Here is a 55,687-nt window from a genome sequence, read left to right as displayed (position 1 = left end):
CCTCCTGGCCGACCTCGACGTGCACCCACGGGTCGCCATGCAGATCCTTCGGCACGCCCGGTTCTCGGTGACGATGGAGATCTACACCCAGGTCTCGTCCACGGCGACCCGGGAGGCCCTCAAGCGCCTCGGTGAGTCACTCGGGCACTGACGAGAACTGCTGTACTTCGCTGCTGTACGGGCAACAAAAAGGCCACCTTCATCGATGGAAGGTGGCCTTTGATCTGCGTGGGCGATACTGGGATCGAACCAGTGACCTCTTCGGTGTGAACGAATGATCATGGGACGTTGGCCGCCCGGATCACCCCGCTTCATCTCGGTAGATAGTCCGTCATCGTTTGCTGACGTCCGTCGGCGTGCGTCCCGATTGTCACTCAGTTGGTCACGCAGTGACACACGCTCTCGGCTTTCAAGACCGAGAGTCACACGGCCCTGACCTGCACCAACGAAACCTGATCGGCGACAGCCGACACGTACACGACATGGAGGGAACGAAGGTAGAGCGCGGAGAACAGCGCTCACCTTCGGTCACCCCGGACGTGTAGTCCGGATCACCCCCGCGTACGCGGGGAACAGGAGCGGGGTACGTCCCGTATGGCCCCGCAGCCGGGATCACCCCCGCGTGCGCGGGGAACAGCTGCGCTTCTCGCGGTCCCACCGCTTTACGGTCGGATCACCCCCGCGCGCGCGGGGAACAGCAGGCGATGCGCTGGAGCAGTTCGGCGCGTCGGGGATCACCCCCGCGTGCGCGGGGAACAGGCCCGGTCGGCGTCGGCGCTCCTCGCTGGCGCGCCGGATCACCCCCGCGTGCGCGGGGAACAGCATCAGGCCGAGTCGCCGCATCAGTGACAGCAGGGATCACCCCCGCGTGCGCGGGGAACAGCTCCCGGCCTTGCCCTGCGTCCAGTCGATCACGGGATCACCCCCGCGTGCGCGGGGAACAGGGGCCGCTTGCGGACGGTCCACCGGGCGGTGACCGGATCACCCCCGCGTGCGCGGGGAACAGGTCACGGGCGATACCGGCGAGTGGCCCCAGCACGGATCACCCCCGCGTGCGCGGGGAACAGATTCCGCCCCGCGTGCAGGCCATGGTCCGGGAGGGATCACCCCCGCGTGCGCGGGGAACAGGGCTTTGCGCTCTTTCGCCTCACTCATTGAGTAGGATCACCCCCGCGTGCGCGGGGAACAGTCCAACCGCTCGATGGACTCCTCGCCGTTGGTGGGATCACCCCCGCGTGCGCGGGGAACAGGCTTCCTGACCTGCACTGCTAAAGATCAACAATGCCGATTTCATTCACTTTCCCGACCAAGATCTCTCCGCCCGCGCCGCTCGGTTGATGGTGACAAGGTACCGGTGACTCGCCGCGCTCGCGCCCCGCGCCCCGGTGGCCGCACAGCCGCTCGGCAGGCCGAAGAGCGGAATCCCACGTCATTCAGGACGCTGACCAGCGCAAACGCTGGTGATCTCGGACACGAGACACGAATACGGCACGCGGGTCACACCTCACCAGCTTCGGCGAGCGCGCCGGAAGGTGGCCGCCCGGTCGTCGGGTGCATAGCCTGATCTGTGCACCCGACGACAGCGAGGAGACCTGTGAAGACCGGAGGCATCTCAGGTGCCGGCTATCGCGAGATCGCCCAGACGCTGCGAGAGTCGATCCAAGCCGGGGAGCTAGCACCCGGGGCGGCTTTGCCCCCCGAGTCAGAGGTATGCAGACGTTGGGCCGTGTCCAGAGTGACCGCACGTCGCGCCTTGGGCGCGCTGGAGGCTGAAGGGTTGATCGAGTCGGTTGCCGGTCGGGGCCGCTTCGTGAAGGCCGAGGATCAGGGGCAACCGCGAGTCGCGAGCCGCGCCGAGTCGATCGCTGCGGAGATCCGAGCGGAGATCCAAAACGGACGACTAGCGGCCGGCGCGAGGGTAGACAGCGAGGCGTCGCTAAGCGACCGATACGGGGTTGCGCGCGGTACATCTCGTCAAGCGCTTCTGATTCTCGACAGGGACGGATTTACCACCACCATCCCGGGCCGGGGCCGCTTCGTCGCGTCACCTCACGGGAGTAATGAGATTAAGAATCGCGCGGAGGAGGTAGCGCGATCCTTAGAAGGGGAGATTCGTGCTGGCAATTTTCCAGTCGGCACCGAACTTCCCGGAGAGAAAGACCTTTCCTGGCGCTATAGCGTGGCACGCAGCACGGTTCGCCGCGCATTGGAGATTCTACAATCCAATGGCCTAATCGCGAGGCTGCCGGGCAAGCCTCGCATAGTCTTGGGGAACGACACTACCTCGGATGGATGAATTGGCAACTGAGGAAGCATCGCAGCCATTCAGTTCAACAGCGGCGGCACTAGTTCTGAGGGAAGCTTGTTCCGTCGTTGGCGCTTCATCAACCAATGCGACGCTGATGAGGCTGGGAGAGAATGCAATCTTCTCCGTTCAGCATCCTTCTCTCGTCGTTCGCATTGCTCGCAGCAGGGGCCACTTAAGGGATGCTGAGAAAGAAGTCCGTGTCGCCCGATGGCTGGAGCGGTGCGAGGTGCCCGCCGCTCGCCTCTATCCGGTAGAGCAGCCAATCCTTGTAGGTGCGCACCCCGTGACGTTCTGGCAAAAGGTTGCTGATACCGGCGACAAGGCTTCCGCAAGCGCCTTGGGCGCAGCGCTTCGTCTTGTCCACGACTGCGGAATTGACGACGCCGTTGGACTCCCAAGACTCGACATCTTTGGTCGCGTCGGTGATCGGCTGAGTAAGGCAGCGAATGTCTCGCCGAAAGTACTCGATTTCCTTCACTCCCACCTAGGCGACCTAAGAACGGCGTACGCCGCACTTTCTTTTCCAAGCCCTCCGGTCGCGCTTCACGGAGACGCACATGTCAAGAATCTAATCTGCACCCCTGACAATGAGGCAATCCTGATCGACTTTGAGGCGTTCTGCTTCGGACCGCCTGAGGTAGACCTGTCCGTCACTGCCACTGAATACGAGATCGGCTGGCACAGCCCAGAGGACTACCACGCATTCTGCGAGGCGTACGGAGCGGATGTCCGAGAATGGAGCGGCTTCCAGGTTCTTCGCGATATCAACCTGTTCAAAATGACAACCTGGCTGATGCAGAACGTAGGCGAAAGCGACCTACACGCTGAGGAGTTCGACAGGCGGCTAGCCACGTTGCGCCACCCGGCAGTAAGGTCGCAGTGGCAGCCGTTCTAGGAGAGTCTGCTACTGACCGGCCAACACTACGTCGAAGGTGGCAAGCGCTCGCTTAGCCTCTGCACTGCCGGCATGCGGAGTGAAGTCGGACCGGAGGTCTCTAACGTAGCGTAGATAGCGCTCCGACTTGAGCGCCCCAGCAAGGTGAATTGCCTCAAGCGCTACCTCAGCCGCTTTCCCCACATCGGGAGTGGGTGTGTGCAAACAGCTTGCCGCGTTTACGAGCCTGATAAAGGCATGAGTGCGAACGTAGGCAGGATCGGTAAGCGCGATAGCCTGCGTCACGAATTCCAGCGCCTGCACTGGCGAGCGCAGATCCCGAAAACAGTGGGCAGCCTCGCCCGCCATCTCGGCTTCATCGAAGTAGTATATCCAAGGCGGGTCGTCGCAGGCAGCACGACGATTGAACGCGCTTTCTGCCTCACGTAGGACACTCGCACAGCTACGACTGTCACCGGCCCCGGCTCGCGCCCTCGCCTCCATTGCAAGGAACATCGCTGAGACGGTTGCGCTCGCTACACCTCGGGTTCCCTCTTGCGCGGCACGCGCAAGTTGCGCTGCTTCCTGATGGTGCCCTAGATAGTTGGCCTGATGACTCATGTTGGCGAGTAGGCGACCGCCCATTACGCGATCGCCACCCGCCTGAGCGAGGCGGAGACCTTGAATCAGGTAGCGCTGAGCCAAGCCATGTTGACCGAGATCGTAGGCCGTCCAACCGAGAAGCTGAGCTACCTCAGCCGCCGCCGAGAACAATCTCCGCCCAACACTCTCCGAATAGATGCCGTCGAGTAGAGGCAACACGTCATGCCGGAAGTACTGTGCGAGGGCCGTCCGGGCGTGGCCGCCGCCGAATTGAAAGTCTAGGTTCATGAATAATTTGATGGTTGAGCAGACGGCAGCCACCTCAGCCATTCCTACCCGACGGCCCGTCGCGTTAACGGGCACAGATTCAGGGCGAGACAGTAGCCATGCCATGAGTGGGCCGGTCCACGCGCTTGATACCGCCGCCGCCTTTTGGAGCTCAATAGAACCGGAAATGTCATGCTCGGCCGTGCTGGTCAAGCTGCGGTAGGTATCAGGCAATGCGTCGGCGTAGTGGAGCGAATCGATTGACAACGCGCCGCGTGCTTGATAGTCGAAGCCCAGCGCGGAGGGTGTCAGCATCGCCCCCAGGGCGTCACTGAGCGCTTCGGCGATGAGGACGGCGGTCTGAGGCCGAGGTTGCACGCCATCTAGCCAGCGGCGCACATCGACGTGGGTGCAGCGGAGCTCAACTCCCCTGGCCTCGCCAAAGGCCCGGAGTCGGGCTGCACAGCCCTTGTTGGACCAACCGGCTCGTGCGAGCGCCTGCATAAGCAGCTCGTTGGGCACGCCACCTCCCCAGTGATCGAACTCTCTGCGCAGTCAAGTGTGTACTCGCCTGCAAGGTCAACACCAAGCCGGGGCAAGTGCTCCCCCAAGTGAACCCCCCGGCCGCTCCAATGAACCCCCTTGATCTCCCTGTTGACCTGCGTCGATAGCGGCTTAGCTGGGTTCCAGCACCACCACGAAGGACGCGACCTCCCAGCACCGCCCAACGCAGTGCTTGACAGGTCGCAGGTATACGTGTTCTATGGCGCATAGAACACGTATACCTGCTGGCGACTCCACAGCCGGCGGATGCGGCTTCGGCTGCTCCGCTCGTGAATCTGCTGGACCGCCGTGGCGCTTGGTGTTTGACAACTACACAGAGGTCCGGGACGCAGGGAGATCCGTCTTCCTCATTGGTCCCGAGCATGCGATCTAGGGGTGGCTGCGGGTGTCGGCCGTGACGTGTCCGGCCGCAAGACGTGTCCGCTCGCTTGCTCAACCGAGGATCGCCCGGCGTGCCAGCACGGCACGCCCTGTTCATCGCCCCCGGAGCGCGCCGACCTGGCCGCGCTCCGGCAATTCGTCCGACTGATTCGAGCTGGGAGAGGTGAGCCGTCCATGTCCGTGAGCATCGCCGCCGCCGTGCGGATTACGACCAAGAGCAGCGCCGTGTGGCGCGACTGCGGCGGGTGCGGCTTCCTCACCCCGCTGGCCCCCGCTGAGCAGCACTGCCGGTCCTGCCGGCAGTCGTCCTCTCGCCGTACCGGAAGGAACCGATCGAAGTGACCACCGACCACGACGCCACCATGGGGCCGACCGCCGCCGACCTGGCCGCGATCGAGCAGGAGTGGCCGTTGATCGCGGCCGACTTGGACCTGCTCGACGCCGAGATCGCGATGCTCTACGCCGCCGACGACGGCGGGCCGACCGTGCTGGACTGGCGCAGGCTGCGCCGGGCCGAGGCCCGGGTTACCCGCGCCGCCGCCGAGGTGACCGCCCGCCGCGCGCACGTCTGCGATCTGGTGGAGGTGCGGTTGACGACGGATTGCCGCTACGGCTGCAAGGTCCTGGCCTGCCGGAAGTGCGGTGTCGAGCAGGTGTCGCACCGGGCGGTCTACGGCTGTCCCGCCGGACGGGCCGCGTAGAGGGCCGTTGTGACGACCCCGCCGAGTATTCCCGTTGTCCTGTTCACCGTGGCCGACGCGATGGCCCGTCACGCCCTGCCGCTGCCCAAGGCGGTGGAGGTGTCCGACAGTTTCGGGCTGGACCTGAGCTTGGCCACGCACGCCGAGCTGCGCCGCTGGGCAGGGTTCATGCGCCTGCCGGTCGAGCCGTTCAACAGCCAGCCCTACACCCGTGACGACGTGCCAAAGGTCCTCACCAACGTGTACGGCCACTGGCGCGGCATCCGGGTGCGTCTGCACTGCTGCGAACCGACCCCCGACACGCCGGCCCTCTTCCCGGCGTCCACCCCTGACTTGGAGGTCATCCCGTCATGACTGCCCCGACCCTGTCCGCGTACCCGAAGCCGGTCGATGAGCTGGTGCCCGCCGCGCGGGACCTGGCCGCGCAGCTCGGCACGATCCCGTCGCGCAACCGCATCAAGAAGGAGCTGCGGGTGGGCGGGCCGAAGGCTGACGCGATCCTGGCCGAGCTGACCCGGACCCCGCTCCCCGCGCCGCCGGCCGACCCCGACCCCACCCCGGAGCCCGCCGGCCCGGCAACGGACCCGACCGAGCCCACCGAGCCGACCCCGGCCGACCCCGGCCCGGTAGCGGACCCGACGCCGGGCGACGACGACGCCCCGCCGCCGGCCAACGCGCAGCCCGCACCCGTCGCGGACCCGGGCACCAACATCACGTCCCGGCCGCCCCGGCGGGCGGTGGTGTGGCCGGTGGTGCTGATGGCATTGGGTGCGTTCGTGGCCGTCTGGTCCGGGTGGGTGGGGCTCGGCAAGCTCACCGGGTTCGGGAAGGTGGACCTGCTGCCCGGGATCGTGGACCCGGGTTCGTGGGCCACCATCGACTCCGCGATCACCCTGCCGATCGGGGTGGAGGCGTACGCCGCGTACGCGCTGTACGTGTGGTTGTCCGGGCGGGTGCCGACCCGCGCGAGGACGTTCGCCAAGTGGTCCGCGCTGGCGTCCCTCGCGGTCGGCGCGCTCGGCCAGGTCGCCTACCACCTGCTCACCGCCTACGGCGTCACCTCGGCCCCGTGGTGGATCACCACCCTCGTGGCCTGCCTGCCCGTCGCGGTGCTCGGCATGGGTGCCGCTCTGGCTCACCTCGTGCGAGAGAACGCGAAGTGACGGCCGGCGACCACGGGTACCAGGCGTTCCGCCGGTCCGGGCAGACCGGCAAGACCCGCGCGGTCAGCGCGCCTACCACCGCCGACGCCGCCCGACGCGCCGCCGACGAGGAACGGCGCAAGCTGCGGGCCGGTTCGTCGGACACGTTCGAGGTCCGCAAGCCCCGCAAGAAGTAGCCCCGCCCGGCGGCACAGCCCATCGGCCTGGAAACCAGTGCTGTGCCGCCGGCCCCTACCTGGACCGAGGAGGTCCGTCGGAATGTTCAAGCGTACTCAGCCCGCCGCCTGCACCTGCAACAACACCGGTCTTTGCGGCTACTGCCCCTCGATCGCCGTCACGGCGACCAGGGAGGCCAAGCTCCCCGCCGGCAGCGCCGGAGCGAAGGCCGCCGACCGGATCGAGCGCAAGACCAACCGCACCCGCTGATCTGACCGCCTCCGTCGCCACCGGCTCATCACCCGGTGGCGGTGGTGGCCGCCAGACCACCTGGCCACCGGAAGGGACACCTCGACATGGGCAAGAACCTGATCAGCAAAGCGGTGGACGCGATCACTCGCTGCTCCACCTGCAAGGGCAGCGGCCAGGTCGGCCACTACATCCAGCACTGCAACGACGTCATCGACCGCACCGGGCGCACCGTCGCCCGCACCGACTGCACCCGATACAAGCCCTGTCCCACCTGCGGCGGCTCGGACCGCTCCCACTAGCTGTGCCCGGCGGCACAGCCCCTCGGCCTAGGAACCGTGCTGTGCCGCCGGCCCCCTACCGATCCCTTCAGACCTGTTGGAGGAACACCCATCATGACGTCCCCCCGAGACGAATTCGACTGGCAGGCCGCCGAAGCCGACCTGACCGACCCCGCCGCCACCGATGCCGAGGTGGTCGACCTCGACGCCGTCCGGTCCCGCCGGCAGGCTCCCCCCACCGCACCGGCTGACGGGGGCGACCTGGACGACGCCCCCGACGACGACGCCGAGAGCGTCGAGACGGGGCCGGGCCGGGTGGGTGGGCCGGTCGACATGGCCGAGGACATCCCCGCCGAGGTGATGACGCGGCAGCGGGAACGGCGGCCGATCCTCGCCGAGTGGGCGCGGTCCGGCCGCGCGTTGCGGGCCGCCGTGCGGCATCAGCTCAAGGACGCCGGCTACGTGACCGCCTATCACGGGGTGCGGTTGCCGAAGTACGCGGTGAAGGCCCTCGCGTGGGCACCGATCGGCGCGGTGCGGGGGATCGGTCAGGCGGTGCGGTGGGCCAGCGCCGAGGACGGGAACTGGCACCTGCGGCAGGCCGCCGCCACGCGGGGCGACGCCGACACCTGGCTCAAGCTCGACGCACGCCGGCAGCGCCAGTCGGTGTGGCGGTGGTGGGTCCTGGCCGCCGGCACGGCCGGCACCGGAACCGGCGTCATCGTCCTCGCGGCGGGGCCGTCGTGGTGGCGGTGGGCGGCCGGGGCGGTGGTGGTGCCGTGGCTGGCGACCCGGGGCCGCCCGGCCGACAAGCCGCTCACCGACCGGGTGACCGAGGGCACCCGCTACCGCAAGCTCACCGCCGACCTGGTCCGCCGCGCGCTCACCTCCCTGCAACTGGCCGCCATCAACTCCGCGGTGGCCAAGGACCCGAAGGCGATCAGCTTCCCCATGGACATCCACCGCGACGGCCCCGGCCACCTCGCGGTGGTGGACCTGCCGTTCGGGGTGGAAGCCGCCGAGGTCGTCGCCCGCCGGGGCCGACTGGCGTCGGCGATGCGGCTGCCGTTGGATCAGGTGTGGCCGGAACCGGCCCCCGGTCACACCGGGCGGCTCGCGCTGTGGGTCGGGTACGAACCGGCGTCGCAGATGAAACAACCCGCCTGGCCGCTGCTGGCCGCCGGGGCGCGGGTGGACGTGTTCAAGGCGTTCCCGTTCGCCACCACCCCCCGCCTGGACACCGTCGCAGTGGACCTGATGTTCCGCAACTTCCTGTTCGGTGGCCAGCCGGGCAGCGGCAAGACGTTCGCGCTACGCGACCTCGTGTTGGCCGCCGCCCTCGACCCGCGCGCCGAGATCCGGGGCTACGAGTTGAAGGGCGTCGGGGACTTCGCCGTGCTGGAGCCGGTCATGGCCGAGTACGGCAACGGCTTCGACGACGACACCCTCGCGCGGTGCTTCGCGTTCATCGAGTGGCTCTACGAGGAGTGCCGCCGCCGCTCCAAGCGCATCGAGCACTACGCCAGGTTGGGCAAGGCTCCGGAGAACAAGGTCACCCCCGAGTTGGCCAGCCTCAAGGAGTCGGGGCTTCACCCCCTGGTCGCGTGGTTCGACGAGTTGCAAGAGCTGATGACCAGCAAGTACGGCAAGGACGCCGGAGAGATCCTGGAAAAGGTCATCAAGCTGGGGCGGGCGCTCGGGGTGATCATCATCATCGGCACGCAGATCCCCGACAAGGACAGCCTGCCGACCGGCGTGACCCGCAACGTCAACTCCCGCTTCTGCCTGTCCGTGGCCGACCAGAACGCCAACGACATGATCCTTGGCACGTCGGCGTACAAGCAGGGGTACCGGGCCACGGTGTTTCAGCCGGTTGTCGAGGCCGGGTGGGGCATCCTGCGCGGGTTCGGGCCGAAGGCGTCGGCGGTGCGGTCGTTCTACGTCGACACCACCGCCGCCGGCCGCATCGTCGCCCGCGCGGTCACGCTGCGGCAGGCGGCCGGGACGTTGCCCAAGCCCGACGAGCAGACCCGCGACGTCGGCCCCGTGGCCGACGTGCTCGCCGACGTGGCCCGCGTGTGGCCGGGCGACGACAAGGCGGCGTGGAATGAGACGTTGTGCGCGCTGCTGGCCGAGCTGCGGCCCGAGGTCTACGGCGGGTGGGAAGCCGCGCAGCTCACCACCGCGCTCAAGCCCCACCCCCTGATCAAGGTCGCCGACGTGGGCCGGCGCATCGACGGCAAGCCGACCACCCGGCGCGGTATCAAGCACTCCGACCTTCTCAAGGCGATTGCGGAGCGTGACCGGAAGCGGTCCGCCGGCTAGCCGCCCCGGGGGTGCTAGCGCTAGCGGCCCGACCTGCTAGCGCTAGCACCCCCGCTAGCACCTCATCCGAATCATGAGCTGCCCTCTAGCGGATAGCAGCTCACGGCCATCCATGCCCGAAAACCGGCCCTGGAGGCACATGTGACCCCCCTGATTACCCTCGCTATCACCGTTGGCGCGCCCGCCACCCTGGTCACGTTCGGTTACGCCGGGTTGTGCTGGGTCAAGCCGTTCACCCGCTGCCGGCGATGCGCTGGCACCGGCCACACCACCACCCGCATCCTGCGCCGCCCCCGCGCCTGCCGACGCTGCGACCGAGGCCAACGCCTCCGCACCGGACGCCGCGTCTACAACCACTTCCACCGCCTCCGCATAGAGGCGACCCGATGAACCCCCGCGCCGGACGGCGCGGCCACACCGGGTGGTGTGGCCGTGACCACCGCTGCAACCTTGGCGAACACCGCTCCGAAGAGATCGTGATCGACCTACCCGGCCACGGCCGCGCCGTCCTCGTGCGGGTGCGCACCGCCGCCGGGCGGGAGCACGCCGAGGTGCGCGTCAGGGTCGCCCTGGCCCCCGCCGAGATCGCCGCCCGCCGGCAACTGCTCGGCCTGCTCGGCGACCTGGCCGACACCGTCACCCGGGCCGCCGTCGCCGGCCGCCCCCGCCCCAGGAAGGCACCCCGATGACCCGTCGAATCCAACGCCGCCGCACCCCTGGTTGGCGGATGCCCGCCGGGGCCGTCTACGTCGGACGCCCCACCCGCTACGGCAACCCCTACCCGGCCACCACACCCACCGCCGCCGGCCGCGCCGCCGCCGTCGAGCAGTACCGACAGTGGATCGCCACCCACCCCGACCTGATCGCCGCCGCCCGCCGCGACCTTGCCGGCCGCGACCTGGCCTGCTGGTGCCCGCCCGACCAGCCCTGCCACGCCGACGTGCTGCTCACCGTCGCCAACCCGGCCGAGATCCGCTGATGGAAGCGTGGTTGATCGGCACCCCGGCCGAACTCGACGCCGCCATTGCCGCGCTGACCGCCGTCGCCTACGTCGTCCAGCTCGGCAACCGGCACCCGCTCGTCGGGGCCGACGCCGGCCAGTGGCGGGTGTTCCTGCGACTGGCCCTCACCACCGCCCCCACCGCGCACCGCCGACCTGCCCCGCCGCCAGCCGGCGCGGGCGGCGCGTTGGTCGACCTCAACACCGCCCGCGCCGGCCGCCGACCCGCCCACCGCCGGCAGCACGCCGGCTGACCCCGAACACCTGATCGGCGCGCTTCGCGCGCTCACTACCCCGGTGGCCAGCGTCCGCGCGGCGCTGGCCACCGAACGCCTGCGCCAGGAAGGACCGTCATGCCCGACCTGCTCGCCGCCGCGCTCGCCTACGCCGAACGTGGCTGGCACGTCTTCCCGCTACGCCCCGACACCCGCACCGCCGATGAGGACGACGCGAAGCGGCCCGCGTTCCCATCCCGCTGCACCGCCGACCGGTGCAACCTGATCGACCCCCGCTGCAAGGCAGCCGGCCGGCACGTCGGGTGGGAGAAACGCGCCACCATCGACCCGACCCGTATCCGCCGCGCGTGGTCGACCCGCCCCTACGGGATCGGTATCGCGTGCGGCCCGTCGGGGTTGGTGGTCGTCGACCTGGACGTGCCGAAGCACCCCGACGACACCCCGCCGCCGCAGTGGGCGGGCGCGGCCGGCGGCCTCGATGTGCTCGCCGCCCTGGCCGCCCGCCACAGCGGCGCCATCGACACGACCTACACCGTGACCACCGGCCGGGGCGGAAGCCACCTCTACTACCAACACCCGGCCAGCGGCCCGCAGTTGCGCAACACGACCAGTGACCGGGGTCGGGGACTCGGGTGGAAGGTCGACACCCGCGCCCACGGCGGCTACGTCGTCGCCGCCGGTTGTACGGTCGCCGGCCGCCCCTACACCGTCGCGCTCGACGTCGACCCCGCCCCGCTGCCCAACTGGCTCACCGCCCTACTCGCCCCCGCCCCGCGACCGGCGCACCGGCCCGCTGCGGTGGCGTTGCCGGCCGACCGACACGGCCGCTACCTCGCCGCCGCGATCCGCCGCCAGGTCGACCACCTCACCACCGCGCCGGACGGCACCCGCAACCACGCCCTGTTCACCTCCGCAGTCGCGCTCGGACAGCTCGCCGCCGGGGGCGCGCTCACCGAAGACGACGTGACCGCCGTCCTGGAACCCGCCGCCCTGGCCATCGGGCTACGGCCCGCCGAGATCGCCCGCACCATCGCATCCGGCCTCCGCACCGGTGCCCGCAACCCGCGCACCCTCGCCACCGATCGGAGGGCCGCATGAGCACCCGCTTGCAGATCGGCTCCGGCCCCGAAACCATCCGCGTCCTCAAAGCCGCCCTCGTCGACGGGCTACTGCCCGACACCTACGTCTCCGCCGGCTCCCTGGTCCACATGGAAGCGGTGTCCGGTGGCCTGCCCACCGCCGCCGACGAAGACTCCCCGCTGCCGATCAGCGCGAGCACCCTCAACCCCGCCGGCCTGGCCGGACTCCTCGCCGAACACGCCTACGTCTACAAGGTCAAAACCCGCAAGACCGACGGAGGAAACCCCGAAATGTACGAAGACGAGGTGACCCCGCCCCGCGACATCCTGTCGTCCGTGCTGGCCGGCAAAACCTGGCCCGGCGTACCACCCTTGCGCGGGATCATCGGCGCACCCGTGCTACGCCGCGACGGCACCCTCTTGCAGCAACCCGGCTACGACCCACAAACCGGCCTCTACCTCGCCGCGAAAGTCGCCCTCCCACCCGTACCCGACCAACCCACCCCCGAGCAGGTCCGCGACGCACGTACGTTCCTGCTCGGCCGATTCCTGCGAGACTTCCCCTGGGCCAGTGCCGCCGACCGGGCCAACTACGTGGCCTTGCTCGCCACGCCGATCCTGCGGCACTTCACCCGCAGCTTGACCCCGTTCGCGTTGATCGACGCGACCATGCCGTCATCCGGCAAAACCATCCTCACCGCCGGTCCCGGGATGCTCTACGGACAGCGCGTCATGACCTGGGCCTACTCCGACGAAGAGCTACGCAAGTCCATCACCGCCGTGTTGGCCGAGCAGGTGGGCGTGGTCATCTGGGACAACCTCGCCGAGGGAACCGTCATCGACTCCCCCGTGCTCGCCCAACTCGTCACCTCCGGCGTGTGGTCCGACCGCCAGTTGGGCGCGTCGCGCAACGTCGCCACCGTCAACGACCGGCTGTGGATGGCCACCGGCAACAACCTCCAAGTCGGCGGCGACATGGCCAGCCGCACCGTGCGCGTTCACCTCGACCCGGACATGCCCCGCCCCGAACTGCGCGACCAAGCCGGGTTCGGCATTCCCCACCTCGACCAGTGGATCACCGACCCGACCAACCAACTCACCGTCCTGTGGCACCTGCTCGTGCTGGTCCTCGACTGGACCCGCCAGGGAGCGCCCCGCGTCGGCGGGCTGTCGATGCGGCAGTTCACCCCGTGGGCGCAAGCCCTCGGCGGGTTCCTCACCCACCACGGCATCGACGGATTCCTCACCAACGCCGCCGACGTCCGCGAGATCGACGAAGACGAAACCCGATGGCGCGCGTTCCTCACCTGCTGGCACGACCGCCACGCCGGCCGGCCGATGACCGCCGCCGACCTACGCCGCGACGCCGAACCCATGCAGATCGGCAGCGACACCCACGACCCGTGGGACGGACAGTTCATCACCACCCACAACGGCCGCCTACCCAACCCGCTCCAACTCGGCCGACTCCTCACCGGCCAGGCCGGACGGTGGCGCGGCGAACACGTGATCCGGGCCGGCAAACACGAGCGCGGAAACCGGGCCGTGTTCTGGGTCGAGCGGCACCAGGGGTGAAACCCGCTGAACCATCTCGGCATCTCGGCATCTCGGCGGAACAGGCCAGCAACCAGGGACAACAGCCTGCCGAGATCAACCAATCAGCAAAAGTCAATCTCGGCATCTCGGCAGACTGGTTGCCGAGATGAACCCTGATTGCCGAGATCGGACAGCGGACCCTAAACGATCTCGGCAAGCGTTTCCGCAGCTCAACGGCACCTTTGCCGAGATGCCGAGATGCCGAGATGGTTCAGCCCTCTACGCACAGCACGCACCGACCACCGCCGCCCCACCGTCGCAGCGCGCCCGCTGAGAGCCACCCAGACAGCCGGACCCATGGCCGTACACCAGGCAGGCCGAAATCTTGGCTCTACGACGCTCTCAGCGGGCAGCCCTGTGCCGTTCTGCGGCGATAGCTTTCCGCCCCTCCCACAGGTGCCCTTTGCGAGAAAGGCCCCTCAGCGTGCGAACGAAAGCCCTCTACACCATCCCTGAGGCAATGGACCTGCTCAGCCTGAGCCGCACCGTGATCTACGAACAGATCCGATCCGGCCGACTCCGGTCGGTCGTCCAGGGCCGCGCACGACGTGTGCCGGCCGGAGCAATCGCAGAGTACGTAGCGCTGTTGGAGCGCGAGAGCATGCCGGAGGCAGCCTGATGACCAAACGTCGGAGTCGCGGGGACGGCGGCCTTCACTGGGACGAGTCCCGCCAACGGTGGATCGCATCTCTCACGGTCGGGTACACCCCGGCCGGGAAGCGCATCGTCCGGCGAGGCAGCGGCAAGACCAAGACCGAGGCCAAGGCGAAGCTCAAGGAGGTACTGCGCGACCACGAAGACGGCCTAACCATCGCCCCTCAGGGGTTCACCGTCGCGGACGCCGTCAACGACTGGCTTACCTACGGGCTCAGAGGGTGGTTCGGTAGCTTTCGTCCAATATGGGTTTGGGCTGGCATGTGAATGTGAGCCGTGGTCGTAACCGGTAGGTCCGGCCGGCGTTGGGCTGATCATGGGTGAGCGTGCGGCGTATCCGAGTGACCTGACCGATGAGCAGTGGGCGGTGGTGGGTCCGTTCCTGCAGGCGTGGAAGGACCGGCATCCGTCGGTGTCGGGGCATCAGGGTCGCTACGAGCTGCGGGAGATCGTGAATTCGATCTTCTACCAGAACCGGACGGGTTGTCAGTGGGCGTACCTGCCGCACGATCTGCCGCCGAAGTCCGCGACGTATTACTACTTCGCCCAGTGGCGTGACGACGGCACTGACCAGGTGATTCATGATCTGCTGCGGTGTCAGGCGCGGGAGAAGGCCGGCCGTCGGGAGGATCCGACCGCGGTGGTGCTGGACACTCAGTCGATTCGGGCGGCCAACCACGTCCCGGCGGCGACGACCGGCAAGGACGCGGCGAAGAAGGTGCCGGGCCGTAAGCGGGGCCTGGCGGTGGACGCGCTGGGGTTGATCATCGCGGTGGTGGTCACCGCGGCGTCGGTCACCGACAATGCGATCGGTGTGAGGCTGCTGGACAACGTCCTCGCGCACACGCCGACGGTGACCAAGGCGTGGGTCGATGCCGGGTTCAAAGACGACGTGCAGATCCACGGCGCGGTCCGAGGTATCGATGTCGAGCAGGTCCTGCGGTCCGACACGACGGCCGGGTTCGTGCCGGTGAAGCGCCGGTGGGTGGTGGAGCAGACCAACGGCACGTTGATGCTGCACCGCCGTCTGGTCCGCGAGTACGAGAGCCGACCCGCCTCCGCGGTGTCACGCACCTGGTGGGCCTCGACGGCGAACCTCATCCGCCGGTTGACCGGCACCGCCACCACGTCCTGGCGCGACCAACGGTGACGCAGCCGACGCTGCTGGCCCTGCTCACCGAACGCGAGAACGCCGCCGGCCTGGCCGTCGAGCGGCTCCGCGCCCAGATCGCTTCCCTCGACGAGCAGCTCACCGCGGCCGAGACCGAGGTCGCCGAACTCGCCATCACCCGCAAGACGCTCCTGAGCCTGGGCGGCCCACTCGATCCGGCGGCACCTGCTGACCCGACCGTCGCCAGCCCCGCCTACCAACAGATCCTCGCCGTGTTCCACGGCGCCAACGCACCGATGCGCGCCAAGGACATCTGCCAGGCCCTCGCCGCCGGCACCACCGCGAAGGACACCGAGAATCTCCGCGCGAAGCTCAAACGCCTCGTCGCCCGCCAGATCCTCACCGAACCCGAGGCCGGACTGTTCACCCTGGCCCCGCCGACGGCGTCCGCGTAACCCCCACCACCAGGGCCGCTAACGAACCGTCAAACCCGCATCGGACAAAGCCTCCCGAACCACCCTCTCAGTGGACTGGCGAAGGGCACCGTCGACAAGTGCGGCTACCTCTGCCGGGGGCACATTCTCTCCGAGCTGGGCGCGCGAAAGCTGCGCGATCTCAGCGCGGAAGATGTCGACCGGTGGCTAGCGGGCAAGGCGGAAACCCTCAGCACCCGCACCCTTGGTGAGTTGTACGCCTGCCTGAATCGGGCAGTCAATCGGGCGATGGCGCGCGACAAGGTGAAGCGAAACGTCGTCGCCCTCTGCTCGATCCCCAAGGGACAACAGGGCCGCCCGTCGAAATCGCTCACACTCGACCAAGCCAAAGCGATCCTTGCCGCCGCCGAGGACAGTCGCCTTTACGCCTATGTCGTGCTGTCCCTGCTGACTGGAGCGCGCACCGAGGAACTGCGGGCGCTTACCTGGGATCACGTCGACCTGGACGGCCGGCCCGACGATGATCCGCCGCTACCACCGTCCATCGCGGTATGGCACTCGGTCCGGGCCGGTGGCGACACCAAGACCAGGAAGTCACGGCGCACTCTCGCACTGCCGCTCCGGTGCGTGGTCGCGCTGCGGCGGCACCGGGCGCGACAGCGCCAAGACCGGGAGAAGGCTGGCAAGGACTGGCAGCCCCGGAACCTCGTGTTCGCCAGTTCGACCGGCAACGCCCTGGACGCCGCGAACGTCCGGCGAGCGTTCCGACGTGTCGCCGCTAAGGCCGGACTGACCGCCGCCGACTGGACGCCCCGGGAACTGCGACACAGTTTCGTGTCGGTGTTGTCGAGTAGCGGCGTGAGCCTGGAAGACATCGCCGACCTGTGCGGGCACTCCGGCACCACGGTCACGGAGAAGGTCTATCGGCACCAACTCCGGCCCGTGCTGCTCAGCGGCGCGGTCGCCATGGACCGCATCTTCGCGCTGACCCCGGACCGTTAGTCACTCAGTTAGGTACTCAGGACGCAAAAGAGGGCACATCCATCGATTGGATGTGCCCTCTGACCTGGTGGGCGATACTGGGATCGAACCAGTGACCTCTTCGGTGTGAACGAAGCGCTCTCCCGCTGAGCTAATCGCCCTCAGCGACGATGACTCTACCTGATCGAGGGACCGGACCGCGAATCCGGGGTCAGTGCGTCGCGAGGTAGTGCAGCGCCTGGGCCACCAGGTCGATGCCGAGGCTGTACTTGAGCGACAGCCAGACGACCGTGGCGACGAAGACGAGACCCACGGACCCGAGGACGAGGCGCACGGGCAGTGACCGGCTGGTGGCCCACCGGGTCCAGGCGTGCACGTGCCGGCGGGTGAAGGCGAGCAGCCGGCGGGCCCAGTGGAACTCGACGGCCCAGACGCCCAGCCCGGCGATGACGAGCAGCCAGCCGGGGCCGGGCAGCGGGATGAGCGCGATGCCGACGGTGACGACGATCGCACCGGCGACGGCGATGAATATCTTGAGGGCGACGCGGCCGGTGGGGTTGGCGCGGATCAGGTCGAGGGTGGTGGCGACCCGCTGCCGCAGGCGCCCGCCGCGCCGTTCGGCGACGGCTGTCCCACCCCCGGTCGGCGCGTCGCCGGGTGTTCCCGGGCCGCGCCGGCCACGTTGCTGCTTCGGCACTGCGTACCCCCGCCTTTCGGCTGCCCGAACCCCGCCGTTCGGGTTTCCGGACCGGGCCGCGACATCCACTGAGGATCGGTTCGTGGTCATTTCGTCCCCCAGTGTCGCTGCGGCCCGTCACTCCATCGGACCACTGGACGTTACCGGAGTAAGTCGACGTCTGAACCAACCCCGACGCCGGGCGGGATCAAGCATTGGGCAAAACCGGATATCGTACAAGAATTTTCACATTCTAACGGCGTTTCCGACCCTCTTCCCACCACAGGGTGAAGTCAGCGTATGGCGGAGCGTAGCCAGAGGTAGCACCTGAGTATGGGGAAAGCGGGACACGCGCGTTCCGCAGCGGTGCCGGGGGGAGAACGTCCATGAGTGTCATCCGACCGACGACCGTAGAGGTCGAGACGTCGCTAAGGCTCGTCGCGCCTGACGCCACCGCCTTGCCGGTGCGTGCCAGCCTGCGTTACGACCCTGCTGACCCGTATGCGGTCCATGTCCTGTTCCATGCCGAATCGGCCGGCGGCGAGGCGGTGAGCTGGTCGTTCGCCCGCGAGCTGCTGGTCACCGGTCTCGACGAGCCGGCCGGCATCGGCGACGTGCGGGTCTGGCCGTGGGCCACCCCGCGCGGGGACTTCGTCGCGCTGGCGCTGTCGTCCCCGGACGGCAACGCCCTGTTCGAGGTGCCGCGCAGCGTCCTGGTGCGCTTCCTACGGCGCACCTACGTCGTCGTCCCGCGCGGCCGGGAGGCCGACCACCTGGACGTCGACACGGCGGTGACCCGGCTGCTCGCCGGTCGCTGACCACGCCGCACCCGCACCCGGGGCCGCGCGGATCTGCCGAGTCCGCGCGGCCCCGGGCTGTCACCGACCACGGGTACGCGCTACGCGTTCAGCCGTGCGTCGTGACCCCGCCGTCGACGGGGATGACCGCGCCGGTCAGGTAGGCCCCGGCCCGCGACGCCAGGTAGATGGCCGCGCCCGCCATGTCGTCGGGGCGGCCGATGCGGCCCAGCGGCACCTGCTTCTCGATGGCCGACCGCGCCTCCGGGTCGTCCAGCGCGAACGCCATCATCTTGCTCTCGAACGGGCCGGGCGCGATCGCGTTGACGGTGATGTGCTCGCCGGCGAGCTGGTGGGCGAGGCTGCGGGTGAGCATGTGCACGGCCGCCTTCGTCGCCGAGTACGCGTAGACCTCCAGCCACGGCACCCGGATCCCGTCGATCGAGCCGATGTTGATCACGCGGGCGGGGTCGTCGGCGCTCGCCGCCGCCCGCAGCTCGGGCAGCAGGGCGGTGGTGAGCCGGAAGACGGCCTTGACGTTGACGGCCCACAGCTTGTCGAAGGCGCTCTCCGGGTACGCCTCCAGCGGCGCGCCCCAGGTCGCCCCGGCGTTGTTGACCAGCACGTCGAGCCGGTCCGTCCGCTCGCGGACGGCGGCGGCCAGCCCGAGCGCGCCCTCGTCGCGGCTGAGGTCGGCGGGGATCGCCTCGCAGCGGCCCTCGGCCGAGAGCTCCTTGGCGACGGCCTCGCACACGTCGGCCTTGCGGGACGAGATGACCACGTGCGCGCCGGCCCGCACGAAGCCCCGGGCGATCATCAGCCCGATCCCCCGCGATCCGCCGGTGACCAGGACCGTCTTGCCTTCGACCGAGAACAGATCTGTCATGCCCATCCCCTCGCTGTTCGGCGGGCCGCCGGGCACCCGCCGGACCCGGGCACTACCGATCGGTAACGTAGCCCGCCGGCCGCACCCCGACAAGCCACCGTCCCGCCGGACGCCACGCCGGGGCGCGCGCAGGGCCAGGTGGCGACGCTGACAGTCCCGTCGGGATGCGACCGTCCCGCGCGCGGGATACCGTCGCAGGCGATGATCCCCTCCGGTCAGCCTTCCCCGGCGTCCCGCGCCGACGCCGCCTCACCCCGACCCGACGACATCACGACGCTCGCCCTCGGCGACCTCGCCGGGGACGCCGACTGGCGACGCCCGGTCCTGCTCGACGCGGACCTGGTCGCCCTCGTCACCGGCGGCCACGGCTCCGCCGAGCTGGACTTCCGGCCGCTGCCCTGCCGCACCGGCACGCTGCTGCGCCTCCGCCCCGGCCAGGCGCTGCGGTGCGAGGGCGCGCGGCTCGACGCCGTGGTGGTGCGCTGGTCGGCCCGGGCCCTGCGGGGCCTCGACGTCGACGCCGCCGACGACGTGCCCGCATTCCGGCAGCTCGTCGGCGACGACGCCGACGTGGTGCGCGCCGAGGTGGCCCAGTTGGTGACGGACTGCCGGCGGCAGCCGGACGTGCCCGCCGCCCGCGCGCTGCTGCGCCACCAGCTCGCCGTGCTGCTGCTGCGGCTCGCGCTGCTGCCGCCGGCCACGCCGGACGCGGACGCCCCCGGGGGCGGGCAGCGCAGCGAGAATGCCACGTTCCGCCGGCTCCGCCACGAGGTCGAGCGCGGCTACCCGCACACCCGGCGGGTGGAGGACTACGCGGCCCGGATCGGCTGCTCGGTGCGTACCCTCACCCGGGCCTGCCTGGCGGCGACCGGGCGCAGCGCGAAGCAGGTGATCGACGACCGGGTGGCGCTGGAGGCCAGCCGGCTGCTCGCCGCGACCGACGAACCGATCGCCCGGATCGGTCGCCGGCTCGGCTTCCCGGAGCCGACCAACTTCGGCCGGTTCTTCACCCGGGAGGTGGGCCTGAGCCCGGGCGCGTTCCGGTCGGCGCGGGGCGGTCCGCGCGGTAACGGCCGCCCACCGGCCCGGCGGGGGTGACAGGGCGGGCATGATGAGTGGGTGCAGATCTCCGCGCGCGGCGACTATGCGGTACGGGCGGCCCTGAGCCTGGCCACCGCGTACCCTTCCCTGCTGTCGACCCAGGCCATCGCGGCGGAGCAGGACATGCCCCGCAAGTTCCTGGAGGCGGTCCTGGCGGACCTGCGCCGGGCCGGGCTGGTCCGGGCCCAGCGGGGCGCCGAGGGCGGCTACACGCTGGCCCGGCCACCGAAGGAGATCACGATAGGGGCGATCCTGCGCGCGGTCGACGGCCCGCTCGCCGGGGTGCGGGGCATGCGCCCCGAGGAGACCAGCTATGACGGGGCGGCGGAGAACCTGCCCCGGCTCTGGGTGGCCGTGCGCGCGGCGGTGCGGCAGGTGGTCGACGAGGTGAGCCTGGCGGAGATGGCCAGCGGGCGGCTGCCGGGGCACGTGCGGCGGCTGATCGCCCGCCCCGACGCGTGGGAGCCCCGCTGACCCCGGCGGGGTCAGGCCGCGCTGAACGCGCCCCGGTCGCGCGCCGACGAAGCGCCGTGCCGCCCGCCCCCGAGGGCCAGCGGCGCGGCGATGACGACGGCGTGGTCGCCCGCCGGCACCCGGTGCGCCACACGGCAGAGCAGCACCGCGAGCGCGCCGTCGACCAGCGGCACCCCGAACGGGCCGGGTGACCAGCCGGGGCCCGCAGCGAACCGGTCGGGGCGGCCGGCGGCGAGGGCGCGGGCCGCGCCCTGCTGACCGGAGGCGAACAGGTGCACGGCCACGTGCTCGGCGCGCGCGACGGCGGGCCAGCTCACCGTCGCCGAGGCGAGGCAGAACGAGACCAGCGGCGGCTCCAGCGACACGGCGGCGAACGAGGCCGCCGTGAACCCGGCCGGGGGCAGCGCCGGTCGGCCCCGGCGGGCGGGGCGGCCGGGCGTGGTGACCACGGCGACCGTGGCCGCCTGCGGGTGCAGCAGGGCGTCGAGCAGGTCGGTGTCGATGGGGCGCAGCTCGGTGGCCCCGCGCCCGTCCATGGTGGTCACGCCGGCCGCCGCGCGGGGGGCCGCCGGTCTGTCCGCTCGCGGAGGAGCTCGTCCCGGTGCGCCATGACCCCATGGTGCCGCCGCCGCCGACGGCCGGTCAACGCCCCTTCCATCAAATGAGATTTCCGCAGCACATAGCTCATGAATACGTTTCACGCAGCCTAAACAAGATCCGAAATCATATCTGTTGAGTATGCATTGCCGGCCGGTGCGCCCCGGCGGTGTCCGGTGCGGACGGACGTGGGTTTCCCGGATCGGCGTTGCGGGCATGTTCCAGTCCGACACGGCAGGGAATGGTCACGAAGGGAGCCCGCGATGGGTCTGATGTTCCGCAAGCGCAAGAAGTACGGCCCGATCATCCTGAACTTCACCGAGAACGGGTTCTCCTCCTGGAGCATCAAGATCGGTCGTTGGTCGTGGAACTCCCGCGCCAAGGCGCACCGCGTCGACCTGCCCGGCCCGCTGTCGTGGAAGCAGGACAAGTCCCGGGCGTGACGTCCCGGGGTGGAACGGGGCGCCGGTGACCCACCGGCGCCCCGCTTTGCGTTCCACCGGCGGGCCCGCGCGGCCGGCGGGCCGGGTTGGCCGAATCGCCGCCGGGGCCCGGGAGGGCGGCGGAGAATCGCCGCATGACGGGGGACGGGGCGCCGGGGCGCGCGGGGGAAGGGTCGCCGAGGCGTCAGCGCCGGGTGGCGACGCTGGCGGCCCTGCTGCTGCTGGTGGCCTACTTCCTGGTGCCGGTCGAGCAGGACCCGAACGGGCTGCGGCTGGCCGCGCGCAGCGTCGCCACGGTCGCGCTGGTGGCCGCCGACGCGTGGCTGGTCACCCGCCTGGTGCGCCGGCAGCTCGCGGTGGCCGACGACCCCGAGCAGGTGCAGGTCCGCTCGCTGCTGCAACTCGCGGTCGCCCTGATCGGGGGCCTGCTCGCGTTCGCCCTCGCCGACTACGTGATCGCCCGCAGCGCCCCGGGCGAGTTCGTCAACCTGACCACCCGGATCGACGCGCTCTATTTCACGCTGGCCACCCTCACCACCGTCGGCTACGGCGACGTGCACGCGCAGGGCCAGTTCGCCCGGGTCGCGGTCTGCGTGCAGATGGTCTTCACCATCGGCGTGGTCACCACGGGGGTGTCCATCGTGGTCAGGCAGTTGGCCCGCCAGGCCCGGCGGCGCTGATCAGCACGTCCCCGCCGAGCCTGCCGTGCTCCGGGTCGCGGGCCACCGCGCCCGCATCGAGCAGGTCGGCCAGCGCCCGGGTGGCGTCCGCCGCCCGGTAGAGGGTCGTGGTGAGGGCGAACCGGCGCAGCTCGGTCACCGTGCGGGGGCCACGGCGGGCCAGCTCGGCGAGGAGCTCGCGGGCCAGCGGGCCCGGGTCCGCCTCCGGCGCGACGTCGACGGCCCGCCCCTGCGGGTCGGCCGGGTCGCGGTAACGGACGCCGGCGGGCCCGTCGACGGCCCACAGGGCGTCCTTGAACGCCTGGAGGCTGCGGTCCGACCCGGTCGCGAACGCCAGCCGCAGCCCCGCGTCGTCGCGGGAGCCCGCCTCGCCCCGACCCGCGGGCACCGGGTCGGCCAGCAGGTCGACCTCGGCCACCAGCGGGAAGCCGGCGGCGTCCAGCGCCGGGCGCAGGGGCGCGCCGGGCGCGGTCGCCAGCAGCAGGTCGGCCGGGCGGCCGGACCGGGCGGCGGCCAGCAGCGCCGGCGTGCCGGCCGCGCCGTGGGCCAGGGTCAGCAGCGGCGCGCCGGCCGCGCCGGCCGCCTTCAGGGCCACCGGCAGCCGCGCCGGGTCGCCGGGCACCACGTGCACGGCCACCTCGGCGGGCAGCGTCGCCTCGACCGCGCCGAGGCGGGCCGGGAGGGTCTCGTCGCCGGCGGCGAGCACCAGGACGGTCAGCCGGAACCCGCGCAGCCGGTCGGCGTGCTCCCCCACCACCCGCAGCGCGGCGTCCGCGCCACCGGCGTCGGTCCCGGCGTACGCCAGGGCGAGGGTGGCCCGCCGCGAGCGGTGCAGCGCTGCGGGCAACCAGGCGTCGAGCTGTCGGACGAGCAGCTCGCGGAGGACGGCGTCGGTCGGCATCCTGCCGTTCTACCGCACCGTCCGTCGCCGGTGCGCGGCGATCCCCGGGTCTGCGCGCCGGTCAGGCCGGGACGGAGATCCCGACGCCGCCCCGGGTCTGCCCGCCGTAGCGCTGCCGCTCGCGGTCGAGGTCGAGGCGGCCGATCCGCTTGCGGGCGGTGAGCGCGGCGTCGTCGAGGAGGTCGGCCGGCACCAGCCAGACGATCTCGAACTCCAGCCCGTCGGGGTCCTTGCCGTAGAGGCTCTTGGTGGTGCCGTGGTCGGAGCTGCCGGCCAGGGCGCCGGCGGCGGCGAGCCGCTGGGCGGTGACGGCCAGCTCGTCGAGGGTGTCGACCTCCCAGGCCAGGTGGTAGAGGCCGACGGTGGCCCGGCCGGCGGTGGAGCGCCCGGCGGCCCGGCCGATCTCGAACAGGCCGAGGTCGTGGTCGTTGGTGGAGCCGGGGGCCTGGAGGAAGGCCGCGCCCCGGAACCCGTCCGGGGTCATCGGGATGGCCCGGAAGCCGAGGACGTCGCGGTAGAAGGCGACGCTGCGCTCCAGGTCGCTGACGTAGAGGACGGCGTGGTTGAGGCGGTGGATTCCCATGACCCCACCGTAGCGCGGTTTAGTTGAGCGTTCAACAATAGCCACTATGATGGTGGTCATGACCCGCTGGCTGAACCCCGACGAGCAACGCACCTGGCGGGCGTACCTGGCCGCCTCGCGGGCGCTGATGGAGAAGCTCGACCGCGAGCTGCAACGCGACGCCGGCATGCCGCACGCCTACTACGAGATCCTGGTCCGGCTCTCCGAGGCCCCCGACCGGCGGCTGCGGATGAGCGAGCTGGCCGACGCCACCGGCTCCTCCCGCAGCCGGCTCTCGCACGCCGCCGCGCGGCTGGAGGCGTCCGGCTGGATCCGGCGCGAGGACTGCCCCACCGACCGGCGCGGGCAGATCGCCGTGCTCACCGACGCCGGGTTCGCCACGCTGGCCGCCGCCGCGCCCGGCCACGTCGAGGGGGTGCGCCGGCACCTCTTCGACGCGCTCAGCCCCGCCCAGGTCGACCAACTGCGCCGCATCAGCGAGACGATGCTGGACCACCTGACCGGATGATGACCGGATGATGACCGAATCGCGATCCTCGGGGGGTTGTACTTATTGTCGCGGTGCGGCCACGATGGGGCGTGTCCCCCGCCTTCGGTGAATTGACCGGCCAGGCGCACCAGCTGGTGTCCGCCGGCGACCTGGCCGGCGCGCAACAGTTGCTCTCCGATGCGCTGCGCGACGCCGACCCCCGCCCCGACCACGCCTCGCCCGAGCTGGCCGAGGCCGCCGGCCTCCAGGCCCGCGTCCTGGTCGCGCTGGGCGAGCCGCACTCCGCGCGCGGCTGGGCCGCCTTCGCGTACGCGGCGGCGACCCGGCTGCACGGCCGCGACGACCCGCGCACCGTGGCGGCGGCGGCCACCCTCGCGGCGGTGCTGCACCGGGTCGGCAGCTACGCCCGCGCCGCCCGGCTCTACTCCGACGTCATCATCGAGCTGACCGCGTCCGACGGGCCCGAGTCGCTGCGGGTGCTGGCCGCGCACGCCGACCTGGCCACTGTGGAATACGCGCGGGGTCAGTGCGAGGTGGCCCGCGAGCGCCTCCAGGACGCCTGGGAGCTGCACCGCGAGGTCTACGGCGACGGGCACCCCAGCGGCATCAAGATGCTGGCCCGGCTCGGCTCGATGCAGCGCGACTGCGGGGAGTTCGCCGACTCCCACGACACCCTGGCCCTGGCCCGGGAGCTGTGCCGGCAGCACCTCGCCGCCGACGACCCCCTCGCCGCTCAGGTGTCGGCGCTGGCCCGGGCGGCGGCCAACCCCGGCCACGTCTGCGGGCGCGCGCCCGTCGTCGAGCGGGAGGCCCCGACCGCCGAGCCCGAGCCGCCCGTCGCGCCCACGGTGCCGGCGGCCCGCGAGGCGACGGCCGCCGAAGGCCCCCCGACGTACGAGCCGGCGTGGCCGCCCCCCGAGGAGCCCCGCCCCAGCGCCACGTGGCCGTCCTACGACGAACCCCACCCGGCCGACGACGACGTCCCGGCGTACCGGTCGGCGTGGCCGACGGAACAGGAGTGGCCGGCGGAGCAGGAGTGGCCCGCGCAGGAGCAGCCGGCCCCGCCCGTGGTGCCCGCCCCCCGGCTCCCCCCGGACGACGACCGCCGGGCGGGCGGCGAGGGCCGGCCCTGGGCCGACGACGACCCGTGGATCCGGCAGCACGCCCGCCCCGAGCCGGCGTACGCCGATCCGGGGCCGGCCCACGCCGAGCGGGACGACCGGTGGCCGGCCGAGCGGGACGACCGGTGGCCGCAGGAGCCCCGGCCGGCGGAGGGCCCGGTGCCGCCCGCGGTGCTCGGCCTCGCCGGCATGGGCGTCGACGCCCCCGCCGCCGGGGTACGCGCCGTGGGCCCGCCCCCGCCCGCGCAGGACCGCGCCCGGCTCCTCCCCGTGCTGGTCCCCCGCCCGCCCGCGCCCCCGCCGCGCCGGCTGACCCCCCTCGTGGTGCTCGCCGGGGTGACCGTGGTGGTGCTGGGCACGGCGGCGGTGGTGGCCGGGGTGGCCCGGGTCGGCGGCACGGATCCCGCGCCCGGCCCGTCGCCCTCGGCGAGCCCCCCGCCGGAGCCCGACCCGTCCGGCGCGGGGCCCTCGGGCCGGTCCCCCGGCGCGAAGCCGTCCGGCAGCCGGTCGGCCAGCCCCCGGGCCGCCGCCTCCCCCGGCAGCCCGCCGGGCGGGGTGAGCCTGCGGGACAACCGGGAGAACATCGCGCTGCGCTGGACGTACCCGGCCGGGGCCAGCGGGCCCGTCGTGCTCGCCGGTGCGCCCTCCGGGCGGCAGCCGAGCGCGTTCGAGACGCTGCCGGCGGGCACCACGAGCTTCCTCGTGTACGGGCTGGACCGCGCCGACGACTACTGCTTCACGGTGGCGGTGGTGTGGTCGGCGGAGACGGTCGGCCGCAGCCGTCAGGTCTGCACCAGCCGCCGCTGACCGCCCGCCCCGCCCCGGCCGGGACCGGGGCAGCGGGTCGGTGCAGCGGGTCAGGCGGGGTCAGGCGTCGAAGGCGGCCAGGAAGGCGTCCGCGATCACCGCGTGGCCCGGCAGTCCCGGGTGGACCCGGTCGTCGGCCCAGCGGCTCGACGGGCTGTGCGCCAGCACCCGGTCGAAGGCCGCCTGGGTGGCGACGTGCACGGCCTCGAAGTCCTTGGCGACGGCGGCCACCACCGCCGCGTAGCGATCGGTCTCGGCGCGCTGCGGCTCGTCGACGTCGGCCTCGATGAGGAACGGGTCGGCCAGCACCAGCCGGCAACCGGTGGCGGTCACGGCGCGGCGCAGCAGGGCGCGCAGGGTGCGCTCGTATTCGTCGATCGGCACGGCCTCGGCCTCCTGGCCGGGGCTGAACGCGCGCCAGATGTCGTTGATGCCGACCATCACGCAGAGCCAGTCGGGGCGCTCGGCGATGGCGTCGGCGTCCCAGCGGGCGGCGAGGTCGCGCACCGTGTCGCCGCCGACGCCCCGGTTGACCCAGGTCAGCTCGCGCTCCGGGTAGCGGGCGTCGACGAACGCGCGGACCAGGCTCAGGTAGCCGTCGCCGTAGGGGGCGGCGTGGTCGCGCCGGCCGCAGTCGGTGATGCTGTCCCCGATGAACACGACCCGTTGACCGGCACCCAGCAGCATGCGCGCGACTCCGTCCCGACCCGTGGCGCAGCGCCGCCCCGATCGCTTGGCCGGGGGGTCGCCGCGCGGTATCTTTGGCAATTCAGGCACAAAAAAGGAACGGCGTGCAGAATGCCGTTCCTGACGCAATTCTAATTATTAGGGAGAAGGCTTGTCAAGGCACTCCGCGGGTCCCGACGAGCTGCGCAACGACGACCAGAACGGGCACGCCGACGAGATCGGCCACGAGCAGGAATACGTCTCCATGCTCTACGACCGGCTGGACGGCCTGCGGGAACAGTCCGCCCGGCGGCTCGCCGAACAGCTCCGCGCCGGCGGCGGCACCCAGCAGGCCCGGTCCCAGCGCGACAGCGCCGTGAAGATGTACGCCGAGCAGGTCGAGCAGTACTCCGCCGTGGAGAACGGGCTGTGCTTCGGCCGGCTGGACACCGACGACGACGCCCGCCGCTACATCGGCCGGATCGGGATCTTCGACACCAGCGGCGACTACGACCCGTTGCTGATGGACTGGCGGGCCCCGGCCGCCCGCGCCTTCTACCTGGCCACCGCCGCCAACCCGCAGGGCGTGCGGCGACGCCGGCACCTGCGTACCCGGCAGCGGAAGGTGGTCGCCCTCAACGACGAGGTGCTCGACCTCGCCACCGCCTCCCCCACCGCCCACGAGGAGCTGACCGGCGAGGCGTCCCTGCTCGCCGCGCTCAACGCCGGGCGCACCGGCCGGATGCGCGACATCGTCGAGACGATCCAGGCCGAGCAGGACCGGATCATCCGCGCCGACCTGCCCGGGACCCTGGTCGTGCAGGGCGGCCCCGGCACCGGCAAGACCGCCGTCGCCCTGCACCGGGCGGCGTACCTGCTCTACACCCACCGGCGGGAGCTGGCCACCCGGGGCGTGCTGCTGGTCGGCCCGAACGAGACGTTCCTGCGCTACATCTCCCAGGTGCTGCCGGCGCTGGCCGAGACGGGCGTGCTGCTGCGTACCCCCGGGGACCTGTTCCCCGGCGTCAGCGCCCGCCGGGCGGAGCCGGCGGCCACGGCGGCGCTCAAGGGCCGGGCGGAGATGACGCAGGTGCTGGCCGCGGCCGTGCGGGACCGGCAGTGGGTGCCCGACGAGCCGCTGGAGATCGAGGTCGAGCGGGAGGTGCTGCCGCTGGCCCCGGAGACCGTGCGGACCGCCCGGGACCGGGCCCGCCGCTCCGGGCGGCCGCACAACCTGGCCCGCGCGGTCTTCGACGTCGAGGTCGTGCACGCCCTCGCCGCCCAGGTCGCCGAGCGCATCGGCGCGGACCCGCTCGGCGGGGCCAACCTCCTGGAGGAGGCCGACGTCGCGGAGATCCGCCGGGAGCTGCGCGAGGAGCCAGGGGTGCGGGCCGCGCTGGACCAGCTCTGGCCGGTGCTCACCCCGCAGCGCCTGCTCGCCGACCTGTACGCCGACCCGGACCGCATCGCCGCCGCCACGCCCGGCTGGACCGACGCCGACCGGGCGGCGCTGCGCCGCGAGCCGGGCGGCTGGACGCCGGCAGACGTGCCGCTGCTGGACGAGGCCGCCGAGCTGCTCGGCGAGGACGACCGGGCCGCCGAGGCCCGCCGGGCCCGCCTGCGCGCCCTGCAACGCGAGTACGCCGAGGGCGTGCTGGAGATCGCCCGGGGCTCCCGGTCGATCGACGTGGAGGACGAGGCGGAGGGCGGCGAGATCCTCGGGGTGGCCGACCTGCTGGACGCCGACCGGCTGCTGGAGCGGCAGGAGTCCAGCGACGGGCTGACCACCGCCCAGCGGGCCGCCGCCGACCGGAGCTGGGCGTTCGGGCACGTCATCGTCGACGAGGCGCAGGAGCTGTCGCCGATGGCCTGGCGGCTGCTGATGCGCCGCTGTCCCAGCCGGTCCATGACGATCGTCGGGGACGTGGCGCAGACCGGCGCGCTCGCCGGCACCCCGTCGTGGGGCGAGGCGCTGGAGCCGTACGTGGCGCAGCGGTGGCGGCTGGAGGAGCTGACGGTCAGCTACCGCACCCCCGCCGAGATCATGTCGGTGGCGGCCGGGGTGCTGGCCGAGATCGACCCGCACCTGCGCCCGCCCCGCTCGGTGCGGCGCAGCGGGGTGCCGCCGTGGGAACGCGCGGTCGACGGGGGCCGGCTGGCCGGCGAGCTGGCCGACGCCGCCGTCGCCGAGGCGGCCGACCTGACCGACGGGCGGCTCGGGGTGATCGTGCCCGCCGGCCGGGTCGACGCGCTGGGCGCGGCGCTGCTGGCGGTCCTGCCCGAGGCGGCCGTCGGCGACCACCCGGAGTTGGAGAGCCGGGTGGTGCTGCTGACGGTGGCCCAGGCCAAGGGGCTGGAGTTCGACACCGTCCTGGTGGTCGACCCGGACGGGATCGTCGCGGAGTCGCCGCGCGGGCACAGCGACCTCTACGTCGCGCTGACCCGCGCCACCCAGCGCCTCGGCGTCCTCCGCTTCACCTGACCCGCCCTGGCTACCGGAATCCTGGACGGTTGCCGTCTGCTGTGGACGGCAACCGTCCAAGGTCTGGTCTCGCTGGCGGCCGGTCAGTCCTCGGTGAAGTTGCCGACCTGGCTGGCGCTGCTGGACTGGTCGCTGGTCGCGCCGCCCGCCGGGGTGCTCAGCCCGCCCGTGGTCGCGTCGCCCGTGGTGGTCGGCGCGACCTCCCCCGGGTGCCGCTCCGGCTGCCGGGCCACCCGGCGGACGCTCGCCGGCCCGGCCGTGCCGCCGGTCGTGGTGACCGCGCCCTGGCCCCGGGTGGGGCCGCCGTCGCGCAGCACCGCCGGGTCGATCCGGACGTGCGCCGGGTCGTCCGGGTCCTCGTCCTGAATGACCCGCTGCACGTCGGTCTGCGGCACGGTGACCTCGTCGAGGGCCCCCTCGCCGTAGACGCCGCCGGCGATCCGTTCCTCGGCCTTGCGGGCGGACTCCCGCATCGTGTCGTCCTCACGCACGTCCATCACCTCGCAGAAGTGTCGGAATCGTGCTGCGTGCCCGGCCGGGGGGCGACCAAACGTGCCTGCGCCGCGCGCCCCGGCCGCGCGACCGCACCGCCCGGCCCACCCGCACCGCCCGGTCCGCTTGCTCCGCCCGCCGCCCAGCCCGGCCGCCCGCACCCGCCCCGAGCTGCTGCTATCCGGCGACAGGAGGGTGTTACCTCGCCGGGGAGCCGGGTAGTCGGGGGGTGCCCCCGCCACGAACGTCAACCGTGCCGTGGCCGAAACGCGGTAGCGGGGCGAGGGAGCGCAGTAAGGACTCATCGCATCCTGAGGAGGACAAGATGAGCACGCAGGCTGCATCCACCAGGCCGATGAACCGCACGCAGGAAGCCCCGAACCGGGCGATGAACGACATGCCGAACCGCGCGATGCAGGAGGCGCCCACCCGGCCGATGCCGATGATGCACGACGGGCACCGGGAGCCGATGATGGCACCGGGCACGGAGACCAAGCAGGCCTTCATGACCACGGAGTTCTGGGTCTACGTCGCCTCCGTGATCGGCGTGCTCGCCGCGTCGTACCTGGTCGGCAAGAACTCGGTCGGCGTAGACATCTTCCGCGCGCCGCAGGCATGGTTCTTCATCACGCTGCTGACCATCGGCTACCTCGGCAGCCGGGGCCTGGCCAAGGCCGGCAGCAACTTCCGCAGCGGCGCGGAGCGCAAGGCCCGGCACTGACGCCGGACCAGCTCCGAGCAGCACGGTGGCCCGCCGGGATTCCCGGCGGGCCACCGTCGCGTTTCTTCGCGTACGTGCCGGACTACTCCTCGCCGAAGCCCCAGTCCTCGGCGAAGTCGCCCTCGACGGCGTCCTCGATCATCTCGCCGGCGACCATCCCGCCGACCGCGCCGAGCGCCGCCCCGGCGACGATCCCGCCCATCCCGGGACCCCGGCCGTGGCCGCGACCGTGGCCGTGCTGCATCGGGTAGCCAGGTTGCATCGGGTAGCCGTGCTGCGGCGGGTAGCCCTGCGGGGCCCCGAAGCCCTGGGCGCGTAGGCCGCCGTAGCGCGACGTGGTCTCCTTCAGCCAGCCGTCGACCACCTGCGCCCAGTCGACGCGGTCGGCGTCGGCGTGCGAGACCGTGTAGCGCCCGAAGACGTCGTGGCCGGCGCTGAGGAAGCCGCCCCGCTTGTCGCACTCCAGGATCACGTCGATGCCCTGCTGGCTGGTGACGAACGTCAGCTCGACCTCGTTGATGACCTGCGCGTACTGCGGGGCCGCGAAGTATTCGATCTCCTGGTAGAAGGGCAGCGTCTGCTGCACCCCCCGGATGTGGCCGCGCTCCAGGTCGGCGCCCTTGAACCGGAAGCCGAGCCGGGCGAACGCCTCCAGGATCCGCTCCTGCACCGGCAGCGGGTGCACCGCCACCTGGTCGAGGTCGCTCTTGTCGACGGCCCGGGCCACCGCCACCTCGGTGCGCAGCCCCATGGTCATGCCGTGCAGACGCTGGCCGTACACGTCGGTGATCGGGGTCTCCCACGGCACCGGGAGCTGGAACGGGATCGACAGCTGCTGCTTCGGGGCCAGCTCGAAGGCCCCACTGACCGGCATCCGGTGGAACTCCATGATGCCCGCGTACTCGCTGTCGCCGCTCTCGATCTCGACACGGGTGACCAGGCCGACGGCGATCTGCTCGATGGCGGCCGGGGCCTCCCCGCCGACCAGGTTGACCCGGCCGTCGAGGGCCAGACCGGGCCGGGTGTTCGGGTTCGCGAGAACGGTGTCCACGGTCGGACCGCCCACCCCGAACGCGCTCAACATCTTCTTGAAGACCATCGCCACTCCCGCAGGTGCGCGCTCCACCCTGGAGCGTCGCAGCTCACGCCACCGACCCTAGCCAACACCGCTGTGAGGTGCCTGGGAACACACCGTGCCCTGCTCGGCGTGCTCGGCGGCGTCGGCGGGCGTGAGAAGGGGACCCTTCTCTACCGTATGCGTTAACAGGGGGCCCTTCCTTACACCTCCACCACGACCAGGTCGCCCACCTGCTCGGCGAGCGGGGCACGGGCCGCCGGGTCGAGCCCCGCGTCGGTGATCAGCACGTCCGCGTCGGCGAGCGGGGCGATGGTGGCGATGCCGATAGTCTCCCACTTGGTGTGGTCGGCCAGCACCACCAGCCGCCGGGCGGCGTGCACCAACCGCCGGTTGATGCCGGCCTCCAGCAGGTTGGGGGTGGTGAAGCCGGTGCGCGGGCTCATCCCGTGCACCCCGAGGAAGAGCACGTCGACGTTGAGCGTGCTCACGGCGGCCTCGGCCACCGGCCCGGTGAGCGCGTCCGACGGGGTGCGGATGCCGCCGGTGAGCACGACCGTGCGGTCGGCGCGCGGGTCGGCGTAGAGCGCGTCGGCGACGGGGATCGAGTTGGTCACCACGGTCAGCCCGCGCACGTCGGCGAGCAGGGTGGCCAGGGCGGCCGTGGTGGTGCCGGCGGAGAGCGCGATCGCCATGCCGGGCTCGACGAGGGTGGCGGCCCGCGCGGCGATGGCCCGCTTCTCGTCGCGCTGGCGGATCGACTTCGCGGCGAAGCCGGGCTCCTCGGCCGAGCCCGGCCCGGCCAAGGTCGCCCCGCCGTGCACCTTGTCGATCAGCCCGCGTTCGGCGAGGACCTCTAGGTCGCGGCGGATGGTCATGTCGGAGACGCCGAAGCGGGTCACCAGGTGGCTGACCCGCACCCCGCCGCGCTGCCGGATCAGCTCAAGGATGGCGCTCTGCCGTTGCTGGGCGAGCATCGGACTCCTCCTCCCGGACCACGGCCACCTCGCCCGGGGCGACCTCCAGCTCCCCGGCACAGCGGACGCTCGCGAGCAGCTCGGTGCCGGTGGCGGCGATCCGCGCCGGACGGTCGGTGTGGTTGACGACGAACAGCCAGCTCCGCCCGTCGCCGCGGCGGCGGACCACCTCCACGCCGGGCGGGGCGTCGGCGGCCGGCCGGACGCCGGCCTCGGCCAGCAGCCGGGCCACCAGGCGGTCGGTTGCGGCGTCGTCGAGCCGGGTGGCCGCGTACCAGGCCGCGCCCGCGCCGACGGCGTGCCGGGTCAGCGCCGGGACCCCGGGCAGGGGCCCGTCGGCGTACGCGGCGACGACCTGCGCGCCGGCCGGGTGCAGCCACTCCGTCCACACGTCGGCGGCGGAGCCGTCGTCGAGGGTGACCCGCTCGCCCTCGCGCAGCGGGAAGAACTCCTCGGTGCGGATGCCGAGCAGTTCCCGGAACGCGCCGGGGTAGCCGCCGAGCCGGACGTGGTCGTGCTCGTCGACGATGCCGCTGAAGTAGGTCACCAGGGCGGTGCCGCCGGCGGCGACCCACCGGCGCAGGGCCTCGGCGTCGGCGTCGCGGACGAGGTAGAGCGTCGGCACCAGCACCAGGCGGTATCGGGACAGGTCGGTCGACGGGTGCACCACGTCGGCGGTGACGCCGGCCCGCCAGAGCGCGCCGTGCAGGGCGGTGAGCCGGTCGGCGTACGTGACGTCGACGCTGGGGTGGGAGTCCAGCTCGACGCCCCACCACGCCTCGTAGTCGAACAGGATCGCCACGTCGGCGTCGACGCGGCTGCCGCGTACCTCGGCGAGGGCCTTCAGGTCGGCGCCGAGCCCGCACACCTCGCGGAAGACCTTGGTGTCCGCCCCGGCGTGCGGGACGAGTGCCGAATGGTACTTCTCCGCACCGGCCCGGGAGGCCCGCCACTGGAAGAACAGCACCCCGTCGGCGCCCCGGGCGACGTGGGCGAGGCTGTTGCGGCGTAGCTGCCCGGGCGCCTTCGCCACGTTGCGGGGCTGCCAGTTGACGGCGCTGGTGGAGTGCTCCATGAGCAGCCACGGCGCGCCGCCGGCGACGCCCCGGGTGTGGTCGGCCGCCAGCGCCAGGCCGACGTGCGAGAGCGGGTCGGCGGCCGAGAGGTAGTGGTCGGTGGCGACCAGGTCCACGTCGGCGACCCAGGAGTAGTAGTCCATGTGCTTGCTCATGCCCACCATGAAGTTGGTGGTGACGGGCTGGGCGACGAGCCGCTTGAGCAGGTCGCGTTCGGCGCGTAGCTGGGCGCGCTGCTCGTCTGAGGAGAAGCGCAGGAAGTCGAGCTGCTGGGTGGGGTTGGCGAAGGTCGGCGCGGCGCGCGGCGGGTTGATCTCGGCCCAGTCGCCGTAGCGCTGGCTCCAGAAGAGGGTGCCCCACGCCTCGTTGAGGGCGTCGAGGTCGCCGTAGCGCTCGCGCAGCCAGCCCCGGAACGCCGCCGCGCTGACGTCGCAGTAGCAGTGCACGTTGTGGCAGCCCAGCTCGTTGGAGACGTGCCACATGACGACGGCGGGGTGGTCGGCGTAGCGGGTGGCGACGGCCTCGACGAGGGCGAGCGAACGCTCGCGGAACACCGGCGAGCTGGGGCAGTACGCCTGCCGGCCGCCCGGCCACAGCACGGTGCCGTCGGCGCGGCGGGGCAGCGTCTCGGGGTGGGCGTGGGCCAGCCACGGCGGCGGGCTGGCGGTGGCGGTGGCGAGGTCGACCGAGATCCCCCCGGCGTGCAGGGTGTCGAGGGCGCGGTCGAGCCAGCCGAAGTCGTAGGTGCCGGGGGTGGGCTCCAGCAGGGCCCAGGAGAAGATGCCGACGGAGACCAGGTTGACCCCGGCGCGGCGCATGAGCTCCACGTCCTCGGCCCAGGTCTGCTCGGGCCACTGCTCGGGGTTGTAGTCGGCGCCGTAGTAGATGCCGTCGCCCTGCCAGCCGTCGCCCTGCCCGCCGGTGTCGCGCTGCCCGCCGGTGTCGTGTCGATCCCGCATGAGGGCACAGCGTGCCCGCGCAGCACACCCAAGTCAACACTTTTCAACATCGGGCTTCTTTACAACGTTTACCGCGTCGATCCCCTTGTCACAGCGCGGTTTCGATCGACAGATCGACCCTTGACAGCGCCCGACGGACGAGTAGCTTGAGGCCCCTATGGCCGTTCGTGTTCGCTGATGTGGGTTCACGGTGGATCCGCTGTGGCATTCCCGAACGCCGATCACCCACCACCCCCACCACCCCACCCCCGGGTGCCGCACCCCTTCTCAGCCGCAGGAGGCACCATGTCCCGTCCCCGCACCCAGGCCGAGTACCTCGCCCGGCTCGTACCCCCGTCCGTCGCCGGCCTGCGCCGGCGCTCCCTGCTGGCCGGCGCGGCCGGCACGGGCGCCCTGCTCGGCACCGGCCTGCTCGCCGGCTGCGGCTCGGACTCCGAGTCCGGCGGGGCGGAGTCGAAGACGGTGTCGCTCGGCTCGAACCAGTCCGACCCCAAGCCCAAGGACGTGATCGCCAAGGTCATGGCCGGGTTCCAGACCGCCTCCGGCGTCGAGGTCGCGATCAACACGGTCGACCACAACACGTTCCAGGAGAACATCAACAACTACCTCCAGGGCAAGCCGGACGACGTCTACACCTGGTTCGCCGGCTACCGCATGCGGTTCTTCGCGTCGAAGGGCCTGGCCGGCGACGTCAGCGACGTGTGGGGCAAGCTCTCCGGCTACTCCGACGCGTTCAAGAAGGCGTCGACCGGCGACGACGGCAAGCAGTACTTCGTGCCGGCGTCGTACTACCCGTGGGCGATGTTCTACCGCAAGTCGGTGTGGCAGCAGCGCGGCTACCAGGTGCCGAAGACCCTGGACGAGCTGAACGCCCTCGGCGCGCAGATGAAGCGGGACGGCCTCAACCCGATCGCCTTCGGCGACAAGGACGGCTGGCCGGCGATGGGCACCTTCGACATCCTCAACCTGCGGATCAACGGCTACCAGTTCCACATCGACCTGATGGCCGGCAAGGAGGCGTGGACCTCCGACAAAGTGAAGAAGGTCTTCGACACCTGGGCGGGGCTGCTGCCGCTGCACCAGGCCGACAGCCTCGGCCGGACGTGGCAGGAGGCGGCCCAGTCGTTGCAGCAGAAGAAGTCCGGCATGTACCTCCTCGGCCTCTTCGTGGGCCAGCAGTTCAACGATGACGAGCAGGACGACCTCGACTTCTTCACCTTCCCCGAGATCGACCCGGCGATCGGGGCCAAGGCCCTGGACGCGCCGATCGACGGCTACATGATGGCCCGCAAGCCGAAGTCCGCGGCCAACGCGAAGAAGCTGATGGAGTACCTCGGCTCGAAGGACGCCGCCGACGTCACCGTCAAGAACGACCCGAACACGCTCGTCGCCAACAGTGGTGCCGACGTCAGCGGCTACACCGCGTTGCAGAAGAAGGCCGCCGAGCTGGTCGGCTCGGCCACCGAGATCGCCCAGTTCCTCGACCGGGACACCCGGCCCGACTTCGCCTCCACCGTGATGATCCCGGCGCTCCAGCAGTTCATCAAGGACCCGAAGGACATCAGCGGGCTGCTCACCAGCATCGAGAACCAGAAGAAGTCGATCTTCACCGACTGACGACGGCGAGAGGCGAGGACACGTGTCCGACCTGCCCCTGATCCAAGCGGATCCCGCCGTGTCGTCGCCGGCCGCGACCACCCGCAAGGGTGGTCGCGGCCGCGGGTCACGGCTCCTGTCCCGCACCGACCGCGTGGTGATCGCGCTGATGGTGCTCGTACCGCTGCTGCTGGTCGTCGGCCTGGTGTGGTTCCCGGCCCTGGCCACGGTGGCGCTGTCCGGCACGAACTGGGACGGCATCGGCCCGATCGGCGAGATCGAGTGGGTCGGCGGCCGCAACTACTCCGACGTGATCAACATCTATCCGCCGTTCGTGCCGGCCGTGCAGAACAACCTGCTCTGGCTCGCGGCGCTGTTCGTGGTCGCCACCCCGTTCGGCATGTTCCTCGCCGTGCTGCTGGACAAGGAGATCCGGGGCAGCCGCTTCTACCAGACCGCGCTCTACCTGCCGGTGGTGCTCTCGCTGGCGCTCATCGGCTTCGTCTGGCAGCTCATCTACTCCCGCGACCAGGGCCTGCTCAACGCGGCGCTGGGCACCAGCACCGACTGGTACGGCGACCCGGACGTCAACATCTGGGCGGTGCTCGTCGCCGCCGGCTGGCGGCACGTCGGCTACATCATGCTGCTCTACCTGGCCGGGCTGAAGGGCGTCGACCCGTCGCTGCGGGAGGCCGCCGCCGTCGACGGCGCGTCCGAGGCCACCACCTTCTTCAAGGTGGTCTTCCCGGTGCTGCGGCCGATCAACATCATCGTGCTGGTGGTGAACGTCATCGAGTCGCTGCGCGCGTTCGACCTGGTCTGGGTCGTCAACAAGGGCCGCAACGGGCTGGAGCTGATCTCCGCGCTGGTCACCCAGAACGTCGTCGGCGAGGCCAGCCGCATCGGCTTCGGCTCGGCGCTGGCGACGCTCATGCTGGCCGTCTCGCTGGTCTTCATCACCGTCTACCTGGCGACCGTCATGAGGGAGAACCGGAAGTGACCGCCGCTGCCCCTACCCGCGAGCCGGCCGCCCCCGCGTCCGGCCGCCGCCCGCTGCGGCCCGCCCGGGTCGTCCTGCACCTCTTCCTCGGCGCGGTCGCCGTCGGCTGGCTGTTCCCGATCCTCTGGGCGGTGCTGACCTCGCTGCGCTCCTACGAGTACACCGCCGCCAACGGGTACGTCTCCCTCGGCGGCTGGACCCTCGACAACTACGTCACCGCGTGGCGCACCGCCGAGTTCGGCAAGCACTTCCTCAACTCCGTCTACATCACGGTCCCGGCGGTGCTGCTGACGCTGTTCCTGGCCTCCTGCGTCGCGTTCGTCATCGCCCGGTTCAGCTGGAAGCTCAACATCGTCCTGCTCGGCCTGTTCACCGCCGCGAACCTGCTGCCCCAGCAGGCCCTGCTGATCCCGTTGTTCCGGCTGTTCACCGAGGTGCCGCTGCCGCCGTTCATGAGCGACTCCGAGCTGCTCTACGACAGCTACTGGGGGCTGATCCTGGTCAACGTCGCCTTCCAGTGCGGCTTCTGCGTCTTCGTGCTCAGCAACTACATGAAGGCCCTGCCGCACGAGCTGTACGAGGCGGCGATGGTCGACGGGGCCAGCGTGTGGCGGCAGTACTGGCAGGTGACCATGCCGCTGTGCCGACCCGCCCTGGCGGCGCTGGCCACGCTGGAGGTGACCTGGATCTACAACGAGTTCTTCTGGGCCACCGTGCTCATGCGCACCGGCGACAAGTTCCCGGTGACCAGCTCGCTGAACAACCTGCGCGGCGAGTTCTTCACCGACAACAACCTCGTCTCGGCCGGCTCGGTGCTGGTCGCGATCCCCACCCTGGTGATCTTCTTCCTGTTGCAGAAGCAGTTCGTCCGGGGCCTGACGCTGGGAGCCTCCAAGGGATGACGATCGTCCACCTTCGCCGGGCCGCGACCAGCCTGGTGCTCGACGCGCGCGGCCCCGGGCTGCCCCGGGTCGCGCACTGGGGCGCCGACCTCGGCCCGCTCACCGCCGACGACCTGACCGCGCTCGTCGCGGCAGGCGTGCCGCCGGTGGTGCCGAGCAGCTTCGACGCCCCGACCGTGCTGTCGCTGCTGCCCGAGGCGAGCGCCGGCTGGAGCGGGCGGCCCGGGCTGGCCGGGCACCGCGCCGGCGCCGCCTGGTCCACGGCGTTCCGCCTCGACGCCCTCGCCGTCACCGACGAGCCCGACGGGACCGGGGACCCCGCTGACCCGGCCGGTCAGGCCGGCTCGGCCCGGGTGACCGTGACGGCCAGCGACCCCGCCGCGGCGCTGACGCTGACCGTCGAGGTCGCGCTGGACCCGGCCGGGCTGGTGCTGCTGCGGCACCGGCTGCGCAACGACGGCGACACCCCGTACGAGCTGCGGGAGCTGACCGGCGTGCTGCCGGTGCCGGCGGTCGCCACCGAGCTGCTCGACCTGACCGGCCGGTGGTGCCGGGAACGGTCGCCGCAGCGGCACCCGTGGCCGATGGGCGCGTGGGTGCGGGAGGGCCGGCACGGGCGCACCGGGCACGACGCGACGCTGCTGCTGGTGGCCGGCACGGCCGGGTTCGGCTTCCGGCACGGCGAGGTGTGGGCGGTGCACACCGCGTGGAGCGGCGACCACGTCACGTTCGCCGAGCGGCGGCCCACCGGGGAGGCCACGCTGGGCGGCGGCGAGCTGCTGGGCAGCGGCGAGATCACGCTCGGCCCCGGCGAGTCCTACGCCACCCCCCTGCTCTACGCCGCGCACTCGGCCGCCGGCCTGGACGGGCTCAGCGACGCGCTGCACGCCCACCTGCGCGCCCGACCGGGGCACCCGCGTTCGGCGCGGCCGGTCACCCTCAACGTGTGGGAGGCCGTCTACTTCGACCACGACCTCGACCGGCTGCGCGCCCTCGCCGACCACGCCGCCGCCGTCGGGGTGGAACGGTTCGTGCTCGACGACGGCTGGTTCGTCGGCCGCCGGCACGACCGGGCCGGGCTCGGCGACTGGTACGTCGACGAGACGGTCTGGCCGGGCGGGCTGCAACCGCTGATCGACCACGTGCGCGGGCACGGCATGCAGTTCGGCCTCTGGGTCGAGCCGGAGATGGTCAACCCCGACTCCGACCTGTTCCGCGCCCGCCCCGACTGGGTGCTCGCCGTGCCCGGCCGGCTGCCGCCCCCGTGGCGGCACCAGCAGGTGCTCGACCTGGCCAATCCGGCCGCGTACGCGTACGTGCTGGGGCGGCTCGACGCGCTGCTGCGCGACCACGACGGCATCGCGTACCTGAAGTGGGACCACAACCGGGACCTCACCGAGGCCGGCCACGCCGGGCGGCCCGGGGTGCACGCGCAGACCGCCGCCGCCTACCGGCTGCTCGACGAACTGCGCGCCCGCCACCCGGGGCTGGAGATCGAGAGCTGCTCCTCCGGCGGCGCGCGGGTCGACCTGGAGATCCTGCGCCGCACCGACCGGGTCTGGGCCAGCGACTGCAACGACGCCCTGGAGCGGCTGGCCATCCAGCGGTGGACCGGGCTGCTGCTGCCGCCGGAGCTGGTCGGCAGCCACGTCGGGCCCGACCGCTCGCACACCACGCACCGGGTGCACGACCTGGGCTTCCGGGCCGCCACCGCGCTGTTCGGCCACTTCGGCGTCGAGTGGGACATCGGCTCCGCCAGCGCCGCCGACCGGGTCGAGCTGTCGGCCTGGGTGGCGCTGCACAAGCGGCTGCGACCGCTGCTGCACGCCGGCCGGGTGGTCCGGGTCGACCACCCCGACCCGGCCGTCTGGGCGCACGGCGTGGTCGCCGCAGACCTCACCCACGCGGTGTACGCCGTGGCGCGCGTCGCCACCTCGGTCGCCCAGACGCCGGGCGCGCTGCGGCTGCCGGGGCTCGACCCGGCCCGGCGGTACGCGGTCCGGCCGGCGGCCGGCGTGCCGGAGCCGGCGGCGCTGGAGCTGACGGAGCCGGGCTGGCTGCCCGGGGTGACCCTGCCGGGCGCGGTGCTCGCCTCGGTCGGCCTGCAACTGCCGGCCCTGCACCCCGAGCAGACCCTCCTGCTGGAGGTCGACGCGGTCGGCTGACCCCCCGTCTTGACCTTCCCCCTCGGGCAGGCCACAGGCTGGTGCCTGCCGGTCGCGGTGACCGGCACGAGGAGGACGTGACGTGGGGCTGCTGACCATCGGAGGGTTCGCCAGGGCCGCGCGGCTGACGCCGAAGGCGCTGCGCCTGTACGACGAGCTGGGCCTGCTCCGCCCGGCGGCGGTCGATCCCGAGTCGGGCTACCGGCTCTACGACCCGGCCCAGTTGGAGCGGGCCCGGCTGATCGCCTCACTGCGCCGCATCGGCATGCCGCTGGCCGAGATCCGCACGGTGTGCGGGCTGCGGCCCGGGGAGGCGGCCGAGGCCGTCGACGCGTACTGGCGGCGGGTCGCCGCCGACACGGCGCAGCGCGGTCGCCTCGCCACCCTCCTCGTCGGCGACCTGTCCGGAAAGGGGCCCGTCATGGACCACCACACTCTCACCGTCCGCCACGCCACCCGGTGCGAGACCGGGGCCGCGCGGGACAGCAACGAGGACGCCGCGTACGCCGACGAGCGGCTGCTGGCCGTCGCAGACGGCATGCGCGGGCCCGGCGGCGCGGCGGCCAGCGCCGCCGCGATCGACGCCCTCCGGGCGTTGGAGCCCGCCGACGTGCCGGCCCCCGAGCTCCTCGCGCTGCTGGCCGGCGGGGCCGACGAGGCCCACCGCGCCGTGCGCGGGCTGGCGGTCGACGCGCACCAGCCGGTCACCACACTGACCGCGCTGCTGCGCTCCGGCCCTCGGGTGGCGCTGGTGCACGTCGGCGACAGCCGGGCGTACCTGCTGCGCGAGGGCGAGCTGCATCGGCTCACCCGGGACCACACGTACGTGGAGTCGCTGGTCGACGCCGGCCGGCTGGCCCCGGAGGCGGTCGCCGCCCACCCGCAGCGGGCCGTGCTGGCGCGTGCCCTGGGGGCCGGCGGCGAGCACGTCGAGGCGGACCTGGCGCTACGCGACGCCCGCCCCGGTGACCGGTACCTGCTCTGCTCCGACGGGCTCTCGGCGGTGGTCGACCCGGCGGCGGTGTGCGAGGCGCTGGGCGGGGTCGGCGGGCCGGACGAGGCCGTGGACCGGCTGGTCGCCCTCGCGTACGCCGCCGGCGCGCCCGACAACGTCGCATGCGTGGTCGCCGACGTCGTCGCGGCGTAGCCCGGACGGACGCGTGGCCGGGCCCGGGCGGGCCCGGCCACCGCCGGTGGTGCGGAGAGGTCAGCTCGCCGTGCAGGTCACCGCCGGGACGGCGGGGGTGCCGGTGGAGCTGCCGAGGAAGCCGAAGCTGGTGCTGGCCCCGGCCCCGAGCTTGCCGTTGTAGCTGACATTGGTGGCGGTGACGTTCGACCCGCTGCTGGTCAGCGTCGCGTTCCACGCCTGGCTGATGGACTGGCCGCTGCCGAGGGTCCACTTCGCCGTCCAGCCGTTGATGGCGGCGGAGCCGGCGGTCACCTTGACCTCACCCTGGAAGCCGCCCTGCCACTGGCCGATGATCGTGTACGTCGCCGTGCAGCCGCCGCTGGCCGGCGGGGTGGTCGGCGGGGGCGTCGTGGTCGGCGGCGGGAGGGTCGGGGTCACGGTCGTCGAGGGCGTGGGCGTGACGATGCCGCCGTAGACCGACGCCTCCTTCGACGTCGCCTTGATGCCGTTGGCGCCGTTGAAGATGCGCTGGCCCCACGTGGTCAGGGCGTTCGGGTTGAAGTTGGTGGTCATGTCGAGGTATTCGACGCCGCCGCCGTTGCCGCTCCACGACCAGCCGAGGTAGCCGATGCCGTTGGCCTGCGTGTACGACAGGATGGCGTCCTCGTCGGGGTTGCCGTCGGAGTGGTCGAAGCCGAACTCGCCCACCACGATCGGCAGCTTCGCGGTGCGGAACCGGCCGAGGTAGTCGGAGATCTCGGCAGCGGTGTCGAAGACGCCGTACATGTGGATGGAGAAGACGGTGTTCTTCTGCGGGTCGGCCGCGAACACCGACGCCGCGTTGTCGCGCATGGTGAACGACCAGTCCTGGCCCCAGTTGGGGGCGTCGACCATGATGGTGTGCGCGAGGCCGGCGGCGCGCAGCCGCTTGATCGCGTTGGCCGAGTCGGTGGCCCAGGTGCCGTAGCCCTGGTTGCCGTAGGGCTCGTTGCCGATGTTGACGATCACGTACTTCTCCTGGCCGGCGAGGGCGCTGGAGATGCTCAGCCAGTAGTCGACCGCCCGGTCCAGGGTGATCGCGCCGCTCTGCTCGCCGTAGCCGGTGGTGTCGTGCACCTCCAGGACGCAGATCAGCTTGTTCGCCTTGCACAGGGAGACGACGTTGGCGACGTCGGCCGTGTCGTTCTTGGCCCAGCGGTCGCCGCTGGCCAGCACCACCCGCACCGTGTTCGCGCCGAGCGCCTTGATGTTGGCGAAGGAGCTGGTCTGCTGCGGGTACCAGGTGTGGGCGTGGTTGACGCCGCGCATGACGAACTCGTTGCCGTTGGCGTCGTAGAGCTTGCCGTTGGCGACGGTGAAGCCGGCGGCGGCGTGCGCGGGCTGCCCGAAGGCGAACACGGCGGCGAGGACCGTCAGCAGGGCGACGCCCGCGACGGAGAGACGTTTTCTCATGGCCTTCCTCAGGGAGGGTCGAGCCCCGTGCCCGGCGGGGGTGCGGTGGTGACGAAGAAGGCGGCTGGCCCGTCAGCCGCCGTCCGGCTCCGCGGCGGCGCAGGCATCAGCGTAGGCCGATCAGTGAGGAGGGGCAACCGGTTCAGTGACTCGCCACTCAGCGGAGGGATGTCCTGTGGCGGCTCGCGGGGCAGCGAGCCGCCACAGGTGCGGTCATCCCCACCACAGGATGCGACGCCCCCAGCCTGAACCGGTTAAGGCCGGACCTTACCACCCAGAGCCGCCCCGTCAAGGCCTCGACGGCCGTCGAGGGTTGACCGACGCCCACGGGGGTATGCGGGGTGGATCGGCAGAGCGAAGGAGATGCGCCATGGTCAACGTCGGCTACACCCTGATGTGCGAGCAGGCCGGGCCGAAGGAACTTGTCGACTACGCGGTGCGCGCCGAGGCCGCCGGCTTCGACCAGCTGGTGATCTCCGACCACTACTATCCCTGGCTGGATTCCCAGGGCCACTCCCCGTACGCCTGGTCGGTGCTCGGCGCGGTCGCCCACGCCACCAGCCGGGCCGAGCTGATGTCCTTCGTGACCTGCCCGATCCGCCGCTACCACCCCGCCGTGGTGGCGCAGAAGGCCAGCACGATCGGGGTGCTGTCGGACGGCCGGTTCACCCTCGGCCTGGGCGCCGGGGAGAACCTCAACGAGCACGTCGTCGGCGGCTGGCCGCACGTGCAGCAGCGGCACGAAATGTTCGAGGAGGCGCTCCAGATCATCCGGCCCCTGCTGAACGGGGAGACGCTGACCTTCTCCGGCAACCACTTCGACGTGCCCGACGCGTACGTCTGGGATCGGCCCGACCGCCCGGTGCCGATGGCCGTGGCCGCGTCCGGCCGGCAGTCGGCGACGCTCGCCGCCGACTACGGCGACGGCCTCGTCGCCACCGAGCCCGACGCCCAACTGATCCAGATGTACGACGACGCGGGCGGCGTGGGGCAGCCCCGGTTCGGCCAGGTCGCGATCTGCTACGGCCCCGACGAGGCGGAGTGCCGCAAGATCGCGCACGACCAGTTCCGCTGGTTCGGCATGGGCTGGAAGGTCAACGCCGAGCTACCCGGCCCGGAGTCGTTCGCCGCCGCGACCCAGTACGTCCGCGAGGACGACGTCGCCGACGGGATCTCCTGCGGCCCGGACACCGACCGGCACGTCGCGGCGTTCAAGAAGTTCGTCGACGCCGGCTTCACCCACGTGGCGCTGGTGCAGGTCGGCGGCGACACCCAGCCGAGGTTCCTCGACTGGGCCCGGGAGGAGCTGCTGCCCCGGCTCCGCGAGCTGTGAAGCGGCGGCGGCTCGCCGTCCTGCTCGACCTGGTCCATTAGCCCGTCCGCCACGCGCATCGACCGGTTACTCAGCGCCATCCGCGCGCCCGACGACGCCAATCCCGCCATTCCCTTTGCTCTGCACCCACAGACGCATCGCTCACGCAGCGCAACCGACCGGCCCATCCGCCACCGTCCGCGCCATCCTTCCCGCGCAGCTCGCCGGGGTGGTGCGTCGATGGGTGCAGAGCAAAGGGGGCAGGGGCAGTCCGGTGCTGCCGCCGGATCGTCGCGCGGAGTAAAGCCGGCCGCCCCCGCAGCCGAACGCCATCACCCTCACGGAAAGTGACAACGCCGGAGCGCCGCCGACCCGGACGTCAGGGGCGCAGATTCAGGGCGCGCAGGAGGGCCCGGGTGGCCTCCCGCACCGGGGCCAGGACCGACGCGTTCAGCCAGCGGGCCGCCGGGGTGACCGTGACCCGCCAGGCGGCGCGCAGGGCGCGGCCGAGCGGGGCGACGGTGTGCCGCCAGGCCCAGCGCAGGGCCCGGCCGACCGGGCGCAGCAGCAGCCGGTGCAGGGCGCGCAGGATGCGCCCGGCGAGCCGCCAGGCGGCGGTCAGGGCCGTCCACAGCAGCCGCAGCAGCCACCACAGGCCGCGCCCGAGGGCCCGCAGCGCCGGCCCGAACAGCCGCCCCACCAGATCCACCAGCGGCACCAGGAGGTGCCGGATCAGCCAGTCGACCGCCACCACGACCAGGCGCGCCACGGGCCGGACCAGCGTCCGGAGCACCCAGCTCAGCGGACGCCGCACCAGGTGCCGGGCCAGCCAGGCCAGGGGCACCCAGACCAGGTGGTACGCGAGCCAGGCGAGCGGGCGCAGCACCCAGGCCCGCAGGGCCCGGCCCAGCGGGCTGAGCAGCCAGCGGCGCAGCCACCGCCCGACCGCGACGAGCAGCTCCCACACCAGCCGCACGGGCAGCACCACGACCAGGGCGACGCCCCGGGCGAACGCGGCGACCAGCGGGTGCGGCGGCGGCTCGGGGCGGGCGGTGTCTCGGCCGGTCACGGCGGCGAGCGTAACGGCCCACGGCAACCATGCGGCGGCCCGGCCGGCACGGTGGCCCGGCCGGTCAGGCCGGGCGCAGGTCGAGGTCGGCGAGCACCGGGTAGTGGTCGGAGGCGTGCTCGGTGTCGCCGCCGCGCACCACGACGCAGGACCTAGCCAGCCCGGCCAGGGTGGGCGTGCCGAACAGGTAGTCCAGCCGCATGCCGGAGAACTCCGCGCCGCCGCCGTGCCGCGTCGGCGCGGTGCGCCCCTCGTCGCCCGGGGCGAGCGCGGCGTACAGGTCGACCAGGCCCGCGGCGGCGAGCCGGGCCACCGCCCGGGTGTCCACCGTGCGCCCGTCGCGGCGCAGGTGCCGGCGACGGTACGCGGCCGGCAGCCGGGCGACGCGGTCGGTGTGGTCGACGCCCGGGGCGAGGGTGTTCAGGTCCCCGGCCAGCAGCGCCAGCGCGCCCCGCCCCACGCCGGGGGTCCGGCCGACGGCCCCCGCCAGCCAGCCCGCCTCGACCCGCCGCCGCAGCCCCGAGTACGGGTCGAGGTGCGCGGCGAGCACGGTGAGCGGCCCGGAGTCGGTGGCCACGGTGACGCGTACGGCGGCGTGGTGGAACGGTCGGCGGACCGGGCCGGCCGCGACGACCCGCAGCGGCGGGCGGACCAGCACCGCCACGGGCTGCCCGAAACACGACCGGGCCAGGTACGGCTCCATGCCCACGGCGGCGGCGAAGCCGGCCAGCACGCCGCCGGAGTCGAAGCCGCGCAGCTCCTGCGCGGCCAGCACGTCCGGCCGGTGCGCGGCGACGACCCGGGCCACCCGGTCCAGGCGGCCGGGGCCCGTCCGGTCCCGGCCGCCGGTCCTGATGTTCCAGGTCATCACCCGCAGCATCGCCGGATCAGTCGGGGCGGCCGGCGGTGGCCAGCTCGTCGTCGAGCTCGTCGACCTGTTCGGACTCGATCGCCGGCCGGTTGCCCTCGGCGAGGTCGGCGTTGGGGCGGATCACCCAGTAGAGCAGGCCGATCCACAGGGCGCTGAGCAGGATCGCGCCCATGAAGTCGGTCGGGTGGTGCATGCCCCGGTACATCCGGGAGACCGCCACGCCGACCGGCATGACCACGGCGGCGGCCACGAACAGCCACCGCCACCAGCGGTCGGTGCGGGGGAACACGATGAGGGCGATGGCGAGCCAGAGGCAGATGGTGGCGGCGATGTGCCCGGACGGGAACGACGAGGTGGGCATCTGCCCGTCGAGGTTCTCCACGGGAGGGCGGGGCCGGTCGACGGCGCGGGCGGAGGCGAGGAAGAGGGTCAGCTCGCCGAACATCGCCAGCGCCACGAACAGCACCGGCCGCCAGCGCCGCCACACGGCGAGCACCAGCGGGCAGAAGACCAGCGACACCAGCAGGATCGCGTGGGTGTCGCCGAACTTGCTCCACCACCAGCTCAGGTCGGTCGACGCGGCGGTGTGCCGGTCGGCGAACCAGCGCGGGACCCCGGTGTCGAGGCTGCCGAGGAACGTGTCCTTGGCGTGGTAGCTGACGAACATGCCGAAGGCGTACAGCGCGCCGAACACCAGCACCCAGCCGACCAGCAGCTCCGCGACGGCCGAGCGGGGGTGCTCCAGCACGCGTTCCTCGGCGGGGGCCGGGGCGATGTCGCGGCCCGCCTCCGGCTCCAGGCCCTCGGTCAACGGCGGCACCGGCCGGCCGCGCTCGCGCCGCCAGAGCCGGAAGGCGTACGCGGTGACGCCCAGCCAGGCCGCGCCGAGCAGCCAGCCGCCCAGCACGTCGGAGACGAAGTGCACGCCCAGCGCGATCCGGGTCAGCCCGATCAGGGCCACCAGCACGGCGGCGACGGCGATGGCGGGCCTGCGCCAGCGGGGCGCCATGGCGGGGAGGAAGACCAGCAGGATCGCCCCGTACGCGACGAACGAGCCGAGGGCGTGGCCGCTGGGGAAGCTGTTGCCGGGGGCGCTGGCCAGCGGCACGTCCACCACGGGACGCAGGCGACCGACCAGGGTCTTCAGCGACGGGTCGAGGATCAGCCCGCCGACCCCGGTGATGATCAGATAGACGGCGAGCCGGGACTGCTTGCGGATCAGCAGCCCGAGCACGGCGACGCTGACCAGCCAGATCAGCACGGGCCGCCCGCCGAGGTCGGTGATCGCCTGCAACACGGTGACCAGGGCGTGATGGGGGGCGACGAGCCCGTTGAACCACTCGGCGGCCTCGTGGTCGGCGTGCTGGAGCGGGCTCCACCGGAACCGCACCAGCATCAGCAGCAGGCCGAAGGCGACCCCCGCGCCGACGACGGCCACCAGGCCGGCGATGCTCCGCTCGGCGAAATGGCCGAGTGGCCGCCGCACCACCTCTTTGACCGCGGTCACCCCGCACCTCCCTTGTCGGCTCTGGCGAGGCCCTTTACCCGATCCGGGCCGCCCGCACACCGGGGGCGTCGCGCGGGGCGTCGCGCCGTCAGAGGGCGGTCATCTCGCCGGTGTCGTGGATCTCCTCACGCTCGGTCTCGGGCTGCCACAGGTCCGGCTGGGCCGGCTCGGGAGCGCCGATCCGCATCGCCTCCAGCTGGGCGGCGAAGGCCAGCCCGCCGAAGAGCGCCATCCCGGTGAGGTTGGCCCAGAGCAGCAGCGCCATCATCCCGGTCAGCGCGCCGTAGGTCTGCCCGAACCCGTCGCTGAACCGCACGTACGCGGCGAGCAGCAGGCTGGCCAGCCACCACAGGGCGGTGGCGATGCCGGCGCCGAGGAACAGCCAGGACAGGCCGGGCTGCTTGCGGCGGGGGGCGTGCCGGAACAGCAGGGCTACGGCGAGCACGGTCAGGCCGAGGCTCAGCGGCCAGCGGACCACCTCCCAGGCGAAGGTGGCGACGTCGCCCCAGGCGTAGTTGCGGCGTACCGAATCGCCCATCGTCCCGCCGCCGACCAGGATGAGGAACCCGGCGAGCGCCGGGACGCCCGCGACGAGCGCGAGGACGGCGGCGCGCAGGTATTTCCACAGGGCCGGGCGGTCCCGCTCGACGCCGTAGATCCGGTTGGCGCCGCGCTCGATCTGGGCCATCGTGGTGGTGAGCGCGACGAGGCCGGTCAGCAGGCCGAGGGTCAGCGCCAGCTCGCCGGCGTCCTCGGTGCGCTCGCCGGAGTCGAGCAGCTCACCGACCACCTGCTCGCTCTGCCCGGGGGTGAGGGCGAGCACCGTGTCGGCGACGACCCGGCCGCCCTCGTCGGCGCCGAGGTCGGTGATGAGGCCGGTGAGGGCGATCAGGAACGGCACCACGGCGAGGCAGAGCTGCAACGCGAGGGCCCGGGAGTGGCTGAACCCGTCGCCGTAGCGGAACCGGACGAACGCGTCCCGCAGCAGCCGCCAGCCGCCGTGGCGGCGCAGTGTGTGCCAGGCGTCGTCGGCGGAGAGCTCCTCGTCGGCCATGAGCCGGGTCTCGGGCACCATCCGGGTGCTACTCACGGCGGGCCTCCTCGACCAACTCCTCGCCCCGCTCCCCGGCGGCTTCGGCGTCGGCGGCCAGGTCGGGCGCCTCCTGCGGCTGCGGCACGCAGAGCCAGAGGGCGCGGGGGCGGATCTCGACGGCCAGCCGCCGCCCCGGAGCGATGAGGTCCCCGTCGAGCTCGCGCGGCTGGGCCCGGTTGCTGGTGACCTCCACCCGGCGGGCGCGGTAGACCTCCATCCGGGGGACGCTGCCCCGGCGGCGCACCAGCGCCCAGCCCATCGCCAGCCAGTGCCGCAGGGCACGCGGGGTGAGCACCGCGACGTCGAGCCAGCCGTCGTCCGGCTCGGCGTCGGTGAGCAGGGTGACGCCGCCCTGGAGGCGGCCCACGTTGGCCACCAGCACCGAGCGGGCCCGGCGGCGCAGCGGCGGCCGGTCGTCGAGGCGGATGGTGACGCGCATCGGCCGGTCGCGCAGGTGCCGGGCGGCCCCCATCACGTACGCCGGCCAGCCGATGCGGGCCTTGGTCGTCTCGGAGGTGGCGTCGAGCATCTGGGCGTCGAAGCCCATCCCGGCCATGACGGTGAAGTAGGCGTCGTCGACCGCGCCGACGTCGAGCTGGCGGCGGCCCCGCTCGACGGCGACCTCCAGCGCGGCGGCCAGGTCGGTGGAGAGGCCGAGGTTGGCGGCGAGCAGGTTGCCGGTGCCCTGGGGCAGGACGGCGAGGGCCACGTCGGTGCCGACCAGCGCGCTGACGCAGGACATCACGGTGCCGTCGCCGCCGCAGGCGAAGACGACGTCGACCCCGGCGGCGACGGCCGTGCCGGTCTGGCCCCGGCCCGGGTCCTCCGGGGTGGTCTCGAACCACAGCGGCGTCGGCCAGCCGGCGGCGGCGAGCGCCCCGTCGACCGTCGCGCGCAGCTCGTCGAGGTCGGCGACCTTCGCCGGGTTGACCACCACGGCGGAACGCAGCCCGCCGTGGTGGTCGGTCGCGCGCGCGTCCGGCGTCGAACGCGTGTTCTGCTCAGCATCCACGGCGTCAGTGTGCAGCAACTCGGTGCAGGCGGCGAGCCGACGGCCGGTGAGGTTGCGCGCACCGAAAACAGGTTTACCGGGCCGGGCGGCTAGGCTGCGGCCCGCAGGGCCAGCTCGACCCGGCGGCGCAGGTCGTCCAGCTCCAGCCCGGCCTCGGCGAGCACCAGCGCGGCCGGGCCGCCGCCCTCGCGCAGCAGCCCGAGCAGGAGGTGCTCGGTGCCGATGTGCCGGTGCCGCAGCCGCAGCGCCTCGCGCAGCGAGAGCTCCAGCGCCTTCTTCGACCGGGGCGAGAACGGGCCGCCGGGCCGGTGCCGCCGCCCCCAGCGGCGGCGCGGGGCGGGCGGCGCGGCACGCAGCGCGCCGGGGCCGAAGGACTCCTCGATCCGGGCGACGATCGCGGCCAGGTCGATGCCGATCTCGCGCAGCGCGGCGGCGTCGGCCTCGGCGAGCCCCGCGCCGCCCTCGGCGGTGTGCCGGGCCACGGCGGCGCGCAGGTCGGCGGCGCGGACTCCGGCGTCGTGCAGCACCCGGGTCGCGAGGTTGTCGGGGTCGGCGAGGACGGCGAGCAGCAGGTGCTCGGTGCCGATCGGGCGCTGCCCGGCGGCCCGCGCCTCGTGGGCGGCCTGCCTGACCGCCTCGCGGGCCCGGCCGGTGAACCGTTCGAGCATCATTCCTCCCAGGTGCTCGGGACCGCCGGTCGCCCGGCGTGCTTCTTGTGGACCGCCTGCCGGCTGACCTCCAGCGCGTCGGCGATCTCCTGCCAGGACCAGCCCTGCCGTCGGGCGTTGTCCACCTGGACCACCTCCAGCCGTTCGAGGAGCCGGCGCAGGGCGCGCACGGCGCGCAGGCCGACCCGGGGGTCGGTGCTGCCGGCCGCCGCCGCGAGTTCCGTCGCGTGACTCATGTTGTCAACATACGTTGACAACGGGCCGCCGTCAACCAAAGTTGACGCCAGGATCGCCAGGAAGCCAGGAATGCCTGGATCTCCGGGGTCGCCAGGATCGCCGGGGTCACCGGAGCCGGCCCGGCCGGCGCGATACCCGCCCCGGCCCGGCCGGCGGCCACTACGCTCGGTTGCAGTGATCGGACCCGCCGCGCACGCCTGTCGGGGAGGTGAGGCCGGATGACCCCGCCCGCCGACGCGCCCGTGGTGGCCGCGCTCGGCTCACCGGAGACCGCGCCGCAGGTCGCCCGGCTGGCCGCGCGGGAGGCTGCCGGCCACGGCCGCCCGCTGCGCCTGCTGCACGCCTTCAACTGGTCGGCGGCGCTGGAGGACCCGTCGGTGGTCGGCCCGCGCGCCCGGGCCGAGGAGCTGCTCGAAGGGGCCGCCGCAACCGCCGGCGAGGCGGCGCCGGCGGTGCCGGTCAGCGGCGAGATCGTCGAGGGCGCTCCCGTCGCCGTCCTGGTCCGCCGCTCCGAGTCGGCGTTCCTCGTCGTCATCGGCGACGGCGGCATGGCGCGCTGCGGGGCGTGCATCCCGGCCGACGCCCCGGCCGTGCAGCTCGCCGCCCGCGCCGGCTGCCCGGTGCTGGTGGTGCGCCCCGAGCCGCCGCCGCAGGGCCCCGTCCTCGTCGGCGTCGACGGTTCGCGCAGCTCCCGCACGGCGCTGGCGTTCGCCTTCGGCTGCGCCGCCCGCCGGTCGGCCCGGCTGCTCGCCGTGCGGGTCGTCGAGCCACCGCCCGAGGACCGGCCGCCCGCCACCGGCGCACCGCCGGGCCCCGGCCCGCACGGCACGTCCGGCCGGCCCGACGCGTACGACCGGCACGGCCTGGACAGCGCGCACGCCGAGCTGACCGACCTGGTGGCCCGGTGCGGACGCCGGCACCCGGAGGTGCCGGTCGAGTGCCACGTCGTCGGCGGCGACCCCGGCCGGGTGCTGGTCGAGCAGTCCCGCTCCGCGCAGCTCACCGTGGTCGCCCCCCGGGGCGACGAGCCGCTGCGCGGGATGCTCGGCGCGGTCAGCCAGTCGCTGCTCTACCACTCCCCCGCGCCGGTCATCGTCGTGCGTGGACTGGTGGCCACCGCGCCGGGCGGGGCATGACGTCCCCACGGTCCGGGACCAACGGCCCTGATCGATCTCCGCCCGCGCCGCGAAGCTGGACGTGGCCGGGAAAACCCGGCGCCCCGGATGCGAACGTCCCCGATCCGCGAGAGGCTAACGCAGCATGGACACCGCTGTAGACCTGCACAGCCCCCTGACCGAAGACGAGCTGCGCCGGCTGGACGCCTACTGGCGGGCCGCGAACTACCTGACCGTCGGGCAGATCTACCTGCTGGACAACCCGCTGCTTCGGGAGCCGCTGCGGCCCGAGCACGTCAAGCCCCGCCTGCTGGGCCACTGGGGCACCAGCCCGGGCCTCAACCTGCTCTACGCCCACCTCAACCGGGTCATCGTCAACCGGAAGCTGCCGACGATCTTCATCACCGGCCCCGGCCACGGCGGCCCCGCCCTGGTGGCCAACACCTGGCTGGAGGGCACCTACAGCGAGCTCTACCACTCGGTGAGCCGCGACGAGACCGGCATGCAGCGGCTGTTCCGCCAGTTCTCCTTCCCCGGCGGCATCCCGAGCCACGTGGCGCCGGAGGTGCCGGGTTCGATCCACGAGGGCGGCGAGCTGGGGTACGCGCTGAGCCACGCCTACGGCGCGGCGTTCGACAACCCCGACCTGCTGGTCGCCTGCGTCATCGGCGACGGGGAGGCCGAGACCGGCCCGCTGGCCGGTAGCTGGCTGTCCAACGTCTTCCTCAACCCGGCCCGCGACGGGGCGGTGCTGCCCATCCTGCACCTCAACGGCTACAAGATCGCCAACCCGACGGTGCTGGACCGCATCCCCACCGACGACCTGCTGGACATGATGCGCGGCTTCGGCTATCAGCCGTACGTCGTCGCGGGCGACGACCCGGCCACCGTGCACCAGGCCCTCGCCGCCACCCTCGACCGGGCCGTCGACGAGATCGCCGACATCCAGCGCCGGGCCCGCTCCGGCGCGCCCGTCGAGCGCCCCCGCTGGCCGATGATCGTCCTGCGTACGCCGAAGGGCTGGACCGGCCCGGCGGTCGTCGACGGCAAGCAGGTGGAGGGCACCTACCGCGCCCACCAGGTGCCCATCGCCGAGGTGCGCGACAACCCGGAGCACCTGGCCGAGCTGGAGCGCTGGCTGCGCAGCTACCGGCCGGAGGAGCTGTTCGACCCGACCGGCGCGCCCGTCGCCGAGCTGACCGCGCTGCCGCCGACCGGTGACCTGCGGATGAGCGCCAACCCGGTCGCCAACGGCGGGCGGGTGCTGCGCGACCTGGAGCTGCCGGACTTCCGCCGGTACGCCGTCGACGTCCAGCAGCCCGGCGAGCCGGTGGCGGGCGCGACCGGGACGCTCGGCGCGTGGGTCCGCGACGTGATCACCGCCAACCCGCGCACGTTCCGGCTGTTCGGCCCCGACGAGGTCGCCTCCAACCGGCTCGGCGCGGCCTTCGAGGTCACCGACCGGGCGTTCGTCGCCGGCCGGGTCGACGGCGACGACCACCTCTCGCCCGACGGCCGGGTGATGGAGGTGCTGTCGGAGCACCTGTGCCAGGGCTGGCTGGAGGGCTACCTGCTGACCGGCCGGCACGGCATCTTCACCAGCTACGAGGCGTTCATCCACATCGTCGACTCGATGGTCAACCAGCACGCCAAGTGGCTGAAGGTGACCCGGGGCATCCCGTGGCGGGAGCCGGTGGCGTCGCTGAACTACCTGCTGTCCAGCCACGTGTGGCGGCAGGACCACAACGGCTTCTCGCACCAGGACCCGGGCTTCATCGACCACGTGGTCAACAAGAAGGCCGAGGTGGTGCGGGTCTACCTGCCGCCGGACGGCAACACCCTGCTGTCCACCATGGACCACTGCCTGCGCAGCCGGCACTACATCAACGTGGTGGTGGCCGGCAAGCAGCCCGCCCCGAACTGGCTGACCATGGACGAGGCGGTCCAGCACTGCCGGCGTGGCCTGGGCATCTGGGACTGGGCCAGCACCGACGACGGCGAGGAGCCGGACGTGGTGCTCGCCTGCGCCGGCGACGTGCCGACGCTGGAGACCCTCGCCGCCGCCGAGCTGCTGCGCCAGCGGCTGCCCGAGCTGAAGGTGCGGGTGGTCAACGTGGTCGACCTGATGCGCCTCCAGCCGCCGTCGGAGCACCCGCACGGCCTGCCCGACAACGAGTTCGACACCATCTTCACCAGCGACAGGCCGGTCATCTTCGCCTACCACGGCTACCCGTGGCTGATCCACCGGCTCACCTACCGGCGCGCCAACCACGACAACCTGCACGTGCGCGGGTACAAGGAGGAGGGCACCACCACCACGCCGTTCGACATGGTGATGCTCAACGACCTGGACCGGTTCCACCTGGTCATCGACGTGATCGACCGGGTGCCGGGGCTGGCCGCGCGGGCCGCGCACCTGCGGCAGGAGATGGTGGACACCCGGCAGGCGTGCCGCGACTACACCCGCGAGCACGGCTCCGACGACCCCCGGGTCGCCGAGTGGCGGTGGATCCGGGAGACCGACGCCGAACTGAGGAGCGAGAAGTGAGCCGTGACGAGATCCTCGTCGGCTACGACGGTTCCGCCGACGCCACCGTCGCCCTGAACTGGGCGCTCGGCGAGGCGGAGCACAGCGGCCGGCCGGTCCGCCTGGCGTACGTGTTCGAGTGGGTGACCGTGGCCGGCTGGGTCGGCCCCGGCGTGGCCCCCGGCGTCTGGCCCGACGAGACCGCCCGCCGGCAGGTGGAGGAGCTGGTCGGCAAGGCGGCCGCCGACGCCGCCGCCGCGCGGCCCACGGTGACCGTGCGCGGGGAGGTGTTCGACGGGCCGCCGGCCCTGGTGCTGGAGGAACGCTCCGCCGAGGCGGGCCTGCTGGTGCTCGGCAGCCGGGGCCACGGCGGGTTCGGCGGCCTGCTCGCCGGCTCCACGGCCGTGTCGGTGACCGCCCACGCGCACTGCCCGGTCGTGGTGGTCCGCGACGGCGACACCCCCGCCGGGCGCACCGGCCGGGTCGTGGTGGGCGTCGACGGCTCCGAGACCTCCCTGCTGGCCCTCGGGTTCGCCGTCGAGCGGGCGGCCCAGCGGGGCGTGCCGCTGCACGTGGTGCGGGCCTGGGAGCCGTCGGCCGACCGGGGACTGGCGGCCGACGACGCGGCGGCGGCGGAACGCGCGGCGCTGGACGAGCCGCTGGCCGGCTGGCGGGAGACGTTCCCCGACGTCGCGGTGACCGTCGACGTGGTCGCCGGCCGCCCGGCCGGCGCGCTGGTCGAGGCGAGCCGGGACGCCCAACTCGTGGTGGTCGGCAGCCGGGGCCGGGGCGGGCTGCGCGGCATGCTGCTCGGCTCCGTCGGCCAGCAGCTCCTGCACCACGCCCACTGCCCGGTCGCGGTGGTCCGCGAACGCTGACGCGCAAGGAAGGGCCCCCTCTTAACACCCGGTGTTAGGAGGGGGCCCTTCCTCTACAGAATGCGTTAACAAGGGGCCCCTCCTTACACCTCAGTCGGGGAGGGAGAAGTAGTCCTCCTCTTCCTGGGCCAGGTGCAGGCGCAGGACGGCGTCGAGGCCGTACAGCGCGGCGAGCAGGTCGGTGACC

At 72.5% G+C, this 55,687-nt stretch carries 57 protein-coding genes, 1 tRNA gene, 1 pseudogene and 1 CRISPR repeat array (2 of these 60 cut by a window edge); of the genes and pseudogenes, 38 read left to right on the top strand and 21 right to left on the bottom strand.

Going from position 1 to position 55,687, the window contains the following annotated elements; translation table 11 throughout:
- The 3 genes from O7628_RS22575 to O7628_RS22565 form a co-directional block, all read left to right on the top strand.
- A protein-coding gene (locus O7628_RS22575) for a site-specific integrase (RefSeq protein WP_278133417.1) crosses the window boundary here: on the top strand, positions 1-151 show its end. It extends 1,070 nt beyond the left edge of the window; 151 of the gene's 1,221 nt are visible here — the last part of the coding sequence; its start codon lies off the left edge, out of view; its stop codon occupies positions 149-151.
- A 397-nt stretch (positions 152-548) separates the two neighbouring features.
- A CRISPR array of direct repeats spans positions 549-1,250; the repeat unit is 28 nt; unit sequence GGATCACCCCCGCGTGCGCGGGGAACAG.
- A 317-nt stretch (positions 1,251-1,567) separates the two neighbouring features.
- The gene (locus O7628_RS22570) at positions 1,568-2,296 is read left to right on the top strand and encodes a GntR family transcriptional regulator (RefSeq protein ID WP_347405209.1); all 729 of its coding nucleotides are present in this window, start codon (positions 1,568-1,570) and stop codon (positions 2,294-2,296) included.
- A complete protein-coding gene (locus O7628_RS22565; protein WP_278133412.1) occupies positions 2,289-3,203 on the top strand; it encodes an aminoglycoside phosphotransferase family protein in 915 nt (304 codons plus the stop codon). Before O7628_RS22570 ends, O7628_RS22565 begins: the two co-directional genes overlap by 8 nt.
- Before the next feature lie 9 nt (positions 3,204-3,212).
- Here O7628_RS22565 and O7628_RS22560 read toward each other — a convergent pair whose 3' ends face one another.
- Positions 3,213-4,574: a hypothetical protein gene (locus O7628_RS22560; protein WP_278133410.1), complete on the bottom strand. Its 1,362-nt coding sequence runs from the start codon at positions 4,572-4,574 to the stop codon at positions 3,213-3,215.
- 761 nt (positions 4,575-5,335) lie between these two features.
- Between O7628_RS22560 and O7628_RS22555 the strand changes: the two genes are divergently transcribed.
- From O7628_RS22555 to O7628_RS22475, 17 genes and pseudogenes are all read left to right on the top strand, one after another.
- Complete coding sequence (locus O7628_RS22555; RefSeq protein ID WP_278133408.1) at positions 5,336-5,698, top strand: DUF6284 family protein; 363 nt, start codon at positions 5,336-5,338, stop codon at positions 5,696-5,698.
- Positions 5,699-5,746: 48 nt separating this feature from the next.
- Positions 5,747-6,052, top strand: coding sequence for a hypothetical protein (locus O7628_RS22550; RefSeq protein ID WP_278133406.1), 306 nt, complete (start codon positions 5,747-5,749; stop codon positions 6,050-6,052).
- A complete protein-coding gene (locus tag O7628_RS22545; RefSeq protein WP_278133404.1) occupies positions 6,049-6,861 on the top strand; it encodes an ABC transporter permease in 813 nt (270 codons plus the stop codon). The genes O7628_RS22550 and O7628_RS22545 overlap by 4 nt, the downstream gene beginning before the upstream one ends.
- A complete protein-coding gene (locus tag O7628_RS22540) occupies positions 6,858-7,037 on the top strand; it encodes a hypothetical protein (RefSeq protein WP_278133402.1) in 180 nt (59 codons plus the stop codon). Before O7628_RS22545 ends, O7628_RS22540 begins: the two co-directional genes overlap by 4 nt.
- A gap of 82 nt (positions 7,038-7,119) precedes the next feature.
- Positions 7,120-7,287 carry a hypothetical protein gene (locus O7628_RS22535; protein ID WP_278133401.1) on the top strand — a complete coding sequence of 56 codons (168 nt, stop codon included), beginning with the start codon at positions 7,120-7,122 and terminating at the stop codon, positions 7,285-7,287.
- 113 nt (positions 7,288-7,400) lie between these two features.
- Positions 7,401-7,568: a hypothetical protein gene (locus O7628_RS22530; RefSeq protein ID WP_278133399.1), complete on the top strand. Its 168-nt coding sequence runs from the start codon at positions 7,401-7,403 to the stop codon at positions 7,566-7,568.
- A gap of 93 nt (positions 7,569-7,661) precedes the next feature.
- The gene (locus O7628_RS22525; protein ID WP_278133397.1) at positions 7,662-9,872 is read left to right on the top strand and encodes a cell division protein FtsK; all 2,211 of its coding nucleotides are present in this window, start codon (positions 7,662-7,664) and stop codon (positions 9,870-9,872) included.
- 386 nt (positions 9,873-10,258) lie between these two features.
- Positions 10,259-10,561 (top strand): hypothetical protein, encoded by a 303-nt coding sequence (locus tag O7628_RS22520; protein ID WP_278133395.1) that lies wholly within the window; start codon positions 10,259-10,261, stop codon positions 10,559-10,561.
- Entirely contained in the window at positions 10,558-10,851 is a 294-nt protein-coding gene (locus O7628_RS22515) for a DUF4326 domain-containing protein (protein ID WP_278133393.1), read from the top strand. The genes O7628_RS22520 and O7628_RS22515 overlap by 4 nt, the downstream gene beginning before the upstream one ends.
- On the top strand, positions 10,851-11,126 hold the full coding sequence (locus tag O7628_RS22510) for a hypothetical protein (protein ID WP_278133391.1): 276 nt from the start codon (positions 10,851-10,853) through the stop codon (positions 11,124-11,126). The genes O7628_RS22515 and O7628_RS22510 overlap by 1 nt, the downstream gene beginning before the upstream one ends.
- Positions 11,127-11,225: 99 nt before the next feature.
- A complete protein-coding gene (locus tag O7628_RS22505; protein WP_278133389.1) occupies positions 11,226-12,206 on the top strand; it encodes a bifunctional DNA primase/polymerase in 981 nt (326 codons plus the stop codon).
- Positions 12,203-13,762: a hypothetical protein gene (locus tag O7628_RS22500; RefSeq protein WP_278133387.1), complete on the top strand. Its 1,560-nt coding sequence runs from the start codon at positions 12,203-12,205 to the stop codon at positions 13,760-13,762. The genes O7628_RS22505 and O7628_RS22500 overlap by 4 nt, the downstream gene beginning before the upstream one ends.
- Positions 13,763-14,207: 445 nt before the next feature.
- The gene (locus O7628_RS22495) at positions 14,208-14,402 is read left to right on the top strand and encodes a helix-turn-helix domain-containing protein (protein ID WP_278133385.1); all 195 of its coding nucleotides are present in this window, start codon (positions 14,208-14,210) and stop codon (positions 14,400-14,402) included.
- Positions 14,402-14,653 (top strand): annotated as a pseudogene (locus tag O7628_RS22490) (site-specific integrase); the annotation flags it as partial. The gene O7628_RS22495 and the pseudogene O7628_RS22490, both read left to right, overlap by 1 nt.
- Positions 14,654-14,753: 100 nt before the next feature.
- Positions 14,754-15,587, top strand: a complete 834-nt coding sequence (locus O7628_RS22485; RefSeq protein WP_278127551.1) for an IS5 family transposase — start codon at positions 14,754-14,756, stop codon at positions 15,585-15,587.
- Entirely contained in the window at positions 15,584-16,003 is a 420-nt protein-coding gene (locus tag O7628_RS22480; RefSeq protein WP_278127552.1) for a hypothetical protein, read from the top strand. Before O7628_RS22485 ends, O7628_RS22480 begins: the two co-directional genes overlap by 4 nt.
- Before the next feature lie 75 nt (positions 16,004-16,078).
- Entirely contained in the window at positions 16,079-16,984 is a 906-nt protein-coding gene (locus tag O7628_RS22475) for a tyrosine-type recombinase/integrase (RefSeq protein WP_347405244.1), read from the top strand.
- A 65-nt stretch (positions 16,985-17,049) separates the two neighbouring features.
- Here O7628_RS22475 and O7628_RS22470 read toward each other — a convergent pair.
- Positions 17,050-17,124, bottom strand: a tRNA-Val gene (locus O7628_RS22470).
- 50 nt (positions 17,125-17,174) lie between these two features.
- Complete coding sequence (locus tag O7628_RS22465) at positions 17,175-17,750, bottom strand: TIGR02611 family protein (RefSeq protein ID WP_278133381.1); 576 nt, start codon at positions 17,748-17,750, stop codon at positions 17,175-17,177.
- Positions 17,751-18,025: 275 nt separating this feature from the next.
- On the opposite strand from O7628_RS22465, the gene O7628_RS22460 reads away from it, so the two are divergent.
- Positions 18,026-18,457 carry an SsgA family sporulation/cell division regulator gene (locus O7628_RS22460; RefSeq protein WP_007075525.1) on the top strand — a complete coding sequence of 144 codons (432 nt, stop codon included), beginning with the start codon at positions 18,026-18,028 and terminating at the stop codon, positions 18,455-18,457.
- Between the two features lie 88 nt (positions 18,458-18,545).
- Here the strand turns inward: O7628_RS22460 and O7628_RS22455 are convergent, their stop codons facing one another.
- Complete coding sequence (locus O7628_RS22455; protein ID WP_278133378.1) at positions 18,546-19,322, bottom strand: RhlG family 3-oxoacyl-ACP reductase; 777 nt, start codon at positions 19,320-19,322, stop codon at positions 18,546-18,548.
- A gap of 201 nt (positions 19,323-19,523) precedes the next feature.
- On the opposite strand from O7628_RS22455, the gene O7628_RS22450 reads away from it, so the two are divergent.
- Positions 19,524-20,420, top strand: a complete 897-nt coding sequence (locus tag O7628_RS22450; RefSeq protein ID WP_278133376.1) for a helix-turn-helix transcriptional regulator — start codon at positions 19,524-19,526, stop codon at positions 20,418-20,420.
- 21 nt (positions 20,421-20,441) lie between these two features.
- Entirely contained in the window at positions 20,442-20,897 is a 456-nt protein-coding gene (locus tag O7628_RS22445; protein WP_043962626.1) for an Rrf2 family transcriptional regulator, read from the top strand.
- A gap of 11 nt (positions 20,898-20,908) precedes the next feature.
- Here the strand turns inward: O7628_RS22445 and O7628_RS22440 are convergent, their stop codons facing one another.
- The gene (locus O7628_RS22440) at positions 20,909-21,433 is read right to left on the bottom strand and encodes a flavin reductase family protein (protein ID WP_347405243.1); all 525 of its coding nucleotides are present in this window, start codon (positions 21,431-21,433) and stop codon (positions 20,909-20,911) included.
- Between the two features lie 324 nt (positions 21,434-21,757).
- Here O7628_RS22440 and O7628_RS22435 point away from each other — a divergent pair, with 324 nt between their 5' ends.
- Together O7628_RS22435 and O7628_RS22430 are read left to right on the top strand one after the other, a co-directional pair.
- On the top strand, positions 21,758-21,937 hold the full coding sequence (locus O7628_RS22435) for a DUF4236 domain-containing protein (RefSeq protein WP_007075522.1): 180 nt from the start codon (positions 21,758-21,760) through the stop codon (positions 21,935-21,937).
- A gap of 134 nt (positions 21,938-22,071) precedes the next feature.
- Positions 22,072-22,617 carry a potassium channel family protein gene (locus O7628_RS22430; RefSeq protein ID WP_278133366.1) on the top strand — a complete coding sequence of 182 codons (546 nt, stop codon included), beginning with the start codon at positions 22,072-22,074 and terminating at the stop codon, positions 22,615-22,617.
- Here O7628_RS22430 and O7628_RS22425 read toward each other — a convergent pair.
- Positions 22,583-23,518 (bottom strand): hypothetical protein, encoded by a 936-nt coding sequence (locus O7628_RS22425; protein ID WP_278133365.1) that lies wholly within the window; start codon positions 23,516-23,518, stop codon positions 22,583-22,585. The two genes, O7628_RS22430 and O7628_RS22425, sit on opposite strands and share 35 nt — an antisense overlap.
- A gap of 61 nt (positions 23,519-23,579) precedes the next feature.
- Complete coding sequence (locus O7628_RS22420; RefSeq protein WP_043962622.1) at positions 23,580-24,101, bottom strand: VOC family protein; 522 nt, start codon at positions 24,099-24,101, stop codon at positions 23,580-23,582.
- Positions 24,102-24,150: 49 nt separating this feature from the next.
- Between O7628_RS22420 and O7628_RS22415 the strand changes: the two genes are divergently transcribed.
- Complete coding sequence (locus O7628_RS22415; RefSeq protein ID WP_074479201.1) at positions 24,151-24,609, top strand: MarR family transcriptional regulator; 459 nt, start codon at positions 24,151-24,153, stop codon at positions 24,607-24,609.
- A 71-nt stretch (positions 24,610-24,680) separates the two neighbouring features.
- On the top strand, positions 24,681-26,519 hold the full coding sequence (locus O7628_RS22410) for a tetratricopeptide repeat protein (RefSeq protein WP_278133362.1): 1,839 nt from the start codon (positions 24,681-24,683) through the stop codon (positions 26,517-26,519).
- A gap of 60 nt (positions 26,520-26,579) precedes the next feature.
- Here O7628_RS22410 and O7628_RS22405 read toward each other — a convergent pair whose 3' ends face one another.
- Positions 26,580-27,206, bottom strand: a complete 627-nt coding sequence (locus O7628_RS22405) for an SGNH/GDSL hydrolase family protein (protein ID WP_278133361.1) — start codon at positions 27,204-27,206, stop codon at positions 26,580-26,582.
- Positions 27,207-27,450: 244 nt separating this feature from the next.
- On the opposite strand from O7628_RS22405, the gene O7628_RS22400 reads away from it, so the two are divergent.
- Positions 27,451-29,667, top strand: a complete 2,217-nt coding sequence (locus O7628_RS22400; RefSeq protein ID WP_278136385.1) for an ATP-binding domain-containing protein — start codon at positions 27,451-27,453, stop codon at positions 29,665-29,667.
- Between the two features lie 83 nt (positions 29,668-29,750).
- On the opposite strand, the gene O7628_RS22395 is transcribed toward O7628_RS22400, so the two are convergent.
- Positions 29,751-30,158, bottom strand: a complete 408-nt coding sequence (locus tag O7628_RS22395; protein ID WP_278133359.1) for a hypothetical protein — start codon at positions 30,156-30,158, stop codon at positions 29,751-29,753.
- A 326-nt stretch (positions 30,159-30,484) separates the two neighbouring features.
- Here O7628_RS22395 and O7628_RS22390 point away from each other — a divergent pair, with 326 nt between their 5' ends.
- The gene (locus tag O7628_RS22390) at positions 30,485-30,880 is read left to right on the top strand and encodes a hypothetical protein (RefSeq protein WP_074479179.1); all 396 of its coding nucleotides are present in this window, start codon (positions 30,485-30,487) and stop codon (positions 30,878-30,880) included.
- An 82-nt stretch (positions 30,881-30,962) separates the two neighbouring features.
- Here the strand turns inward: O7628_RS22390 and O7628_RS22385 are convergent, their stop codons facing one another.
- The 3 genes from O7628_RS22385 to O7628_RS22375 all read right to left on the bottom strand — a co-directional run bounded on the left by O7628_RS22385 (position 30,963) and on the right by O7628_RS22375 (position 34,967).
- Positions 30,963-31,979 (bottom strand): sporulation protein, encoded by a 1,017-nt coding sequence (locus O7628_RS22385; protein ID WP_278133357.1) that lies wholly within the window; start codon positions 31,977-31,979, stop codon positions 30,963-30,965.
- A gap of 179 nt (positions 31,980-32,158) precedes the next feature.
- Positions 32,159-32,932 (bottom strand): DeoR/GlpR family DNA-binding transcription regulator, encoded by a 774-nt coding sequence (locus O7628_RS22380; protein ID WP_178064013.1) that lies wholly within the window; start codon positions 32,930-32,932, stop codon positions 32,159-32,161.
- The gene (locus tag O7628_RS22375) at positions 32,898-34,967 is read right to left on the bottom strand and encodes a beta-galactosidase (RefSeq protein ID WP_278133354.1); all 2,070 of its coding nucleotides are present in this window, start codon (positions 34,965-34,967) and stop codon (positions 32,898-32,900) included. Before O7628_RS22375 ends, O7628_RS22380 begins: the two co-directional genes overlap by 35 nt.
- 285 nt (positions 34,968-35,252) lie before the next feature.
- Here O7628_RS22375 and O7628_RS22370 point away from each other — a divergent pair, with 285 nt between their 5' ends.
- From O7628_RS22370 to O7628_RS22350, 5 genes are all read left to right on the top strand, one after another.
- Positions 35,253-36,584: an ABC transporter substrate-binding protein gene (locus O7628_RS22370; protein ID WP_278133352.1), complete on the top strand. Its 1,332-nt coding sequence runs from the start codon at positions 35,253-35,255 to the stop codon at positions 36,582-36,584.
- Between the two features lie 22 nt (positions 36,585-36,606).
- On the top strand, positions 36,607-37,563 hold the full coding sequence (locus O7628_RS22365) for a sugar ABC transporter permease (RefSeq protein WP_278133351.1): 957 nt from the start codon (positions 36,607-36,609) through the stop codon (positions 37,561-37,563).
- Positions 37,560-38,465: a carbohydrate ABC transporter permease gene (locus O7628_RS22360; protein ID WP_278133350.1), complete on the top strand. Its 906-nt coding sequence runs from the start codon at positions 37,560-37,562 to the stop codon at positions 38,463-38,465. The genes O7628_RS22365 and O7628_RS22360 overlap by 4 nt, the downstream gene beginning before the upstream one ends.
- Positions 38,462-40,630: an alpha-galactosidase gene (locus tag O7628_RS22355; protein WP_278133348.1), complete on the top strand. Its 2,169-nt coding sequence runs from the start codon at positions 38,462-38,464 to the stop codon at positions 40,628-40,630. The genes O7628_RS22360 and O7628_RS22355 overlap by 4 nt, the downstream gene beginning before the upstream one ends.
- 82 nt (positions 40,631-40,712) lie before the next feature.
- On the top strand, positions 40,713-41,777 hold the full coding sequence (locus O7628_RS22350) for a MerR family transcriptional regulator (protein ID WP_278133346.1): 1,065 nt from the start codon (positions 40,713-40,715) through the stop codon (positions 41,775-41,777).
- A gap of 60 nt (positions 41,778-41,837) precedes the next feature.
- Here O7628_RS22350 and O7628_RS22345 read toward each other — a convergent pair whose 3' ends face one another.
- Entirely contained in the window at positions 41,838-43,211 is a 1,374-nt protein-coding gene (locus tag O7628_RS22345; protein ID WP_278133345.1) for a cellulase family glycosylhydrolase, read from the bottom strand.
- Between the two features lie 370 nt (positions 43,212-43,581).
- Here O7628_RS22345 and O7628_RS22340 point away from each other — a divergent pair, with 370 nt between their 5' ends.
- A complete protein-coding gene (locus O7628_RS22340; RefSeq protein WP_278133343.1) occupies positions 43,582-44,544 on the top strand; it encodes a TIGR03557 family F420-dependent LLM class oxidoreductase in 963 nt (320 codons plus the stop codon).
- 358 nt (positions 44,545-44,902) lie between these two features.
- Here the strand turns inward: O7628_RS22340 and O7628_RS22335 are convergent, their stop codons facing one another.
- The 7 genes from O7628_RS22335 to O7628_RS22305 form a co-directional block, all read right to left on the bottom strand.
- Positions 44,903-45,592 carry a hypothetical protein gene (locus O7628_RS22335; protein ID WP_278133342.1) on the bottom strand — a complete coding sequence of 230 codons (690 nt, stop codon included), beginning with the start codon at positions 45,590-45,592 and terminating at the stop codon, positions 44,903-44,905.
- A 64-nt stretch (positions 45,593-45,656) separates the two neighbouring features.
- Positions 45,657-46,472 carry an endonuclease/exonuclease/phosphatase family protein gene (locus tag O7628_RS22330; RefSeq protein ID WP_278133340.1) on the bottom strand — a complete coding sequence of 272 codons (816 nt, stop codon included), beginning with the start codon at positions 46,470-46,472 and terminating at the stop codon, positions 45,657-45,659.
- 7 nt (positions 46,473-46,479) lie between these two features.
- The gene (locus O7628_RS22325; RefSeq protein ID WP_278133338.1) at positions 46,480-47,970 is read right to left on the bottom strand and encodes a phosphatase PAP2 family protein; all 1,491 of its coding nucleotides are present in this window, start codon (positions 47,968-47,970) and stop codon (positions 46,480-46,482) included.
- An 88-nt stretch (positions 47,971-48,058) separates the two neighbouring features.
- Positions 48,059-49,060: a YihY/virulence factor BrkB family protein gene (locus O7628_RS22320; RefSeq protein WP_074479166.1), complete on the bottom strand. Its 1,002-nt coding sequence runs from the start codon at positions 49,058-49,060 to the stop codon at positions 48,059-48,061.
- Positions 49,053-50,012: a diacylglycerol kinase family protein gene (locus tag O7628_RS22315; protein WP_278136384.1), complete on the bottom strand. Its 960-nt coding sequence runs from the start codon at positions 50,010-50,012 to the stop codon at positions 49,053-49,055. The genes O7628_RS22320 and O7628_RS22315 overlap by 8 nt, the downstream gene beginning before the upstream one ends.
- A gap of 152 nt (positions 50,013-50,164) precedes the next feature.
- The gene (locus O7628_RS22310; protein WP_278133335.1) at positions 50,165-50,743 is read right to left on the bottom strand and encodes a Clp protease N-terminal domain-containing protein; all 579 of its coding nucleotides are present in this window, start codon (positions 50,741-50,743) and stop codon (positions 50,165-50,167) included.
- Positions 50,743-50,979 carry an HTH domain-containing protein gene (locus tag O7628_RS22305; protein WP_043962604.1) on the bottom strand — a complete coding sequence of 79 codons (237 nt, stop codon included), beginning with the start codon at positions 50,977-50,979 and terminating at the stop codon, positions 50,743-50,745. Before O7628_RS22305 ends, O7628_RS22310 begins: the two co-directional genes overlap by 1 nt.
- Positions 50,980-51,198: 219 nt before the next feature.
- Between O7628_RS22305 and O7628_RS22300 the strand changes: the two genes are divergently transcribed.
- The 3 genes from O7628_RS22300 (at position 51,199) to O7628_RS22290 (ending at position 55,500) form a co-directional block, all read left to right on the top strand.
- On the top strand, positions 51,199-52,116 hold the full coding sequence (locus tag O7628_RS22300; protein ID WP_278133332.1) for a universal stress protein: 918 nt from the start codon (positions 51,199-51,201) through the stop codon (positions 52,114-52,116).
- 124 nt (positions 52,117-52,240) lie between these two features.
- Entirely contained in the window at positions 52,241-54,643 is a 2,403-nt protein-coding gene (locus tag O7628_RS22295) for a phosphoketolase family protein (RefSeq protein WP_278133330.1), read from the top strand.
- A complete protein-coding gene (locus tag O7628_RS22290; protein ID WP_074479162.1) occupies positions 54,640-55,500 on the top strand; it encodes a universal stress protein in 861 nt (286 codons plus the stop codon). The genes O7628_RS22295 and O7628_RS22290 overlap by 4 nt, the downstream gene beginning before the upstream one ends.
- A 90-nt stretch (positions 55,501-55,590) precedes the next feature.
- Here O7628_RS22290 and O7628_RS22285 read toward each other — a convergent pair whose 3' ends face one another.
- On the bottom strand, positions 55,591-55,687 hold the 3' portion of the coding sequence (locus O7628_RS22285; RefSeq protein ID WP_278133327.1) for a heavy metal translocating P-type ATPase. It continues 2,225 nt past the right edge of the window; the window shows 97 of its 2,322 coding nt (coding positions 2,226-2,322); the start codon falls outside the window, past its right edge — the gene reads right to left on this strand; the stop codon is at positions 55,591-55,593.

Origin of the sequence: Micromonospora sp. WMMD956, from assembly GCF_029626125.1 — a bacterium.
Taxonomy (GTDB): Bacteria; Actinomycetota; Actinomycetes; order Mycobacteriales; family Micromonosporaceae; genus Micromonospora; species Micromonospora carbonacea.
Note: the sequence above shows the minus strand (reverse complement) of the source record. Positions and strands in the feature narration are given on the sequence as shown.

Excerpts from the sequence above, each read along its gene's own strand:
- O7628_RS22565 (WP_278133412.1), top strand. The coding sequence starts at position 2,289 with ATGGATGAATTGGCAACTGAGGAAGCATCGCAGCCATTCAGTTCAACA.
- O7628_RS22545 (WP_278133404.1), top strand. The coding sequence starts at position 6,049 with ATGACTGCCCCGACCCTGTCCGCGTACCCGAAGCCGGTCGATGAGCTG.
- O7628_RS22535 (WP_278133401.1), top strand. The coding sequence starts at position 7,120 with ATGTTCAAGCGTACTCAGCCCGCCGCCTGCACCTGCAACAACACCGGT.
- O7628_RS22525 (WP_278133397.1), top strand. The coding sequence starts at position 7,662 with ATGACGTCCCCCCGAGACGAATTCGACTGGCAGGCCGCCGAAGCCGAC.
- O7628_RS22520 (WP_278133395.1), top strand. The coding sequence starts at position 10,259 with ATGAACCCCCGCGCCGGACGGCGCGGCCACACCGGGTGGTGTGGCCGT.
- O7628_RS22515 (WP_278133393.1), top strand. The coding sequence starts at position 10,558 with ATGACCCGTCGAATCCAACGCCGCCGCACCCCTGGTTGGCGGATGCCC.
- O7628_RS22510 (WP_278133391.1), top strand. The coding sequence starts at position 10,851 with ATGGAAGCGTGGTTGATCGGCACCCCGGCCGAACTCGACGCCGCCATT.
- O7628_RS22505 (WP_278133389.1), top strand. The coding sequence starts at position 11,226 with ATGCCCGACCTGCTCGCCGCCGCGCTCGCCTACGCCGAACGTGGCTGG.
- O7628_RS22500 (WP_278133387.1), top strand. The coding sequence starts at position 12,203 with ATGAGCACCCGCTTGCAGATCGGCTCCGGCCCCGAAACCATCCGCGTC.
- O7628_RS22485 (WP_278127551.1), top strand. The coding sequence starts at position 14,754 with ATGGGTGAGCGTGCGGCGTATCCGAGTGACCTGACCGATGAGCAGTGG.
- O7628_RS22465 (WP_278133381.1), bottom strand. The coding sequence starts at position 17,750 with ATGACCACGAACCGATCCTCAGTGGATGTCGCGGCCCGGTCCGGAAAC.
- O7628_RS22460 (WP_007075525.1), top strand. The coding sequence starts at position 18,026 with ATGAGTGTCATCCGACCGACGACCGTAGAGGTCGAGACGTCGCTAAGG.
- O7628_RS22455 (WP_278133378.1), bottom strand. The coding sequence starts at position 19,322 with ATGACAGATCTGTTCTCGGTCGAAGGCAAGACGGTCCTGGTCACCGGC.
- O7628_RS22450 (WP_278133376.1), top strand. The coding sequence starts at position 19,524 with ATGATCCCCTCCGGTCAGCCTTCCCCGGCGTCCCGCGCCGACGCCGCC.
- O7628_RS22440 (WP_347405243.1), bottom strand. The coding sequence starts at position 21,433 with ATGGACGGGCGCGGGGCCACCGAGCTGCGCCCCATCGACACCGACCTG.
- O7628_RS22435 (WP_007075522.1), top strand. The coding sequence starts at position 21,758 with ATGGGTCTGATGTTCCGCAAGCGCAAGAAGTACGGCCCGATCATCCTG.
- O7628_RS22430 (WP_278133366.1), top strand. The coding sequence starts at position 22,072 with ATGACGGGGGACGGGGCGCCGGGGCGCGCGGGGGAAGGGTCGCCGAGG.
- O7628_RS22425 (WP_278133365.1), bottom strand. The coding sequence starts at position 23,518 with ATGCCGACCGACGCCGTCCTCCGCGAGCTGCTCGTCCGACAGCTCGAC.
- O7628_RS22420 (WP_043962622.1), bottom strand. The coding sequence starts at position 24,101 with ATGGGAATCCACCGCCTCAACCACGCCGTCCTCTACGTCAGCGACCTG.
- O7628_RS22415 (WP_074479201.1), top strand. The coding sequence starts at position 24,151 with ATGGTGGTCATGACCCGCTGGCTGAACCCCGACGAGCAACGCACCTGG.
- O7628_RS22405 (WP_278133361.1), bottom strand. The coding sequence starts at position 27,206 with ATGCTGCTGGGTGCCGGTCAACGGGTCGTGTTCATCGGGGACAGCATC.
- O7628_RS22400 (WP_278136385.1), top strand. The coding sequence starts at position 27,451 with ATGCTCTACGACCGGCTGGACGGCCTGCGGGAACAGTCCGCCCGGCGG.
- O7628_RS22390 (WP_074479179.1), top strand. The coding sequence starts at position 30,485 with ATGAGCACGCAGGCTGCATCCACCAGGCCGATGAACCGCACGCAGGAA.
- O7628_RS22385 (WP_278133357.1), bottom strand. The coding sequence starts at position 31,979 with ATGGTCTTCAAGAAGATGTTGAGCGCGTTCGGGGTGGGCGGTCCGACC.
- O7628_RS22380 (WP_178064013.1), bottom strand. The coding sequence starts at position 32,932 with ATGCTCGCCCAGCAACGGCAGAGCGCCATCCTTGAGCTGATCCGGCAG.
- O7628_RS22375 (WP_278133354.1), bottom strand. The coding sequence starts at position 34,967 with ATGCGGGATCGACACGACACCGGCGGGCAGCGCGACACCGGCGGGCAG.
- O7628_RS22370 (WP_278133352.1), top strand. The coding sequence starts at position 35,253 with ATGTCCCGTCCCCGCACCCAGGCCGAGTACCTCGCCCGGCTCGTACCC.
- O7628_RS22355 (WP_278133348.1), top strand. The coding sequence starts at position 38,462 with ATGACGATCGTCCACCTTCGCCGGGCCGCGACCAGCCTGGTGCTCGAC.
- O7628_RS22345 (WP_278133345.1), bottom strand. The coding sequence starts at position 43,211 with ATGAGAAAACGTCTCTCCGTCGCGGGCGTCGCCCTGCTGACGGTCCTC.
- O7628_RS22340 (WP_278133343.1), top strand. The coding sequence starts at position 43,582 with ATGGTCAACGTCGGCTACACCCTGATGTGCGAGCAGGCCGGGCCGAAG.
- O7628_RS22330 (WP_278133340.1), bottom strand. The coding sequence starts at position 46,472 with ATGCTGCGGGTGATGACCTGGAACATCAGGACCGGCGGCCGGGACCGG.
- O7628_RS22310 (WP_278133335.1), bottom strand. The coding sequence starts at position 50,743 with ATGCTCGAACGGTTCACCGGCCGGGCCCGCGAGGCGGTCAGGCAGGCC.
- O7628_RS22305 (WP_043962604.1), bottom strand. The coding sequence starts at position 50,979 with ATGAGTCACGCGACGGAACTCGCGGCGGCGGCCGGCAGCACCGACCCC.
- O7628_RS22300 (WP_278133332.1), top strand. The coding sequence starts at position 51,199 with ATGACCCCGCCCGCCGACGCGCCCGTGGTGGCCGCGCTCGGCTCACCG.
- O7628_RS22295 (WP_278133330.1), top strand. The coding sequence starts at position 52,241 with ATGGACACCGCTGTAGACCTGCACAGCCCCCTGACCGAAGACGAGCTG.